The organism is Amycolatopsis sp. NPDC059021, from assembly GCF_042739895.1.
Lineage (GTDB): Bacteria > Actinomycetota > Actinomycetes > Mycobacteriales > Pseudonocardiaceae > Amycolatopsis.
Genome location: NZ_JBHYIQ010000023.1, coordinates 1 through 57,671, shown reverse-complemented (window position 1 = coordinate 57,671; position 57,671 = coordinate 1). Strand labels below are relative to the sequence as shown.

Annotated in this window: 42 protein-coding genes (1 of these 42 running past the window's edge); 25 read left to right on the top strand and 17 right to left on the bottom strand. The window is 69.6% G+C overall.

Annotated elements, in window-relative coordinates; translation table 11 throughout:
• From ligD to ACFWX1_RS16330, 3 genes are all read left to right on the top strand, one after another.
• Positions 1-206, top strand: the end of a protein-coding gene (gene ligD / locus ACFWX1_RS16340) for a non-homologous end-joining DNA ligase (protein WP_378388096.1). Its footprint begins 661 nt before the window's first position; only the last 206 of its 867 coding nucleotides appear in the window; its start codon lies beyond the left edge, outside the window; it ends in the stop codon at positions 204-206.
• 22 nt (positions 207-228) lie between these two features.
• A complete protein-coding gene (locus ACFWX1_RS16335) occupies positions 229-726 on the top strand; it encodes a general stress protein (RefSeq protein WP_378387994.1) in 498 nt (165 codons plus the stop codon).
• A gap of 61 nt (positions 727-787) precedes the next feature.
• The gene (locus ACFWX1_RS16330; protein ID WP_378387992.1) at positions 788-1,195 is read left to right on the top strand and encodes a DUF2267 domain-containing protein; all 408 of its coding nucleotides are present in this window, start codon (positions 788-790) and stop codon (positions 1,193-1,195) included.
• Between the two features lie 77 nt (positions 1,196-1,272).
• On the opposite strand, the gene ACFWX1_RS16325 is transcribed toward ACFWX1_RS16330, so the two are convergent.
• On the bottom strand, positions 1,273-1,539 hold the full coding sequence (locus ACFWX1_RS16325; RefSeq protein WP_378387990.1) for a DUF4235 domain-containing protein: 267 nt from the start codon (positions 1,537-1,539) through the stop codon (positions 1,273-1,275).
• Between the two features lie 130 nt (positions 1,540-1,669).
• Between ACFWX1_RS16325 and ACFWX1_RS16320 the strand changes: the two genes are divergently transcribed.
• A complete protein-coding gene (locus tag ACFWX1_RS16320; protein WP_378387988.1) occupies positions 1,670-1,837 on the top strand; it encodes a hypothetical protein in 168 nt (55 codons plus the stop codon).
• A gap of 10 nt (positions 1,838-1,847) precedes the next feature.
• On the opposite strand, the gene ACFWX1_RS16315 is transcribed toward ACFWX1_RS16320, so the two are convergent.
• From ACFWX1_RS16315 to ACFWX1_RS16270, 10 genes are all read right to left on the bottom strand, one after another.
• Positions 1,848-2,639, bottom strand: coding sequence for a decarboxylase (locus ACFWX1_RS16315; RefSeq protein WP_378387986.1), 792 nt, complete (start codon positions 2,637-2,639; stop codon positions 1,848-1,850).
• Positions 2,620-4,083 (bottom strand): aminotransferase class I/II-fold pyridoxal phosphate-dependent enzyme, encoded by a 1,464-nt coding sequence (locus ACFWX1_RS16310; RefSeq protein WP_378388094.1) that lies wholly within the window; start codon positions 4,081-4,083, stop codon positions 2,620-2,622. Before ACFWX1_RS16310 ends, ACFWX1_RS16315 begins: the two co-directional genes overlap by 20 nt.
• Positions 4,084-4,125: 42 nt before the next feature.
• Entirely contained in the window at positions 4,126-5,526 is a 1,401-nt protein-coding gene (locus tag ACFWX1_RS16305; protein ID WP_378387984.1) for a tryptophanase, read from the bottom strand.
• A 1-nt stretch (position 5,527) separates the two neighbouring features.
• On the bottom strand, positions 5,528-6,691 hold the full coding sequence (locus ACFWX1_RS16300; protein ID WP_378387982.1) for a cation:proton antiporter: 1,164 nt from the start codon (positions 6,689-6,691) through the stop codon (positions 5,528-5,530).
• Positions 6,684-8,051, bottom strand: a complete 1,368-nt coding sequence (locus tag ACFWX1_RS16295; RefSeq protein WP_378387980.1) for a tryptophan 7-halogenase — start codon at positions 8,049-8,051, stop codon at positions 6,684-6,686. The genes ACFWX1_RS16300 and ACFWX1_RS16295 overlap by 8 nt, the downstream gene beginning before the upstream one ends.
• A complete protein-coding gene (locus ACFWX1_RS16290) occupies positions 8,048-9,805 on the bottom strand; it encodes an amino acid adenylation domain-containing protein (RefSeq protein WP_378387978.1) in 1,758 nt (585 codons plus the stop codon). Before ACFWX1_RS16290 ends, ACFWX1_RS16295 begins: the two co-directional genes overlap by 4 nt.
• Positions 9,798-10,589 carry a thioesterase II family protein gene (locus ACFWX1_RS16285; RefSeq protein WP_378387976.1) on the bottom strand — a complete coding sequence of 264 codons (792 nt, stop codon included), beginning with the start codon at positions 10,587-10,589 and terminating at the stop codon, positions 9,798-9,800. The genes ACFWX1_RS16290 and ACFWX1_RS16285 overlap by 8 nt, the downstream gene beginning before the upstream one ends.
• An 835-nt stretch (positions 10,590-11,424) precedes the next feature.
• The gene (locus tag ACFWX1_RS16280; RefSeq protein WP_378387974.1) at positions 11,425-11,922 is read right to left on the bottom strand and encodes a GNAT family N-acetyltransferase; all 498 of its coding nucleotides are present in this window, start codon (positions 11,920-11,922) and stop codon (positions 11,425-11,427) included.
• Positions 11,923-11,984: 62 nt separating this feature from the next.
• Entirely contained in the window at positions 11,985-12,251 is a 267-nt protein-coding gene (locus ACFWX1_RS16275; protein WP_378387972.1) for a GlsB/YeaQ/YmgE family stress response membrane protein, read from the bottom strand.
• Positions 12,252-12,371: 120 nt separating this feature from the next.
• Complete coding sequence (locus tag ACFWX1_RS16270; RefSeq protein WP_378387970.1) at positions 12,372-13,229, bottom strand: formate/nitrite transporter family protein; 858 nt, start codon at positions 13,227-13,229, stop codon at positions 12,372-12,374.
• Between the two features lie 229 nt (positions 13,230-13,458).
• On the opposite strand from ACFWX1_RS16270, the gene ACFWX1_RS16265 reads away from it, so the two are divergent.
• From ACFWX1_RS16265 to ACFWX1_RS16215, 11 genes are all read left to right on the top strand, one after another.
• On the top strand, positions 13,459-14,667 hold the full coding sequence (locus tag ACFWX1_RS16265; protein WP_378387968.1) for a PucR family transcriptional regulator: 1,209 nt from the start codon (positions 13,459-13,461) through the stop codon (positions 14,665-14,667).
• Between the two features lie 215 nt (positions 14,668-14,882).
• Entirely contained in the window at positions 14,883-17,198 is a 2,316-nt protein-coding gene (locus ACFWX1_RS16260) for a molybdopterin cofactor-binding domain-containing protein (RefSeq protein WP_378387966.1), read from the top strand.
• Positions 17,199-17,212: 14 nt separating this feature from the next.
• Positions 17,213-17,689 carry a (2Fe-2S)-binding protein gene (locus ACFWX1_RS16255; RefSeq protein WP_378387964.1) on the top strand — a complete coding sequence of 159 codons (477 nt, stop codon included), beginning with the start codon at positions 17,213-17,215 and terminating at the stop codon, positions 17,687-17,689.
• Between the two features lie 438 nt (positions 17,690-18,127).
• Positions 18,128-18,589, top strand: a complete 462-nt coding sequence (locus ACFWX1_RS16250) for a hypothetical protein (RefSeq protein ID WP_378387962.1) — start codon at positions 18,128-18,130, stop codon at positions 18,587-18,589.
• Positions 18,586-19,227 (top strand): DUF3558 domain-containing protein, encoded by a 642-nt coding sequence (locus ACFWX1_RS16245; RefSeq protein WP_378387960.1) that lies wholly within the window; start codon positions 18,586-18,588, stop codon positions 19,225-19,227. The genes ACFWX1_RS16250 and ACFWX1_RS16245 overlap by 4 nt, the downstream gene beginning before the upstream one ends.
• Before the next feature lie 2 nt (positions 19,228-19,229).
• The gene (locus ACFWX1_RS16240) at positions 19,230-20,552 is read left to right on the top strand and encodes a hypothetical protein (protein ID WP_378387958.1); all 1,323 of its coding nucleotides are present in this window, start codon (positions 19,230-19,232) and stop codon (positions 20,550-20,552) included.
• 21 nt (positions 20,553-20,573) lie between these two features.
• Entirely contained in the window at positions 20,574-21,323 is a 750-nt protein-coding gene (locus tag ACFWX1_RS16235) for an ESX secretion-associated protein EspG (protein WP_378387956.1), read from the top strand.
• Positions 21,324-21,788: 465 nt separating this feature from the next.
• A complete protein-coding gene (locus ACFWX1_RS16230) occupies positions 21,789-23,630 on the top strand; it encodes a hypothetical protein (RefSeq protein ID WP_378387954.1) in 1,842 nt (613 codons plus the stop codon).
• Positions 23,627-24,715, top strand: coding sequence for an AAA family ATPase (locus tag ACFWX1_RS16225; RefSeq protein WP_378387952.1), 1,089 nt, complete (start codon positions 23,627-23,629; stop codon positions 24,713-24,715). Before ACFWX1_RS16230 ends, ACFWX1_RS16225 begins: the two co-directional genes overlap by 4 nt.
• 1 nt (position 24,716) lies before the next feature.
• A complete protein-coding gene (fxsT, locus tag ACFWX1_RS16220) occupies positions 24,717-29,138 on the top strand; it encodes an FxSxx-COOH system tetratricopeptide repeat protein (protein ID WP_378387950.1) in 4,422 nt (1,473 codons plus the stop codon).
• 267 nt (positions 29,139-29,405) lie between these two features.
• Positions 29,406-30,311: a purine phosphorylase gene (locus ACFWX1_RS16215; RefSeq protein WP_378387948.1), complete on the top strand. Its 906-nt coding sequence runs from the start codon at positions 29,406-29,408 to the stop codon at positions 30,309-30,311.
• A gap of 25 nt (positions 30,312-30,336) precedes the next feature.
• On the opposite strand, the gene ACFWX1_RS16210 is transcribed toward ACFWX1_RS16215, so the two are convergent.
• From ACFWX1_RS16210 to ACFWX1_RS16200, 3 genes are all read right to left on the bottom strand, one after another.
• Positions 30,337-32,121: an aKG-HExxH-type peptide beta-hydroxylase gene (locus ACFWX1_RS16210; RefSeq protein ID WP_378387946.1), complete on the bottom strand. Its 1,785-nt coding sequence runs from the start codon at positions 32,119-32,121 to the stop codon at positions 30,337-30,339.
• A 38-nt stretch (positions 32,122-32,159) separates the two neighbouring features.
• Positions 32,160-32,378 carry a hypothetical protein gene (locus ACFWX1_RS16205; protein WP_378387944.1) on the bottom strand — a complete coding sequence of 73 codons (219 nt, stop codon included), beginning with the start codon at positions 32,376-32,378 and terminating at the stop codon, positions 32,160-32,162.
• Positions 32,379-32,440: 62 nt separating this feature from the next.
• Positions 32,441-33,112 (bottom strand): Crp/Fnr family transcriptional regulator, encoded by a 672-nt coding sequence (locus ACFWX1_RS16200; protein WP_378388092.1) that lies wholly within the window; start codon positions 33,110-33,112, stop codon positions 32,441-32,443.
• A 234-nt stretch (positions 33,113-33,346) separates the two neighbouring features.
• Here ACFWX1_RS16200 and ACFWX1_RS16195 point away from each other — a divergent pair, with 234 nt between their 5' ends.
• Positions 33,347-33,742, top strand: coding sequence for a hypothetical protein (locus tag ACFWX1_RS16195; RefSeq protein WP_378387942.1), 396 nt, complete (start codon positions 33,347-33,349; stop codon positions 33,740-33,742).
• 75 nt (positions 33,743-33,817) lie between these two features.
• Here ACFWX1_RS16195 and ACFWX1_RS16190 read toward each other — a convergent pair whose 3' ends face one another.
• On the bottom strand, positions 33,818-34,831 hold the full coding sequence (locus ACFWX1_RS16190; protein WP_378387940.1) for a helix-turn-helix transcriptional regulator: 1,014 nt from the start codon (positions 34,829-34,831) through the stop codon (positions 33,818-33,820).
• 98 nt (positions 34,832-34,929) lie between these two features.
• Here ACFWX1_RS16190 and ACFWX1_RS16185 point away from each other — a divergent pair, with 98 nt between their 5' ends.
• A complete protein-coding gene (locus ACFWX1_RS16185) occupies positions 34,930-35,505 on the top strand; it encodes a DinB family protein (RefSeq protein ID WP_378388090.1) in 576 nt (191 codons plus the stop codon).
• Positions 35,506-35,508: 3 nt separating this feature from the next.
• Positions 35,509-36,597, top strand: a complete 1,089-nt coding sequence (locus tag ACFWX1_RS16180) for a winged helix DNA-binding domain-containing protein (RefSeq protein WP_378387938.1) — start codon at positions 35,509-35,511, stop codon at positions 36,595-36,597.
• A gap of 54 nt (positions 36,598-36,651) precedes the next feature.
• On the opposite strand, the gene ACFWX1_RS16175 is transcribed toward ACFWX1_RS16180, so the two are convergent.
• Together ACFWX1_RS16175 and ACFWX1_RS16170 are read right to left on the bottom strand one after the other, a co-directional pair.
• The gene (locus ACFWX1_RS16175; RefSeq protein WP_378387936.1) at positions 36,652-36,903 is read right to left on the bottom strand and encodes a hypothetical protein; all 252 of its coding nucleotides are present in this window, start codon (positions 36,901-36,903) and stop codon (positions 36,652-36,654) included.
• A gap of 163 nt (positions 36,904-37,066) precedes the next feature.
• The gene (locus ACFWX1_RS16170) at positions 37,067-37,693 is read right to left on the bottom strand and encodes a GTP pyrophosphokinase family protein (protein WP_378387934.1); all 627 of its coding nucleotides are present in this window, start codon (positions 37,691-37,693) and stop codon (positions 37,067-37,069) included.
• Positions 37,694-38,007: 314 nt separating this feature from the next.
• Here ACFWX1_RS16170 and ACFWX1_RS16165 point away from each other — a divergent pair, with 314 nt between their 5' ends.
• From ACFWX1_RS16165 to ACFWX1_RS16135, 7 genes are all read left to right on the top strand, one after another.
• The gene (locus ACFWX1_RS16165; RefSeq protein WP_378387932.1) at positions 38,008-38,310 is read left to right on the top strand and encodes a hypothetical protein; all 303 of its coding nucleotides are present in this window, start codon (positions 38,008-38,010) and stop codon (positions 38,308-38,310) included.
• A gap of 343 nt (positions 38,311-38,653) precedes the next feature.
• Positions 38,654-50,302 carry a DNRLRE domain-containing protein gene (locus tag ACFWX1_RS16160; protein WP_378387930.1) on the top strand — a complete coding sequence of 3,883 codons (11,649 nt, stop codon included), beginning with the start codon at positions 38,654-38,656 and terminating at the stop codon, positions 50,300-50,302.
• The gene (locus ACFWX1_RS16155) at positions 50,299-50,574 is read left to right on the top strand and encodes a hypothetical protein (RefSeq protein WP_378387928.1); all 276 of its coding nucleotides are present in this window, start codon (positions 50,299-50,301) and stop codon (positions 50,572-50,574) included. Before ACFWX1_RS16160 ends, ACFWX1_RS16155 begins: the two co-directional genes overlap by 4 nt.
• 92 nt (positions 50,575-50,666) lie before the next feature.
• Complete coding sequence (locus ACFWX1_RS16150) at positions 50,667-51,041, top strand: hypothetical protein (protein ID WP_378387926.1); 375 nt, start codon at positions 50,667-50,669, stop codon at positions 51,039-51,041.
• Positions 51,042-51,087: 46 nt separating this feature from the next.
• Positions 51,088-54,885 (top strand): S8 family serine peptidase, encoded by a 3,798-nt coding sequence (locus ACFWX1_RS16145; protein WP_378387924.1) that lies wholly within the window; start codon positions 51,088-51,090, stop codon positions 54,883-54,885.
• Positions 54,882-55,943: a Dyp-type peroxidase gene (locus ACFWX1_RS16140; protein ID WP_378387922.1), complete on the top strand. Its 1,062-nt coding sequence runs from the start codon at positions 54,882-54,884 to the stop codon at positions 55,941-55,943. Before ACFWX1_RS16145 ends, ACFWX1_RS16140 begins: the two co-directional genes overlap by 4 nt.
• Before the next feature lie 455 nt (positions 55,944-56,398).
• On the top strand, positions 56,399-57,424 hold the full coding sequence (locus ACFWX1_RS16135; RefSeq protein ID WP_378387920.1) for a metallophosphoesterase family protein: 1,026 nt from the start codon (positions 56,399-56,401) through the stop codon (positions 57,422-57,424).
• Positions 57,425-57,671 lie beyond the last annotated feature (247 nt).

Genomic DNA, 57,671 nt, shown 5'->3' with positions numbered 1-57,671 from the left:
CGTTCATCACCCCGTATTCCTTGCGTGCCAGGGCCGGAGCACCGGTCGCCATCCCGCTGGACTGGCATGAACTCGGGAAGGCCCACCCGGACGGCTGGACGCCCGAGAAGGCACGCCAGCGGCTCGCCCGCAAGAAGGACCCTTGGCACGACATCGCCGCGCACGCCGGTTCCGCCGAGAAGGCGTTGCGGGAACTGACCGGCTGAACCGGAAGTGAGGAGAATCGTGATGACCGAGACCGCTTTGCCGCAACCTCGCCGGGTGGTCGCCCGGTACTCCACCTACGACCGGGCCGAGCGGGCCGTCGACTACCTGTCGGATCACCGGTTCCCGGTCGAGCACACGGCGATCGTGGGGCACGGGCTCGAAATGGTGGAGGAGGTCTCCGGCAGGCTGACCGTCTTCGGCGCGACGGTCCGGGGCGCGTTGTCGGGGGTGATCGTCGGCGCGCTGGCAGGCTGGTTCTTCGGCCTGTTCGGCTGGGTCACCTTTCTGCTCGCCGGAATCGTGCTGGCGTTGTACGGCGCGTTGTTCGGCTTGGTCATCGGTGCGGTGGTCGGCGCGGTCGGGCACGCGCTGACGGGCGGGCGCCGGGACTTCAGCCCGACGCCGAGTGTCCGGGCGACGTCCTTCGACGTCCAGGTCGACGCCACGAACGCCACGGAAGCCGAAAAGCTGCTGGCCGAGCGGGGCGCGCCCGGCCTCGGCGACGTGACGCATCCGTAGCCGGGCCTTCGCGATAGACCGTCCACAGTGGAACGAAGAGGATGAAGAACGGAGGGAGATCATGCGGCACGACGAGTTCATCGGGCGCGTCCAGGACCGGGCGCACCTGCCCAGCAGGGGTGACGCGGAGCGGGCGACGCGCGCGACACTGGAGACGCTCGGCGAGCGCGTCCCGGAGACGACCGCCGAACACCTCGCCGCCCAGCTGCCGATCGAGATCGCGGAGAACCTGCGGCGCACGATGACCATGGGCGGCGCCGGCACCGGAGAACGTTTCGGCCTCGACGAATTCGCCGAGCGCGTGGCCCAGCGCGGGCATATGGTCGTGCCGGACGCGGTGTACCGGTCCCGCGTGGTCCTGGAGGTCGTCGGCGAGGCGACACAGGGCGCGCTGGGCAAGGTGCGGGACACCCTGCCGGGCGACCTGCGCGAACTGATCGACGCCGGGAGCACCGGGTCGCTGCACTAGGTCCACTGTCCACTGAGCACTCGCGGTGGGCAAGATGATGAAGCCGGGGCCGGCCGAGGAGTGACCGGCCCGGCCGCTCACTCCTCGCCGGGCCAGTCGCCGGTGGCCTTGCGGTAGCCGCTGGCCCCGGCCCGGTCGACCGCGGCCTTGACCGCGCCGAAGATCGCGCCCTGCACGGCGGCCGCGAGGACCACCTGACGCCACGAGTACGCGCGATCGGTGGCGGTGGGCGTGTCCTCGCGGCCGGTGGCGCGCTTCCAGATCTGTTTCGAGATCAGGCCCGCGAGCACCCCGCCGAGTGCGCTCACCGCCAGGCTCACCGGTTTGTAGAGCAGTTTCGTCATGCTTGTCCTCCCGAGGTTCGGTGCCGGCCGGGTATCCGTTCCGCCGCACGCGGAAACACCGAGGATTCGCTTCGCCGCCAACGGGTAGCCTCCGCTGTCGGTGCCGGACGGATCGTGGTCGGAGGCCAGCGTGGCTATCGTCTTCATCCTGCTCGTAGCGCTCAGCGTGGCGTTGTCCGTCACCGGGATGGCCGTCACCGGGTGGGGCTGGCTCTCGCTCGCCGGTGCGGCTCTGTTCGCCGTCATGATCGTGGCCAGCTCGATCCACCGGTCACGGCGGCGGGGCAGGCAACGCTGAGCATCTGTCCTCAAAGGACGGACGTGGTGAAGAGCGGGCCCGCTTCCGCGGACGTCGCCGGCACGTCCAGCAGCCGGGCGGCCGCCCACAGGGTCACCTGGGTCGCGGTGAGGACCGGGCACCCCGCGGCTTCTTCGAGCTCCCGGGTGAGCCGGGCGGTGTGCAAGGCGGTTTCCGGGAGCAACACCGCCTCCGCTCGCGGATGCGCGGCCCGGCGGACGAGATCCACGATCCGCTGCGGGGGCCACGCCGCGAGTTCCCGGTCGGACCCCGCGGCGGCGTCGACACGGCCGACGACGTCCGCCCCGGCGTCCCGTATTCGCGCGACGAAGTGGTCGGACAGGTCGGGGTGATACACGGACGCCAGGCTCACCCTGCGCAGCGCCAACCACCGAATCGCCTGCTGGAACGCTGCCGTGGTGGTCGTCGCCGGTCGTCCGGAGAGACGGCGGAGGGTGTCCACCTGCTGTGCGACACCGGCAGGGCCGTCCAGGAAGCTGGCGCTGTTGACCGCGAACGCCACCGCGTCGGCCGGGCGGCCGGCGAGCGCGCCGGGCAGGACCTGTTCGAGATGCGCCGCCGAGCCCAGCCTGCGCACGGCGTCCGTGACCTGCTCGATGTCCAGCGTGGCGAGATCGTCCACGTCAGTGGGCCAGGGGAGGTAGACGACCTCGACTTGCAGGGCGGGACGAAGCCGCGCGGCGAGGTCCAGGAAGTCGTCCTCGCCCGCGTCTGGTGTGGGATACAGCAGGCCGATCCGCTTTCGCGCGGAGCCCGTCGGTTCAGTTCCCGGCGACGACACGGACGGAGCCGAGGCTGGCGTCGGCCGGGTCGGGAAGCTCCATGCCCGCGGCGAGGCCGCTGCGGAGGTAGTTCAGGATCGGCCGGGTGAGCACCTCGCCGGGCAGTACCGCGGGGGCACCCGGCGGGTACGGCGTGATCATCTCCGCGCAGACGCGGCCGGCGGCGCGGTCGACTGGAACCTGTTCCGCGGGACCGAAGAACGCGTCGCGGGGCAGCATCGCGGTGTGCAGCTCGAACTCGTCCGGCTCGGGGATCTCGATCAGCGGCGGTACCGGGAATTCCGGTGCCCGCTCGACGAGATCCGCCAGCGCGCCGGTCAGAATGCCGGCGCTTTCCTCGTTGTCGGCGTGGGTGAAGTGCGCGACGACGCGGCGATGGTCGGACAGCCCGACGGTGACGTTCCGCTGCTCGCGCAGCCAGTCGGCCGCCTGGTAGCCGCTGATGCCGAGCCCCTCGACGTCGACCACCACCTTGAGCGGATCCACCGAGCAGGCCAGACCAGGCCCGCGGAGTTCGTCGCGGAGCACGGCGAGCCCGTCGTGCTCCGCGATCCTCTTCCGCACGTCGGCGACCAGTGCGAGCGCGGCCCCGAGCAGTTCGGTGCCGTGTTCGACCATTTGCCGCCGCCAGCCGTCCAAGGACGCGTACACCAGGGAACTCGGGCTCGTGGTCCCGAGGAGGTCTTCGCGGGCCTTGAGCACGTTGGGATCGACCAGATCGCCCTGCAGGTGGAACACCGAACTCTGCTCGACGGCGGCCCCCATCTTGTGCACGCTCGTGATGCACACGTCGGCGCCGGCGTTCATCGCCCAGGCCGGGAGGTCGTCGTGGAACGGCAGATGCGCGCCCCACGCCTCGTCCACGACCAACGGGACACCCCGGGCGTGGGCGAGTTCGGCCACGCCCCGGATGTCCCCGCCGGTGCCGTAGTCGGTGGGGCTGACCATGAGGACGCCCTTGATGTCCGGCTCGCGGTCCCAGGCGGCGGCGAACTCCTCCGGCCCCGGCGGATGGGTCAGCCGCTGCGTGACGTCCCAGCGCGGGCTCACCCAGACCGGCTGGACACCGCTGACGATCAGCCCGGACACGACGGACTTGTGCACATGCCGGGGCAGCAGCAGTTTCTCGTGGGGGCCCGCGACGGCGAGCATCGCGCTCTTGACCGACAAAGAGCTGCCGCAGGTGGAGAAGAACGTGTGCTCGGCGCCGACCGCGTCGGCCATTAGGCGTTGCGCTTCGGCGAGGACGCCGGTGCGCATCAGCCGGTCTTCGAGACCGTTGAGCGCGATGACGTCGGCGTCGAACACCTCGGTGCCGAGCACGTCGAGCACCCGCGGGTCGACGCCGCGGCCCTGTTTGTGGCCGGGTGCCGTGAACGGGACGATGCCCTGGTCACGGTACTTGCACAACGCATCGAGAACCGGTGCCCTGCTGTGGTCCATGACGGCCGGATAACCGGTGACGAGCCGATCCAAACCCGGGGCTCAACGGGCGAAGATGGTCTCGCCGCCGTCCGGCGCGAACCGGGCTTGGAAGAATCTGAGGTGGCGTGGCTCGTAGGTGAAGGCGAGACCGCGGACGATGTCGTCGCGCCGCTGGTGGACCTCGATGACATTGTCCGCGACGTAATCGATGTGGCTGCGGGTGTAGACGCGCCGGGGAATGGCGAGGCGGAGGAATTCCAGTGGCGGGAACCGGTTTTCGCCGGTGACGGGGTCGCGTCCGGCCGAGACGGCGCCGCGTTCGACGCCGCGGACGCCCGCCTGGAGATACACGGCCGCGGCGAGGGTCTGGGCGGTGAAACCGGTGCGCGGGAGGTGCGACAGCGTGGCGGTGGCGTCGACACATACGCAGTGTCCGCCCAGCGGCAGGATGACCGGCACGCCCGCGTCGCGCAGCCGGCCGCCGAGGTGCTCGACCTGGGCGATGCGAGCCCGGACGTGGTCCTCCTCGACGGATTCGGCGATGCCCGCCGCGATGGCTTCCATGTCGCGGCCCGCCATACCGCCGTAGGTGTGCAGTCCTTCGTAGAGCAGGACGAGCCCGCGTGCCTTCTCGGCCAGTTCGCTGTCACGCAGGCCGATCCAGCCGCCGATGTTGACGAGACTGTCCTTTTTGGACGACATCACCGCGCCGTCGGTGACCGCGCACAGCGCGAGGAGGATTTCCGCGATGGACGCGTTCGCCCAGCCGGGTTCGCGTTGCTGGACGAACCAGGCGTTCTCGATCGCGCGGGCGGTGTCGAGGAAGACGGGGATTCCGTTGGCGTGCGCCAGTTCGCCGACCTCGGCCAGGTTCGCGACGCTGATCGGCTGACCTCCGGCCATGTTCACGGTCGCGGCGATCGACACGTATGGAATCGACTCGGGGCCGAACTCGGCGATGACCGCGCGCAGCTTGCCGAGATCGACGTCGCCCTTGAACGGATGTTCGCACGACGGGTCGTGGGCCTCGTCGATGATGACGTCGTGGAAGGTCGCGCCGTTGAGTTCCTGATGCGCGCGGGTGCTGGGGAAGTACATGTTGCCGGGTATGTGTGTGCCGGGGCGGATCAGGCAGCGGGACAGGATGTTCTCCCCGCCGCGCCCCTGATGCACGGGGATGACATGCTCGTAGCCGTAATGCGCGCGCACCGCCTCCTCGAACACGTAGAAGCTGCGTGCCCCGGCGTAGGCTTCGTCGCCGCGCATGAGCGCCGACCACTGCCGGTCCGACATCGCGTTGGTGCCGGAATCGGTGAACAGGTCGACGTAGACGTCCTCGGAGCGGAGCAGGCACGGGTTCCATCCGGCGGCGCGCAGCGCCTGCTCGCGATACTCCCTGGTGGTCGCGCGGATGGGCTCGACCATTTTGACGCGCCACGGTTCGGGCGGGTATCCGGTCATGTCAGTGCACCTCGACAGTCGGGCGGAGGCGGTTCAGGAGGGGGCCGGTCATCGCGGTGGTCACCAGCGCCATGACGACCATCGCGGTGTAGAACGCGCTGTCGATGACGCCGAGGCCCAGCCCGATACTCAGGAAGACGAGTTCGGTGACCCCGCGGGTGTTCATCAGCGTCGCGAAGAGTGTCGCCGAACGCGGGGGCTGCCCGGCGAGGCGGGCCCCGAGGTAGGCGCCGCCGCCCTTGCCGAGCACGGCGACCACGATGACGACGACGGTTTCCCCGGCGAAGCGGAGATCGAGACCGCCGAGGCCGGCCTTCTGTCCGATGAGGACGAAATACAGCGGTACCAGCAGTGAGCCGAGCGGCGCGACCAGCCCGGCCGGATCGAGCCGGGGCACCGAACGTCCCGCCGCCGCGCCGGCGAGGAACGCGCCGAGCGCGGGGTGCAACCCGATCGCGTCCGTGGCCGCCGCCCCGGCACAGGCGAGGGCCACCATGAGCGCGATCGTGGCCTGGCGGGACAAACGCTCCGCCCAGCGGCCGAACCACGGCCTGGTGAGTCCGAAAAGGACGATCAGGATCGGCACCGCGAGCACCGGCGACCAGGCCCGCGTTCCGCCGTGCAGCGACGCGACGACGACCGCGAGCATGGCCCAGGCACCCGCGTCCGTGATCGCCGCCGCGGTGAGCGCGCACTGGCCCCTGGCATCCCCGAGCAGGCCCCGGTCGCCGAGAATCCTTGCGAGCACGGGAAAAGCCGTCACCGCCATGGCCGCCGCGGTGAACAGCACGAACGCGGTCGTGCCCGCGGGTGCGTGGCGTGGCGCCAGCCACAGTGCGATTCCCGCGCCGAACGCGAACGGGACCACGGCGGCACCGGCGGCCGGGACCACGACAGCGGTGACGCGCTGCCGGGTCAGGTGCGGGGCGAGCCGGGCGCCGACACCGAACAGGAACAATGTCAGGCCCAGCTGGGCGACCGCGTCGAGGGTCGTGGTCACGGCGGCCGGAAGTCCCTTGGCTGGCAAGGCGGCGCCCAGCACCAGCCCGCACGCGATCTCCCCGACGACCACGGGCTGGCCCAGCTTCCCCGCCGCCGCACCGGCGACGCGGGCCATGCCCAGCAGGACGGCGAACGCGGCGAGCAGGATCGTGCTGTCAGACATCGGGCACCTGCCAGCGGCGGCCGTCCCGCGACGGCACCAGCCCGCCGGGGAACATCGGCGGCTCGTCTCCCGCGGCGTCGCCCAGCATCCCGCGCAGTTGCAGTTGCGCCCCCTCCGCGAGCACGTCTTCGAGGAGATCACCCGCGAAATCGCCGGAGGACATCCCGCCGACGAGCTCGGCGAAGGCTTCCCGATCCGTGCCCCGGTGCCCGGTGACCTGGCGGGCGTGCCGGAAATACGTTCCCTCGTCGGTCCGCGCCCGGTAGAAGGTGATCAGGAACTCGCGGAACACCGCGAACTCCCGGCGGTAGCGGGCTTCGAACTCGGCGAAGCACCGGCTCTCGGCGACCTCGCCGGACAGCGCGCTGTTGATCGACCGCGCGGCCAGCAAGGCGCTGTAGGTGGCCAGGTGCACGCCGGAGGAGAACACCGGGTCGATGAAGCAGGCGGCGTCGCCGACCAGGACCATTCCCGGGCACCACAGGGCGGTCCGGTCGTAGGAGTAGTCCTTGCGCACCCGGAGCCGGTCATACGGCGGATCGGTGGCGCGGCTCGCGTCGCGGAGAAGGTCCTTGATCAGCGGGCATTCGCCGATCAGCGCCGGGAACGCTGCCTCGGCGTCTCCTTGCACCCGGGCCGCGGCTTCGGCCTTGATCACCGCGCCGACGCTGGTCAAGGTCGCGGACAGCGGGATGTACCAGAACCAGCCGTCGTCGAACGCCGCGCACAGGATGTTGCCCGAGTGGGGTTCGGGCAGCCGGTGACCACCGGCGAAATAGCCGAACAGCGCGAGATTGCGGAAGTACGGCGAATACTCCCGCCTGCCGCCGACGTCGTTGTGCAGGCGGCTGCCGTTGCCCGACGCGTCGACCACGAACCGCGCGGTGGCCAGCTGTTCGCGTCCCTTGTCGTCGACGTAGCGGACGCCGCTGACGCGATCCCCGGTCCGCACCGTGCCGGTCACCCGGTGTCCCTCGCGCACATCGGCGCCGAGCCGGCGGGCGTTGTCGAGCAGGATGGTGTCGAACCGGGCACGCTCGACCTGATAGGCGTAGCAGGTCGGGCCCGCCATCCGGGGCGACGCGGCGAACGCGAACAGCCACGGCTCGGGGTTGGTTCCCCACCGGAACAGACCGCCGAACTTGCGGACGAACCCCGCCCGCTCGACGCGCTCGCGCACTCCGAGCATCGCGCAGATCCCGTGCACGGTGGCGGGCAGCAGCGATTCGCCGATCTGGTACCGGGGAAACGTCTCCTTGTCGAGCAACAGCACCCGGTGGCCCTCCGCCGCGGTGAGGCCCGCCGCGGTCGAGCCGCCCGGACCGCCGCCCACGACGATCACGTCGAAGTCGTTCGTCACCGCTTCGCTCCTTCCGCCCCGATGGGCACGAGTTCGGCGAGCCGGGCCACCGTGCGGCGGCGCAGCACGTCACGCAGGGAACACGGCACGCCCCGCGCCCGCAGCCGTCCCGCGAGCGCGGCGGCGGACAGGCTGTGCCCGCCGAGTGCGAAGAAGTCGCTGTGCGCGTGCACGTCGAGGATTCCGAGGAGATCCCGGAACGGCGCTGCGACCAGCTCCTCGGGGGCGGTCAGCACCGGACGCGGCGTTCTGGCGATCGACGGCAGTGCGGAACGATCGATCTTGCCGTGAGGACCGAGCGGCAGCGCGTCGAGTGCGATGACGGCCGAGGGCACCAGATGATCCGGCAGCACATGGCGAAGCCGCGTACGCACGTCTTCGCCGGTGCCGCGGTCGAGCACCACGTAGGCCACCAGCCGCAGCGTCGATCCCGCACCCTCGGCGCGGACCACGGCCTGACGTACGCCCGGCAACGCCAACGTGGCGTGTTCGACTTCGCCCGGTTCGACGCGATACCCGCGGATCTTGACCTGGTCGTCCAGCCGTCCGAGCCACTCCAGCCGTCCGTCCGGCAGACAGCGGCACAGGTCACCGGTCCGGTACGCCCGATGCGGCGCGATGCCGAACCGGTCGGCCGTCAGCTCGGGACGGCCGAAGTACTCCAGCGCGAGACAGGCTCCGGTGACCACCAGCTCCCCGGGCTCGCCCACCGGCACCGGTCGCAGCGCCGCGTCGACCACGCGCACGCCGGTGTTGCCGATGGGACGGCCGATCGCGGGCGTGTCCCGGTCGGCCAGCGGGCAGGCCGTGGTGAACACGGTGCATTCCGTGGGGCCGTAGAGATTGACGGCGGTGAGCCCCGGTGCCGCGCGCAGCCGTGACCACAGCTCCCGGCCGATCGCCTCGCCGCCCATCAGCAGGAGCTCCGGACGTTCGTCGCCGGTGAGCAGTCCCGTGTCCAGCATCGCGGCCATGTGCGCGGGGACCGCTTCGACGACCGACAGCCGATGGTCCCGGATGAACCGGACGTACCGCTCGGGATCGGCGCGGACCTCGTCGGGCACCAGGTGCACCTCGTGGCCGCCCGCCAGCCACAGCAAGGGATCCCACGAGGCGTCGAACGCCAGGGGCAGGCCGTGCGCGACCCGCCGTGCTTTTCCGCCGGGCGGGAAGAACCGGGCCGCGAGTTCCCCGTACAGGTTGACCAGGCTCCGGTGGCCCACGACAACACCTTTGGGGAGACCCGTCGAACCGGACGTGTAGAGGACGTACGCGGGGCCGTCGGACGAGCCGTCCAGGCCTGGGTCCGCGTCGTAGGGGGAGATTTGCGCCTGCCATCCGTCCGGCGTCAGTACGACGTCGGCTTGACGACCCAGCCGCGGGACGTCGGTCAGGAACACCGAAGGGCGGGCCTCGGCGAGAATGGTGGCCACCCGTTCCCCCGGCCACGCGGGATCGACCGGGAGGTACACCGCCCCGGCCTTCGCGACCGCGAGCGGGGCCAGTACGGCGAGCGCGGACCGCGACATCGCGCAGGCGGCCACCGATCCCGGCCGGGCACCGGACGCACGCAGCAGCCGGGCGAGCCGGGCGCTCCAGCGGGTGAGTTCGGAGAACGTCCACGCGGCACCGTCGGCGACCAGCGCGACGCGCTGCGGGGACAGCGCCGCGCGACGTTCGATCAGCGCGCTCCAGCTCGTCCGGGGCAGCCGCCGGTTCACACCATCCACAATGGACAATCGTGGTTCAGGCATCGTCGTCCTCCTGCTCGGTGGCGGCCTCGATGCGGTGCATCCAGCGCCAGAACTCCGCTTCCCGCCCGGCGTCGAGCAGCCCGAGGTGACCGCCCGGCACGACGGCGGAGAAGAACCGCCCGGTCGTCCACCGCCGCCAGGCGCCGGTCGCGTCGTCGACGGTGCCGAACGCGCGATCGTCGCTACCGCAGAGCGCGGCGACCGGGCAGGGCAGCGGGACCTCGGCGGGCCCGCGATACGCACCCATCAGCCGCAGGTCGCCGCGCAGCAGGTCCAGGGCGTACTCCCAGGCTTCGGGGTGCTCCCGGTAGCCGACCACCGGCGTCAGGCCGTTGCGGTCGAGCAGCCGGCCGAGCGCGGCCGCGTCGGTCCGCGCGAATCCGCCCGGTACTCGTCGCTGCGGTGCGCACGCTCCCACGACGACGACCGCGGCGGGCGCCGCGCCGTGCCACGCGTGGATGCGCTGAGCCACCTCGAACGCGACGAAGGCGCCCATGCTGAACCCGGCCAGCACGGTCCGCGGCACCGAGCACGGTCCGAACTCGCCGAGGATCTCCCGCGCGATCTGCTCCGCCAGCTCTTCCACTGTGCCGGGCAGCGGGGTGAGGAGCCGGCCGCCCCGGCCCGGGTACTCCACGCCCCGGACATCGGCTCCGCGCACGGAGCGCCCGATCCCCCGCAGTGTGCAGAGCGTTCCCCCGGCGGGCGGGAGGAACAGATACCGGCGGCCGCGGACCGGCCGGTGGTCCCCGGGAGACAAATCCGAGATCGCGGACGTCATCATTCGAATCCTCCGAAACGCCGTCGGCGGGTGCGTGGTAACCCGAAAGGGGGAGACGACGACCGTGTGCGGAATTGACCGCGCGACCGCCCGACGCAACCACGAAATGGGGTGGCCGGCGGTTCTCGTCCACGGGAAGCCGGCCGTGCGGAACCGCTGACTCTTTGCCGGATTATGTGAGCGCTCAGCGCTTGTGCCGTGTCATCACCGGGGTCCGCAGCCGTTCATGAGCGACTGGCGGTACCGGCGAGGTACACCGACGGGGGCGGCCTCCCTGGCTGACCCGTCGCTCCCGCTCCTACACCACACAACGGTCACACCGGCCGCCGGACGAGTGCGGGCTCTCGTCCTCCTCTTCGTCTTACCCAACGCAAGCACTAGTCCGAAAGATACGACCTATTTGGGCCAACCGGGGTAACGTTTTGATCGCAGAAGTCGAGATCGTGAAACGCGTCCCCCGTGCGGGGGAGCTCATTGTCCACAATGGACTTCAAATGTCCTAAGGAAATGTGAATCAGCTGGACGGCGGGAGACGCGAAGGAATTTCGGAAAAGGGCCGGATAAGTGATTACCCGGCCACGGTTGGTGGCGGACAATTCGGCTTTGCGCATTTCCATTCAGTGTCCGGGGCGGGCGGCTTCGGTCCGTGAAGGACTCCTTGCCTGCCCCCAGCGCTGTGAAGGAGGCCTTCACGGACCCGCCGCGGTGTCCTCGTGACCTGCGGGAGTGCGACAAGGGCTTCCCTGGGGGCGGTGGAAGCACCCGGGGCGTCCCTCGGTGCCCGTCGCATCCGGACCGCGGTCCTTAGTGCACAGTGGACGAATGCGCTATCGGAAAATCAAGTGCGAGGCTTGCTGAGGAACACCGCGCCCGCGATGTGGCCGGGCGCGGGGTGGTCCGGTTCGGTCAGCCGGTAACCGGCGCGCTGGTAGAGCTCGAGGTTGCGGGTACTGCGATGACCGGTGAAGAGGGTGAACCGCCGTGCGGTGGCGGGCGCCTGGTTCTCGACGTAGGACAACAGCCAGCGGCCGAGACCGCGCCCGGCCAGATCCGGCGCCACCATGAGCCTGCCGAGTTCCCACGTGCGGCCGTCGAGCCGGGCGCGTGCCGCGGCGATCATCCGATGGCCCTGCCGCACGCGCCAGGTCGACCATTTCTTGGTCCAGTCGCGGACGTCGTCGAGGGTTTCGTGCAGCGCCGGGATGTCGAGGGTGTCGTTCGCGATGGCCTCCTGCACCCAGCAACAGCGTTGCAGCACCAGCAGTTCGGGGCACTCGCCGGGCAGGAGCGGAGCGATGCCGGCACCCGGGACGGCGGGGAGTTCGTCGAGTCGCACAGCCTCGTGTCTAATCCCGGGTCATCGCCCGGGGCAACCGGTTTTCGCAGGTGAGCGCTGCGTCAGTCGCGACGGCGTCCTCCGGTGATCAGCCGGTAGCCGACGAGGATGATCAGCGCGCCCAGGATGGCCAGGCCCCAGGTCCGCAGGTCGAAGAACGTCCCGAGCTGGACGTGGAACAGCGTCTTGCCGACCCAGCCGCCCACGAAGGCGCCGGCGATGCCGAGCAGGATCGTGATGATGCAGCCGCCGGGGTCCTTGCCCGGCATGAGGGCCTTCGCGATGAGGCCGGCGACAAGGCCCAGCACGATCCAGCTGATGATGCCCATGGGCTGTCCTCTCGTCCACGCCACGGCGTGTCACTTGGTTTCGGCGGAACATCTCGGCGCTGTAACGCGCCTCCGACAGCCTAGGGGCAGGCCGCCGTCGCCGTACCGCGGGCGAGTTCGTTACGAGACGGGTTCGGGTTCGGGTTCCCGCCGCTCGCTCGGTTCGCGGGACGCGGGTGCCTTGGCGGGCGCGCGGCCGAGAAAGCCATAGGCGGCACCGACGAGCAGTCCTCCGCCGGCGAGGTTGCCGAGCCCGACCCAAAGCAGGTTGTGCTCGAACGCGCCGAAGGTGACGCCGGGGACGTCACCGAACAGGCCGAGCGAGAAGAAGGTCATGTTCGCCACCACGTGCTCGAACCCGGAGCCGATGAAGGCGAGCAGGCACCAGAAGATCAGTGCCAGCTTGGCGCCGTCGGACTTGGTCCTCGCCGCCATCCACACCGCGAGGCAGACCAGGAAGTTGCACAGGACACCGCGGAAGAAGAGCATCCCGCTCGTCTCGGCGATCTTGGTCTTCAACGTCGTGGCCAGCAGCGCGGCGGCCGGAGCGGCGTGTCCCGGGGTGCCGCCCGCCTGGAGCACACCGCTCTCGTGCACCAGCCACGCGAACACCACCGAACCGGCGAAGTTGCCCACGAAGGAACCGAGGATGACGGCGATCGCGGCGCCGATACCGCCGCGGCGGGCGATCGCGCCCTGGATCATCGTCATCATGTTGCCGGTGGACAGTTCCGCGCCGGCGAACAGCACCGCGGTCAGCGCGATCCCGAACACCAGGCCACCGATCAGCTTGGTCCACGGCGAAGCGGCCGCGTTGAGCGGACCGGTGACCGCGAGCAGCAGGACCACCGCGATCCCGATGTAGGCGCCGGCCAGCGCCGAGCTCACCAGGTAGCGGCCGGGACGCCGGAGTTCGAGGAACTTGGACTCCGCGGTACTGGCCTGCGCGGCAAGGGCGTCGGGAAGCGGTAACGGCACGGCTGGTCCTCCGGAACTCGTCGGCTACGGCGATCGGATGATCACCGGGGCCAGTGCAGCCGATGTCCACGCCGGCGTCGTGACTGCGGAGTCACAGCGTGATCACCAAGAGCGCACGCCGCGCCTGCCGTGGGGTGAGGGCGGTCAATTCCGGCTTTCCCGGCATCGTCGTAGCGGTGGGGTTACACTGCCCCGCACCTGCGGGGGTAGTGCCAAAGGTGGATGCCTGATGAGCAATGGAGCGCATGAGCCGTCGGCGACGTTGCTGAGGTCGTTGAGCCGGTCCTCGCTGGGCAGAGCGCCGTCGCTCGCCGACACCCTGGTGGACCTGGTGTGGGAGGACGTCTACGCGCCCCGCGGCCCGGTGCGCAAGGACGACCTGTGGCGGTCGTGTGACGCCAACATCAGCAGCATGCTCCGTGCCGTCGGTGGTTCCGGCCCGGCCGCGTCGGTGTTGCTGGAGACGGCGCGGGCGACCGGGGCGCGGCGGGCGGGACAGCGGTGCCCGTTCGAATGGGTGCGGCACGCGTGGCGCGTCGGGGGCCAGGTCATCTGGGACGACTTCGCCGCGCAGGCGGGCACCGCCGACGCGGACGAGCTGCGCCGCCTGGTGGAGTCGGCGACGACGGTGTGGCGGGTGGTGGACGAGTTCACCACCGAGATGGCCGAGGCCTACCGCGCGGTGGAGCAGGAGATGTACGCGGTGCCGGACCAGCGGACGCTGGAACTGCTCGACGCCTTGCTCGACGGCACGATCACCGAGCCCACCGCCGAGATGACCCGGCTGCTCGGGCTGCCCCCGGACGGCGGATTCGTCGTGGTGGTCACCGAGGTGCTGGGTCAGGCCGCGCTGCACGGCGCCCTGCGGTCGGCGCGCGCGGCCGGTTCGCACGGAGTGTGGCGGCGCAGGCCGGGACTGTCGATCGGGATCATGACGACAGCGGGCGGTGAGGCGCGGGAGCTGGCCACGATGCTCGCGCCGTCGTTGTCCGGGCGGACGGGACTTTCACCGGTGCTCGGCACGCTCACCGAGGTGGCGGAGGGCCGGCGGCTCGCGGAACTGGCGATGGCCACGATCCCGCCTGGCACCACGGGAATCGTCGCGCTGGACGACTGCCTGCCGGACGCGCTGGTGCTCGGCTCGCCGCGGCTCGCGCGGCGGCTGATCGACGTGACGTTCGGGCCGTTGCTGGAACTGCCGGGCGCCGAACGCGGGGAACTGCTGGACACCGCGACGGCGTGGGTGCGCTCGGCCGGGTCCGCGGTCCAGGCGGCCCGCACGCTGTACTGCCATCGCAACACCGTGCTGAACCGCCTGAACCGCATCCGGGCGCTGACCGGGGTCGACCTCACCGACACCGCGAGCTGGTCGCAGGTCACGCTGGCGCTCTCGGCGCTGCGGTACCGGGAAAGCGCCCATGTCCTGAAGGCTCCCTAAGAGACGGTGAACGTCCTCAAGGACGCCTTCAGGACATTGCACCGGGGGCGCTTCGGCACAGTGCACAGCCGGGTGCGGGGGAACGTGGGCAGTCGGTACATAGGCCATTCGGAGTAGTGTGTGTCACACTCTCGTTCTCGACAGAGGCGCATCGCCGCGCGGCTTTCGGCTCGGCGCGTGCGTGCGAACGTTCGGAACGGCCGGGAGGACAGTCGATGGCAGGGCAGCACCGGACCACTCCAGACGAGCCGCGTGCCATGCGGCGGCGGCGTTTCCTCGGTTACCTCCTCGCCGCGCCCACGCTGGCGGTGGCCGCGCGGATCGGCACCGACACCCTCAGCCCCGCGACAGCGGGCGCGTCGATCCCCTCGCCGCCCGAACCCGCCGACCTGCTCGATCTCGGCGACGCGCTCACCCTGGCCGCCGCGCCGACCTCGGGGCTCATCGCGATCCAGGTGAACAAGGACGGCACGGCGTCGTTCGCGGTGCCGAGGGCCGAAGTGGGCCAGGGCATCACCACCACGGTCGCGATGCTCATCGCCGAGGAACTGGACCTGCCGTTGGACAAGGTCGTCATCGGCCTCGCCGACGCCCGGCCGGAACTGCTGTTCAACCAGCTCACCGGCGGGTCGAACTCGGTGCGCTCGATCTACGGGCCGGTCCGCACCGCGGCGGCGATCGCGCGGTCCCGGCTGCTGTCCACCGCGGCGGCGAAGTGGAACGTCCCGGTGTCTTCTTTGACCGTCCATAATGGAGTAATCAGCTCGGCGAGCGGGTTGAAGGCGACGTACGGGTCACTGGCCGAGGCCGCCGCGAGCAGCAGGACCGAACAGGTCACCGCGGAACCCAAGGCGAAGACGGCGTTCAAGCTCGTCGGTACGCCGCAGACCCGCATCGACGCCCGTGACGCGGTCACCGGCCGCAAGCGGTTCACCATGGACCTGCAGGTGCCCGGCGCGAAGCCGACCATGGTGTGCCGCCCGCCGACGATCAACGGAACCGTGAAATCGGTGGGAAACCTCGCCGCGGTCAAGGCGATGCCGGGCATCACCGACGTCGCGATCGTGTCGACCGGGGTCGCCGTGCGGGGCGAGACCTTCGGCCAGTGCATCGACGCCGTCCGCGCGCTTCAGGTGAACTGGGGCCCTGGCACCGTCGACGGCGAGTCCGATCAGACCGTGCTCGCCAAGCTCAAGGCGGCGACGCTGCCGATGGCCGTGCCCCCGGTGCTGACCAGTTCCCTCGACGCCGAGTTCGTCTTCGCCTTCGCCAGCAACAGCGCGCTGGAGACCAACTGTGCCATCGCCGACGTCCGGCCGGGCAGCGCCGAGATCTGGGCCGGGCTGAAGTCGCCTATCACCACCCAGGAACAACTCGCGGCGAACCTCGGCCTCCCGGTGAGCGCGGTGAAGGTGCACGTCGTCACCGGCGGCGGCTCGTTCGGCCGCAAGCTGTTCGGCGACGCCGCGCTGGAGGCCGCGGAGATCTCCCGCAAGATCGGCAAACCCGTCAAGCTCATGTGGCATCGCACCGACGACTCCCGGCACGGCCGCACCCACCCGATGTCGCTCTCCCGTGTCCGGGTCAACTACGCGCTGGGGAACGTGGTCAGCTACGAACAACGCCACACCAGTGCCACCACCGACTTCGGCCACGGCCTCGGGGAAATCCTCACCTCGGTCGCGGCGAAACTCCCGGTCGGCGACCTCGGCTTCTCGGAAACCGTTTTCTCGTTGTCCCAATCGGTTCCCTACGACTTCGGCGTCACCACGCAGCTGCTCAACGAGGTCCCGCTGAAGTTCCACACCGGCAGCATGCGCAACGTCTACTCCCCGAACGTCGTCTGCGCGCGGGAACTCGTCGTGGACCAGCTGGCCGCGAAGATGGGCAAGGACCCGCTCGCGTTCCGCCGGTCGTTCATGAAGAACGATCGCTTCCGCGCGGTGCTCGACGCGGTGGCGAAGGCGGGTAACTGGGGCAAGGCGATGCCCGCCGGGACCGCGCAGGGCATCGGGTTCCACGCCGAGTACAAGAGCTGCAGCGCCGTCCTCGTCGAGATCGACTGCCGCCCCGAGACCGTGAACCGCAAGATCCCCAACGGCGTCGCGGGACCACGGATCACCAAGGCGATCATGGCCGTGGACGTCGGGCTCCCGATCAACCCGCGTGGTCTCGAAGCCCAGATGATCGGCTGTGTCAACGACGGCATCGCGCTGGCGCTGACCTCGAGCCTGCACATCGACAAGGGACTTCCGCTGGAAGGCAGCTGGGACAACTACTTCTACACCCGCCAATGGAACACCCCGCCGGAAATGAAGGTCATCGTGATGGCCGCCAACGGTGAACCCGGTGGTGCCGGGGAACTCGGCGTGGCCAGTTCGCTCGCCGCGGTCGCCTGCGCCTACGGCCGTGCCGTCGGCAAGATGCCCACCCGGTTCCCGATCAACCACGACACCCTGAGTTTCGAGCCCAAACCCCGGATTCCCCCGATTCCGCAGTCGCCCGCCGACGGCCTCGACCACACCTACTGACCACGGAGTTCCGCGTGCCTCAACACACCTTCACCGTCAACGGCAGGAAAGTGACCGTCGACGCCGCCGACGACGTCCGGCTGCTCTGGGTGCTGCGCGATCTGCTCGGCATCACCGGGCCCAAGTACGGCTGCGGGATCAACGTCTGCAAGGCCTGCACCAGCCACATCAACGGCAAGGCCTTCAATCCCTGCTCCGTGCCGGTCTCCGCGATCAAGCCGGGGGACGAGATCACCACCATCGAAGGCCTCGCCGACCCCGCCACCGGCGAACTGCACCCCATGCAGGAAGCCTGGCTCGAGCACGACGTCGCGCAGTGCGGCTACTGCCAGCCCGGCCAGATCATGGCGGCGATCGCCAAAGTCAAGAAGGCCCGCGCCGAAGGCCGTGAAATCGGCGACGCCGATTTCGACGAAATCCGCAACATCTGCCGCTGCGGTACCTATTCGCGTATTCGCGAGGCGATCAAAACCGGCGCCGGAAAGATGTGACCGGTCCCCGAACCTCACCTGACGTCGCGTGCGTGCTCCGTCAGGTGAGGTTCGGGGACACCGTGGTGCCGAGGCGAGAATGTGTCGGCACCGAACAGTTGCCGATGCGCTGGCCAGGGTGCGTGTCGCGTTCACGACATATCACTCGATCGGCCGCTGCTCGCCCGGTTGTGATGACGAAGATTGTCGCCATCGGTCTCTCCTGCCTGGTGACGAGCCCTGATCGCTGTCCGCGGTGACCGGTGCGGGTGACGCTTCGTCACCGCGCGCACGGGTAATCGATCATCGTTCTCGCCATTCCTCTGCCGAGCTGTACCTCACGACGGCCGATCGCAGTACGGTGTGCTGCGCCGCCGGGCGGCCCGTCGTGGCGACCTCCCTCGGGCCGTCCGGCGCACCGAAAGTCGTCGGGGCGAGGGTAGAGGGGACCGCACGGCCATGACACAGCCTGCTGTGCCGGATGGCGTGGCTCGACTGGACGCCGAGTTCAAGGAGTGGCTCGGCCACGAACAGCTCCGGATCAGGGAGCAGCAAGGGCAAGGAGATGTCGGCCAAGGCTTCAGCCTGGAGCGGGGTGAAGCCGAGCGGATGCTCGAACAGGCGCGGCAGCTGAGGATCAAGGTCAAGGACGCCGAGAACGACGCGAGGACGCTGGCGCAGATCCAGCCTCCGGCCGGGGACCCGGCCAGCATCTCCTACCACGGCGACCTGACCCGCCGGGCCGACGGTCAGCCCGCCGCGTTTTCGTTCGGGGCGGGGCATCTTCTGGTACAGCACGCCTATCTCAGCGAACTGATCGATCGGCTGGAAACGGCGCTGGGCAAGACGCATGAATCCGACGAGAACGCCGGTGCGGACATCGCGCGAGCAGGAAACAAGGCCGGAGGAGACCTCGGATGAGAACGCGCCACGTGGTTTCGGTTCTTGCGGCAGGGGCGATTCTTTTCGCCGGGTGCTCCGGGCCGGAGGAAAAGCCGGCGCCGCCGAATTCCTCGCCCGGAACTCCCGGTTACCCGAATGAAAAGGCGAATGGGCAGTCGTTGCCCTACGCCGGAGCGCCGAAGGTGGCGACGCCGCTTTCCTCGTCGGTGCTCTCCAGTGGCCCTTGTGCCGCTTTGACGCCACAGCAAGTGAAAACGGCGCTCGGGGTGGATGTCCAGGGGCGGCCGGACACCTTGCCGGGTATCGGGCCGAAGTGTATCTGGGACAACATCGAGCGAGGCTCCAAGGTGACGGTCTATTACGTCACGGAGACCGGCCGCGGCCTGAGCGGCCTGTATGAGAACACGAAACCCAAGGCCGCCGTGTGGAAGCCATTGCCGGGGATCCAGGGCTTCCCCGCGGTGGCTTACGTGGTATCGCTCGGCGATGATTCCCGGGACTATTGCGCGGTCAGCGTCGGCATAGCCGACAATCTCACGGTGGAAACCGGGGTGAACCTCGGCGAGAGCAAGATCGGCAAGACCGATCCCTGCGCCATCGCCCCCAAGGAGGCGGAGGCGGTCGTCACCACCTTGCGCACGAAGGCGGGTGCCTGACCGTGGGACTGTTCGACGGCTTGGCGCATCTCGGGGAATCCGTGCTCGACAAGGTGAAAGGGGGCGGCAAGACACTCGCCCGGCTCGCCGAGGGCACCGCGGGGTGGGTGGACGATTTGTTCAAGGGCGACCTCGGTACGCAGGCCGTGCCCGCGCCGAAAGTCATCGAGCAGGTCATCAACGGCAATTCCGCCGACTGGTTCCGTGGTGTCGACCTCGCCAGGAAACTTTCCGAGGCACAAGGAGAATTCACCAGCCGGACTTCCCTGATCCTGAGCGGCCTCGAATCGTCGTGGACCGGATCGGCGTCGGACGCGGCCCAGGCCAGGATCCGGAAGTTCCGCGACGTCGCGATCGACGCCGACGTGACCTTCAAGGGGAACAGCAGGAGTCTCGCCACGGTCGGGCATGGCTTCACCCGCGCCCAGACCAGTATGGAACCGCTGCCGAACCGGCCGGACAAAAGCTTCTTCGACGTCGTCACGCCGTGGAAAACCGACACGGAAAAGGCGATCGACAAGTACAACAAAGCCGTCGACCGGAATCTGGCGATCTATCGGGAGTACACCGAGCAAACCCGGGCGGGCAGTGCCCAGCTCAGTATCGACTACGGTCAGCTCGGCGCCTACGACGGCGGCGCGATCACCGCGTCCGGCTCGGGTGGCAGCGGCGGTCGCGAGGACGCCGGCGAGGGGAACCGTCACGCTGTTCCGCCGCGGCAACAGCGGCAGGCGGCCGGCGATTCGATCGCCCCGGCCTCGACGTCGTTGCCGAGTACCAGGAGTGAGCGCGGACCTGGCGGGCAGCCCGGTTCCGGCCGCCGGCAGCTTTCGTTCCCGCATGGTCGAGACGACGACACGAAGGCCGCGGGAGTCGTCCCGCCGGGTTTCCGGTCGGGACTCCCCGGTAGTGATTTCCCCGCCCCCTCTTCCGGTGGCGGTGGCTCCTCGGCCTCGGGCGGCTCGAGCGGAAGCGGTTTCCTCGGTGGTGTCGCCGGTGCCGGCGGGAATGGCCGGGGCACTCGGCTCGGCGGTAGTTCCGGCCGGTCCGGTTTCGGTGCCGGTACGGGGAAACAGACCGGCAGCGTTCCCGGTGGCGTGAACGGACGAGGTGGCGTCGGCGCCGCCGGAAATGCCGGCACCGCGGGGTCGGGTGGCCCGGCGGGGATCGCCCCGGGCGGTGGTGCCAGGAGCGGCCGGGGCGGGGAGCGGGAACGCGAGCGCAGGTTCGTGCTGGACGATTCCCTCTTCACCGAGGGCGAACGCGCGGACGAGGTGGATCCCACGACGGGATTGCCGCCCGTACCGCCGACAATCGGCGCCTGAGCCGGCGCGAAGGGGAATCGCGTGGAGGTGATCGACAGACCGGTCGTGCTGCCGAAGCCGGCGTTCCTGACCGCCTGGGAAATGATCGATCTGGGTGACCCGCATCCGGTGATCGGCACCAACCTCAGGTATGTGACGACCGACGGCTTCGCACGGCGGCTGCACGCGCGCACCATGGAACTGCTCGGCGAACACGGGCTGGCGCGCAACAACCGGCTCAACGGTCTGTGGCGTTCGACGTTGCGGGTCATCGATCGCGCGGAAAGCGAATACTACGGCTGGAGCACCTTTCGGGACGGCACGTCCTGTGCGGTGCTGATCGCGCATCGAGGCGGGGCGGCGGTGCGCGTCGTCGTGAACGACAGCATCGTCATCGTCGAGCCCGTCGCCCCGAAATGGCCGGCCACGACGCTCTTGGACACGCTGCCCGAGGCTCCCGCCGCGGCCGTGCGCACCGTCAGTGTGCCGAGAAGGCTTTTCGACGATCCGAATCCCATGCCGGCCAGCCCGTTGGCCGATCCGGAGGACACCGGCGACGTCGATTACGTGAAACGGGTGATGGCCGAGCCGCGGGACGCGGTTCATCAGCTCTACACCGCGCGCCGCGCCGATGCCGGAAGCAGGATCAGCAGCAGTCCGGTCACCGCGCTCGACCTCACCGGCCGCGGCCGGGTGCTGTCCTTCGAGACCGGGGACGAGCACGTCATTCTCAAAGCGGCGACTCCGCGCGACTTCGTGCTCACCCTCAACACGACCCACGAGAGCCTGTAGCCACGGTGTTTCCCTTCAGGAGAGCGGATTCGGTGGTTGGCCATTGACACCGTCCCGGCCGCCGAGGTGAACGGCCGACGTCGTGGTGGGCCGGTACCGGTCATTCCCGGCCTCGCTGGGCCGTACCAGGGACCATGGTCTGGCGGGGTCCGCCATCGGAGTGGTATTGGTACTCGGGCCGCGAGGTGGACGGGACGGCGACAGGCCTCGTGATGTGCCCAGCGGGGGAGACGATGGGGAACGGATCAGTGGTGAGGGGGCTGAAACGGTCGGCTCGGCGGGCTCCGGACCGGGCTCGCCCGAGGTCGAGGGCCGGGACAACGCGGATCGCGGTCCCGGGAAATCCGACCACGGAGGAGTGGACACTTCTTTGTCATCTGACAATGATCCACAGTGTGACGACACCATAATCGAGGTTTCGGGTTTTCTGCCGGGGAGACGCGGGCACCGTGGAGGGGAGGGCTGGTGACACAACTGACGCGTACCCTCTACCGCACGATCGTCGTGGTCGACGTCGTGGGATTCACCGCTCCCGACCGGCGGTTGCCCGATCGGCTGGCCGTACGCAAAGGCATGTACGAGGTCTTGACGACGGCATTCGCGGAAAGTGACATCGATTTCGCCTCGTGCGCGCGAGAGGATCGCGGTGACGGCGCGTTGATCCTGCTGCCGCCCGGCACGTCCAAGAGCGTGGTCGCCGACCGGCTGCCGGAACGCGTCGCGGTCGCGCTCCGGCGGTACAACTCGACGCGCATCCGGCAGGCCCAGATCCGGCTGCGGGTGGGCCTGAACTCGGGCGACGTGCTGAACGACGGCAACGGCTGGGTGGGCGAGGCGGTCGACACCGCTTTCCGCATCCTGGACGCGCAACGGGCCAAGGAAGCGTTCGCCGAATCCGGCCGGATGGTCGCCGTCATCTCTTCGCAACGTTTCTTCGACGAGGTCATCGCGCCCGATCCGGGGCTGTTGCCCGAGTTGTACGTACGGATACCGGTGGCGGTGAAGACATTCACCGGAACGGCCTATCTCCGGCTGCACGGCGAACTCGCCGCGCCCACCCCCGAACCACCACCGCCCGCGCCGCCGCCCGTGCCCGACGACGACACCGCGATGGTGGACAGTCCCGTCCTGGAAGTGATCCCGCGCGCGGATCTGGTGAAACTGCGTAACCGGCTCACTCTGCTGAAGGTCCCCCAACTGGCGGTCATGACGAGCCGCGCGCTCGGGCCCGCCATCCCGTTGCCCTCGCTCGACGGCGTCACCGACGCCTGGAGCGCCTTCCAGTTGCTGACCGATTTCAACGCGGGCCCGGACGGTGTTCCCCCGGCCATCACTTTCCTTTGCCTGCTTGCCGAACACTGCGGCGGCGAACTCGGCGCCGTCCTCACCGGCTGGGTCAGGGACCAGGCCCATCGGCTGCGCCTGGGGCCCGCGATCGCCCAGCAGCCCCCGGCCCGGCTGGCGGTTCCCGAGCGCGCGCATCTGCACCTGACGATCATGCTCGAGCCGGTTTCCGCCGATCCCGCCCGGTGCACGCTGGCTTTCTGGCGTCAGGACGATCCGGCGGTCTGGCCGCCCGCGCTCGGCGGTGTCCGCGAGATCGGGATCGACGAAATCGAGCTCCGGGTCGACGACGTGATCCTGGAGGCCGAGGACGTCTGGTCCGGCCAGAGCGTCTCCGCGGCGGTGGAATTCCTGCTCCCGAGAAAGTTGATCAATCTGCCGGTGCAGCGCTGGGCCACCGAACACGCGACCGGTCAGCCACAACTGCTGCGGTACACGTACCGGCTCGGTATTCGTTCACTGGAACGGATGCGATCCCGGCGCTGGCACCGTGCGTGGCATGTCCGGTGGGACTCTATGCTGGCAGACCCGTCAGCCGACCGGTTGCACTATTCCGGTTGCCCGGAGTTCGAGGAGTACCCCATCGAAGCAGTACTGAGCGACGATCGCTGGATCGGGCTGGTGATGGCGAAACCGCCGGCACCGCAACCGGAACCGGGCACTGGGCCGGACGAGTTCACGAGCGCTCTCCGTGGCGGGCTGCCGGTGGTCCTGTGGCATCCGGACGCCGGTCCGGAGGAGTTGCGCGAGTTGCTCGACTGGGTACTGGCCACGGAGCGTGGCTTTATCGAACTTCCGGATCGTCGCAAATTGGCGAATTCGCGGACGACGGTACCGTTCAAGAATTCTCTGGCCCATGATTTGGTGGTAATGTGGGACGATCCGAAAAGGGTAATCGTTCTCGACCAACCGTTAATCCCGGCCGTTGATCCCGCCTCGACAGTAAGGGGATACCGCGGATGAGCGTGAACGACCAGGACGCGGCGGTGCCGCCGGGCGGGCGGGCGCCGCTCGCCGATGCGCCCGACTGGTGGATCTACCGCGGCACCGGGAGGCCGATCCACGACATCGACCTCGCGCAGATCCTGCCCGCACCACCGCCATGGCGCGCCTATCGCGGCGGCCCGCTGCCCGAACACGACGTGCCGCCCCCGGACGACGGCGAGGCGGAGCGACGGCTCGGCACCGCGTTCACGCTTTCCGAACAGGACATCGATCCTGCCGAGCTGAACATGGTCAACGCCGCGCTTTATCTGCGGCGCCCCCTTTTGGTGACCGGTAATCCGGGGACCGGTAAATCCAGCCTCGCCTATCGGATCGCCCGCGAACTCGGTCTCGGCCGGGTGTTGCGCTGGGCGATCACCAGTCACACCACCCTGGGCTCGGGTTTGTACGGCTACGACGCGATCGGGCGGGTGCAGGCGGCCGCGACCAGTCAGGCGCAGCTCGGCGGCGAGGCCGAGGAGCCGCCGATCGGCGACTTCGTCCGGCTCGGCCCGCTGGGGACCGCGTTCCTGCCGTCGCGGCTGCCCCGGGTCCTGCTGATCGACGAACTGGACAAGTCGGAGGCCGATCTTCCCAACGACCTGTTGTCGATCTTCGAAGACGGTGAGTTCTCGATCGAGGAACTCACGCGGGTGCGCAACCGGCACCCCGAAGTCACCGTGCACACCGCCGATCCGCACCGCACCGCCGTGGTCCGGGAGGGCCGGATCGCCTGCCGGGCGTTCCCGGTCGTGGTGCTGACCAGCAACGGCGAACGCGAGTTCCCGCCCGCCTTTTTGCGCCGCTGCTTGCAGTTGCGGATCGAGAACCCGGATCTCGAACAGCTCGCCGCGATCGTCGCCGGTCACCTGACCGGCGAGAACGGGGGCCACCGCGATCGGCTCATCCGCGAATTCGCCGAGCGGAGCAAGGCCGAGGGCGGCCTGCCGACCGACCGGTTGCTCGACGCGGTCTACCTCGCGACCTCGGGCGCCTACCAGCCGGACCACGAAACGTGGCCGTCACTGGTGGACGCGCTCTGGCAACGGCTGACGGTGCGGTGAAATGGGCGGACCAGCCGGCTTCGGTGACCCGCGTTCCGTCCCGCCGACGGGACCGCGGGTCACCGGCTCGCGCGGAACGGGCGCGAGACTCGGCTTCGACGACCTGAACTGGACCGAGGTCGCGGACGCCGTATGGCTGGCCGCCGCCATGACCCCCGGCGGCACCACGCCGGCGCCCGCGCCCGAGGAAGAGCCGGAGCCGGTGTTCGACAGCGGCGGGGTCCCGATGCGCAACGCGCCCTCCGAGCCCCGGGAACGCCCGCCCGTGCGGCCCTTCGCGCAGCAGCCGTCTCCGGTGCCGGATGCCCTGTCGCCGGGTGTCGATCCGGGCCTGATCGTCGCCGAGGCAGGCACCGCTGCCCCGTTGCCCGAACCGACGGTGGACGGTACTGCGGCCGGCGGAATCGCGTTACCCGAATCGTTGGATTATTTCCGCGCTCTGAGAACGCTGAAACGCGAGACGGCGTCACGGCGAATCCACGATGTGGTCCTGGACGAGGAGGCCACCGCCGTCCGGGCCGCGGAGACAGGACTGTGGTGGCCTGTCACTCGAACGAGAAAAGAGCGTTGGCTGGACCTGACGCTCGTACTGGACAACGGTCCCTCGATGGCGTTGTGGCGGCCCCGGGTGTCCGCGTTCGTCGGTTTGCTGGAACAGCTCGGTGCTTTCCGTACCGTTCAGGTGCGCCTGCTCGAAACCGCGAAGGACACCGGTCAGGCGAGGCCCGTTCTCCGCGGTGGTACGCCCGGTGCGCCCGCCCGCGATCCGGACGAAATTCTTGACCCGTCCGGACGACGCGTCGTCCTCCTGGTGACCGACGGCGTCGGTGACGCGTGGCAGAAGAACGTGCTGTTCCCGATGCTGGCCCGGTGGGGCCGGGTGATGCCGGTGAGCATCGTGCACCTGCTCCCCCAATGGCTGTGGGGGCGGTGCGGCCTCAGTCTGCACAAGGCCTGTCTCCGGGTGCGGAATGCCTTGCACCCCAACGGACGATGGACTTTCGACCGGGCCGACGCCTGGCTCGATCCCGGCCCGGCGGTGCCCGCGGGAGCCGTCCCGGTACCGGTACTCGAACTGCAGCCGCGCTGGCTGGCCTGGTGGGCACGGCTGATCACCGGCGCGCAGCCGGGCCCTGCCGAGGGCACGGTCGTGCTCGCCACCGATCGGGTGCACCCGGACGAACCCGAAAGTCCACCCGGAAGGATGTCACCCGCCGAACGGGTCCATCGATTCCGGAGTGTGGCGTCTCCTCAGGCTGTGCGGCTGGCCCAGCTCCTTGCCGCGGTACCGGTCCACCTTGACGTCGCGCGGGTCGTAAGACAGCATTTCCTGCCAGAAGCGGGTATTCAGCACCTCGTCGAACTACTGGTTTCAGGGATCCTGTACGCTCCCGGACCCAAGGAGGGGGAGTCCACTTGGGACAGAGGTGGAGCCTTCACCTTTCCCGAAGCAGTTCGGGAATTGCTGCTCAGCGGCGCGCGGCGGTCGGAAACGGCGGGCGTCGTGCAGGTGGCGGCAGCCCACTTCGGTGGCAGAATTCCGGCACTCTCGGCTCTGCGAGACGCGATTGCCGACCCGCACAACACGCCGGACCCGGTGCGCACGCTCGAGTCGTCGGCCGACATCGAACTGGAGAGCGCCGTGATGCGCGCGCTCTCCGGCCCGTACCTGTCCCGGGCTGACAGGCTGCGGAACGCGGTACCGCAAGAGCCTGACATACCCAATTCTGAATCCATCAAGAACAAAACTGCGAGACCCAACGAGACTGTGAGTCCCAAGATGCCCGAGACGGCCGAACGTCCCACCGAAACCTCACCAGCGGCAGAGGGACGCGCGCCTCGTCTCGCCGAGTCCGAGACGGCCGAGAACGTGACCAGGCCGATGCCGCATCCCGCGGCGACGGGCACCCGGAGCTTCCCCAGCCGCCAGCCCGAGGACCCGCCACCGGTCTGGGGCAACGTCCCGCCCCGCAACCCGAATTTCACCGGACGCGGTGAACTTCTCGACCAGCTGGCCAAACGTCTCACCAGTGGCACCACGGCCGTCCTCCCGTCGGCCGTGCACGGACTCGGTGGTATCGGCAAGACCCAGATGGCCACCGAGTACATCTACCGCCACCTCCAGGACTACGACCTCGTCTGGTGGATCGACGCCGCGCACACCACCCAGATCCGCGCCGGTCTCACCGAGCTGGCCCGTGTCCTGGGCGTGCAGGGCGCGACCGAGGCCAACATCGCGGTCCCCGCCGTCCTGGAAGCCTTGCGGACCGGCCGCCCGTTCCGCCGGTGGCTGCTGGTCTTCGACGCCGCGGAGAGCCCGGAAGTAGTATTACCGTTCTTCCCGCGCAACGGTCCCGGCGAAATACTGATCACCTCCCGCAACTCCGACTGGGCCGGTATCGCCCGTCCGCTGGAGCTGGCGGTGTTCAAGCGCGAGGAAAGCGTCGAGCTGCTCGGCCGCCGCGGCCCCGAGATCGACCTCGACGACGCCGACGAACTCGCCGAGAAACTCGGCGACCTGCCGCTGGCCGTCGAGCAGGCGGCGGCCTGGCGCGCGGTGACCGGCATGCCCGTGCACGAATACCTGCGCCTGTTCGACGAGTCGGTCGAAGAAATCCTCGATACCGCTTCGGCCCCGGACTACGAAGTATCCGTCGCCGCCGCGTGGAACGTCTCGTTCGAGGAACTGAAGACCCGCAACCCGGCGGCGCACCAGATCCTGCACATTTGTGCTTTCTTTTCGCCGGAGCCGATCTCCCGTGATCTGCTCACCGGGGTGAGCCGGGTTTCGATCTCCCCGGAACTGGACGCCGCGCTGCGTGATCCGATCAAGCTGGCCCGCGCCATCCGCGACATCAACCGGTACGGCCTCGCGAAGATCGACCACGGCAGCAACACACTCCAGTTGCACCGGCTGGTCCAGCTGGTCCTGCGCAACAGGGTGATGGCGCCCCAGGTGCACGCCAGGATGCAGCACGGCGCGCACCAGCTGCTCGCCGCGCTCGACCCGAACGACCCCGAGTCGAGCAGGCACTGGCCGCGCTACCGCGAACTGCTCCCGCATGCCTACGCGGCCAATGTGCTCGACTGTGACGACAGCTGGCCGCGTCAGCTCTACATCAACCTGATGCGGTACCTGTTCGAGTACGGCGATCACGAGGAGGCCGCCCGGCTCGGCCAGCAGGCGCGGGAGCATTTCACCGAGACTCTCGGCCCGACGAACCCGCAGACGCTCGAAGTGTCGTCCCGGCTCGGGCTGTACCTGTGGGCGATCGGTCGCTACGCCGAGGCCGCGGAACTCAACCAGCGCACCCTGGCGCTGCGCATGCAGGTATCCGGTGAGGAGAACGAAGAGACCTTCGCCCTGCAGCGCAATATCACGATCGATCTCCGGGCCCAGGGCGATTTCGCCGCGGGTACCAAGCTGAGCGAAGAGATCTACACCAAATGCAAGCGCATGTTCGGCGAGGACGACCCGGAGACTCTCCACGCCGCTTATCAGCACGCGCTCAGCCTCCGGCTGTCCGGTGACTACCGGGCCGCCGCGGAACTGGACGGGGACACCCTCCGGCGGCGGATCGAAGTCCTCGGCCGCGACCACGTCCGCACTTTCAGCGTGAACAGCGCGCTGAACGTGGACCTGCGTGAGGCCGGTCAATACGGCCAGGCCCGGGTCCAGCAGGAACGGCTCACGGAGAACTTCCAGGCCCGCTACGGCGAAGACCAGTCGGACACCGTGGTCAACGCGTTTCACCTGTCGGTGGCCCGGCGGAAGGACGGGGACCACGACGGCGCGCTTTCCCTGTCGACGGACGCGCTCAAGCGATTCCGGCTCGCCTATGGCGACAACCACGCCACCACGATGGCCTGCGCTCTCGGGCACTCGATCGACCTTCGCCACTCGGGTGACCTCGCCGCGGCGAAGAAATTGGGGGAGGAGACCTTCGAGCGGTACCGGAACGGGCTCGGCGAGCACCACCCGCACACCCTGGCCGCCACGGTCGACCTCGCGGTGACGCTACGGCTCCAAGGCGACGCCGCGGCCGCCCGCACTCTCGACGAGCGCGCGTTGGAACACCTTCGTGCCACCATCGGCCCGGATCACCCGTACGCGGTCATCTCCACGGTCAACCTGGCAAGCGATCTCGCCGCTCTCGGCGAACTCGACAAGGCGATCGAGCTGGGCCGGGACGCGGTGGAGCGTGGTCGTCAGGTGCTCGGTGAAGAGCACCCGACGGTTCTGGCCGCCTGCTTCAATCTGGGCCTGGACCTCGCCGCCGCCGGCCGTGCCGAGGAGGCCGCCCCCTTCCGCGATCCGATTCTGGCCAAGTACCGCCGGGTTCTCGGCGAAGCACATCCCGGGACTCAGGCCGCGAGCCGCGACATCCGCGCGGACTGCGATATCGACCCCATGTTGATGTAGCGGCAGGCGACCGGATACCGCCACCGCCCCTTGTGCCGGACGACGACCTCGTCCGGAGGACCTGTACTGCCCGCACCACCGGATTCCGCGGTGGTGGGCGGTGTCATCGACGTTTCTCCCATGGTGTGGGGCCCGGTCGGCCTTACGGCGGCATCTCACGATGGCGGCGGCGGTCACGCGGGTCCCGCGGCGGTGGCCGCATCCCTGTCCCCGGCCACGCCCATACCGACCGCGTGCCAGGGACGGACAAGAGCTTGGAGCGACCGCATGCGACTTCAGCAGGGCGACGGCCTCGAGCCCGTCCCCCGTGACGGGCTGTTCGCGACTTCACCGCCGCAACAGGAATGGCAGGCCGACGATCCCGTCGCGGCCGTGCGTGGCAGGCCGACGGCGGTGATCTGTACCGCCCTCGATGTCGAGTACACCGCGGTATGCGCGCATCTGACCGGGCCACTGGTCGAGCACGAAGTCCGGGGAACGATCTACGAGATCGGCACCTTTTCCGGGCAACCGTCGGTCTGGACCGTCGTGCTCGCGGAGACCGGGGTCGGCGACACCGCCGCGGGGATCACACTGGAGCGCGCGATCTGGGAGTTCGCCCCGCAGGTCGTGTTGTTCGTCGGGGTCGCCGGCGGCCGCAAGGAGGTCGCGCTCGGCGACGTCGTCGCCGCCGACGCGATCTACGAGTACGACACCGGCCGGGACACGTTCGACGGATTCGTGCCCCGCGTCAAAACCCACCGACCGTCGCACCGCATGGTCCAGCGCGCCAGGGCCGTGGCGCGGCGCCCGCGCTGGCAGCACCGGATCCGCCACAGCACCGACCTCGGCCGGGAACCCGTGGCGATCGTCAGGCCCCTGGCGGCGGGTGGCACCGTGATCGCGGATCCCCGGTCACACACCGCCCGGTTCCTCGACCGGTACTGCAGCGACGCCGTCGCCGTCGAGATGGAGGGGAACGGCTTCCTCCACTGCGCCTACTGCAACGACGGGATCGACGCGCTCGTGGTACGCGGCATCTCCGATCTGCTCGACAAGACCGAATCGGCCGACAAGCACTGGCAGCCCCTCGCCGCGGACCACGCCGCGGCCTTCGCCTTCGAAACCCTGGCCTGCCACACGCCGAACTCCGAGACCCGGCAGCGCTCGAACGAAGGGGGCAGGCAGCGGTAGCAAGGCACCCGATCGGGGCGGCAGGCTATTCGGGGATGAGCTGGCCGATCCACGCGGCTATCCGCTCCACGGTCGGCGGCTGTGGCGCGGTGGTGCGCAGCTGCCGGTGTACCGCGCGGACGAGTTCGGGCCGGTGCAGCAGCGCGCGAGCGGCCGGGTGCGGGCCGCGCGCGGCCAGCGCCAGTCCGAGGCCGACCAGGGACGTCGGGCGGTCGGGGGAGGCGGACAATTCTCCTCGATAGCATTCGACCGCTTCCGCGAAATGCCCGCGGGCGTAAGCGAAATCGGCGGCGGTGGCACCGGGGACCCTGGGCCGCACGTCCGGAAACGCGGAGCGGGCCGCGTCGTCGACGGTGAGCCGGAGCAGGTCGGTCCGGGCGCGGGACCACGATCCGTCCGGTACCGGGGTCGGCGGCAGACCGGTCGCGGTGACGGCGGCGCTCGGCCGGGGACGTCCGTTCCGCCATGCCTCCGCCAGTTTGGTGACCACCGCCGGGTCCGGGCGCAGGTGACGCGTGCGCCAGCCCGCGAGGTGATCCCGGGCCACGGCCTCGGCCAGCTCGCCCGCCCCTGCAGGCACGGCCTCGTCCTGCCACGGACCGAGACGTTCGGCGATGCCGTCGAGGAACCGGCGTCCGGCGGCGGTCAAGGTCGCGTCCGCGCGCAGCGACTGGAGCGTGCGCCAGCTCTGCCCGCGCCAGTAGGCGAATTCGAAGGCGGCACGCCGGGAAGCCCGGTCCGCGCGGGCGAGGGCTCGCCAGAAGGCGGCGACGCCGAAGAACGCGTAAACCCCTTGCAGCGCACCGCTCAGCGGTCGCGGGTCGTCCCGCCACGGCACGTAGATCCGCTCGCCGGGGTCGGGCTCGTACAGGTCGATCAGGTGCAGTACGCCGCCGAGCACGATGTGCTGGAACTCGTGGATCAGGGTGGCGGCGAGCGAGGCGCCGTCGGTCGGCAGGGCGACTACCGCGCTGCCGAACGCCTCCCCGGTCGACGCGCTCGGATTCCGGAAGAGGACGTGGGGTTTCGGCACCAGCGAGTTCAGTCCCACGGGCATGGTCCCGGCCAGCTCGGGCAGATGGGTGGCGATCAGCCGGCACGCCTCGTCGGCCAGCCGCTGCCATCGCGCGACGTCTCCGGCGGGCAGCCGTTCCGGCGGGATCGGCTCGTAGAGGCCGCGGTAGGGGTCGACGTCGTCCAGCCGCAGGGAAAACCGGTGCGCGCCGACGCGGCTCCGCAGTTTCCGGATTCCCCACCAGCCCGGCCCGTCGGAGCCGAACGGGGTGGGCAGCCGCACCGCGGTTTCGGCGTTCGAGACGAGGTAGCGGGTGGCCTCGCCCCGCACGGTCGCCAGCGAGAACGGTGCGGTGGCGGGCAATCGGGCCATGCCCAATGCCGGGAGCATGGCGTTTCCGTGCCACACCGGGATGGTGATCTCGAAGTCCAGTTCCGCCTGGATCGCCGTGGCCGCCGCGATCGCGTGCACGTGCCCCAGGTGCATCCACAATGGACCGACGCCGTCGATTCCGTTGCGTAGCAAGCGAGTCGTGTAACCTGCCCAGCTCCCGGTGTACGGATTGGTGAGCATCCGGTTCACCGTTCTCGGCGATCTGGCTTCGGCGCGGGCCAGCAGTTCCCAGACCGAGTCCAGCGGCGCCAGCGGGCCCAGCGATTCCGGGGCCTTCGCCGCCTCCGTCATCAGCGCGTGCAGCAACAGCTTGCGCCTGCTCCGCTCGGCCCGGCGCAGGCGCCGCACCATGTCCTCATCGCCGTCGAGCCGTGCGAGTGCGTCGAAGTCTCGCCAGGACATGCGGTGGAACGGGGGACGCTCCCCGGCCGGCGGCGGCATCAATCGATCCGCTCACCTCCCCCGGCGCCGGAGCTCCGGTAACGCACACGGACGTGCCGGGCGTGTTCCACCACAAGCTTCGCCGAATGGTGGAAAGCCTCGCTGTCCAGCTCTCGCAATGCTGTGAAAGGGACTGCGCCGAGGTCGATCAACGCGGATTCGATGTCCGGTTCGGTGCCGGCCGAGAACGAGTTCATTGTGCCGATCTCCTCTACCACCAAATGGTTGCGAGAGTCAGATGTTTTCCCAGGATAACCGAGATGCCCACAACGACGGCGTATCAATCAAACCGGTCCTCCCGCGGCGAAGGCGGGCGGCCGGCGGCCAGTTCGCGCAGCGCGTGCGGGCGCACGATCGTGACGCGCTGCCGGGCGGTGCGCACGATGCCCAGCTTGCGGAGTTCGTCGAGGCCACGGACCAGAGTGCTGCGGGAGACCCGGGCGAAGCTCGCCAGTTCGCCCTGGTTGAAGTGGAGATCGACCTGCTTGTTCCCGTCTCCGTCGGGTGAGTGCTGCAGGGACAGTTCCAGGAGCACCGCGGCCAGGCGTTGCGGAAAGTCCGGCCCGCCGGATTCGAGCCGGAGCCGGTCGGACTCCTGGAGGCGGATCGCCGCCGAGCGGAGGAATTCCTCCGCTATGCGCGGCCAGGCACGCAGTACCCCGAGGAATTTCTCCCTCGCCACCACCAGCGTGTGCACCTCGTCGATGGCCGACATCGTCGCGGCCCTCGGCAGGCCGCTGATCGGGGCCAGCTCCCCGACGATCTCGGCGGGGCCGCGCGCGGCCAGCGGCGCGTCGTCGCCGCGATAGTTGGTGGCACTGATCTTCACCCAGCCGCGCAGCACGACGAACATGCTGGCGGGCGGACTGCCCTGCATGGCGAGGATCTGGCCGGGACGCCACACCTTCACGTACCCGGCGGAGGTGAGGGCGGCCCGCTCCGGCTGCGTCAGCCGGAACCAGGCTCTGCGTTCCCCGTTCTCAAGGGCGGAGGAACCCGTCACGTGGCCCCTCCCGTTCCGAAGGGCCCGGTTTGGCCCCGTGTTCCATTTGACGCATCGCTCGCTTCCCCGGACCGCCAGCATCGTCAGTGGGCAACACAGCCAAAGTCTCTGACCGCAACCTGCAATTGTGCCAGGCGGCAGGCCACTTCACCAGGCCTTACGCCGTGACCGGGGAGGTATGTCATGCGTGGGGCCGAGAATGTACTGAGACGGCCGGAGGACGGGCGTCAGGAACACGGGGCGATGACGCCGACGCCGCGGTCGTTCGGGATCTACCCGAAGCCCTTCACGCCGCATCCCCCACTCGTGTCCGGCGGCTGGTACCAGGGCGCCGACCGGGAGGTGGTCGGCCCCGGCCGGTATCCCGTCGACCGTCCGGCGGGCAAGTCGGCGGGGGCGGCGCTGCTCTGGACCGTCGTCTTCGGGCCGTTGGGGCTCTGCTACTTCTCGGTCGCCGGCGGGCTCGTGGCGGCGGCGGTGGCCGGGGCGATCGTCATCGCGGCGGGCAGTGCCCTGCCGCTGGCCGTGATCTGGCCGGTGTGCCTGGTGCTGGCACTGCTGGCGGTGCCATGGCACTGATCCGGGTGCCGGTGCCGCGAGGGGGCGGCACCGGCCGGCCCCGGTGCCCGGGTTGTCCACTGTGGACATACGAGCTCATGGGCCGGGGGACGGCGTGGCGGGGGTGCCGTTCGCGGCCTTGGTGTAGCGGCGGGCCAGACGCGCGAAGGCGGCCTTGAGTTCGTCGGGGCCGACGACCTCGATGTCGGCGTCGAACCTGCCGAGGCCGGCGGCCAGGCTCGGCCACGACCACGAGCCGAGGACGAGCCGGCACCGATCGGGGCCCAGTTCCTCGACGATTCCGTCGCGGGTGTAGCCGGACACGGTCGCGGCGGGGAGATCGAGGACGACCTCGCCGCGGCACGGCCAGCCACTCGCGTCGCCGGCGCCCTGGAACCTGCCGGCCACGAACGCGGCCACGTCGCCGCCGGGGAGTTCACGCGGGGCGAAGCGGGGGCCGGTGGGGGTGCGCGGGACGATCCGGTCGGCGCGGAAGGTGCGCCAGTCCTCGCGCTCGAGATCCCAGGCGACGAGGTACCAGCGCCCGCCCCAGGTGACGAGGTGATGGGGCTCGGCCCGGCGCGGCGGGTTCAGCCGGTCGGCGTCGTCGCCAGGGAGAGTCACCGGGGCGTAGTCGAAGCGCAGGACTTCGCGAGCGTGGACGGCCGCGCTGAGTGCCATCAGCACAGCGCTGTCCACCTGAGGACTCGGCCGGTTCGTCGGCCGTTCTACGGCGGTGACGCGGAGCGTGTCGATGCGGTGGCGCAGGCGCGCGGGCATGACCTGCCGGATGGTGTTCAGCGCGCGTGCCGCCGCTTCTTCGATGCCGGCGCCGGAGGTCGTGGCTAGCTGGAGCGCGACGGCGAGGGCGACGGCCTGGTCGTCGTCGAACAGCAGCGGCGGCAGCTCCCGGCCGGCATCGAGCCGGTATCCGCCGTCGGGGCCCTTGGTGGCCACTATGGGGTAGCCGAGTTCGCGCAGGCGGTCGACGTCGCGGCGTATCGTGCGCGGGCTGACGTCGAGCCGCTCGGCCAGTAGCGTCCCCGGCCAGTCCCGGCGCGCCTGCAGCAACGAGAGCAGCGAGAGCAGCCGTGCTGAGGTTTTCGGCATGACTTCCATTCTGCCCCGAGAAGCGGACACATCCTGGCCGCTATCCCTGCGATCGTGGTCTCGTGCCGGACAACGACAACCCGAAGGGCCCGAACACCGTGACCACCACCTCGCCATCCCCGACGCTCGACGCCGAGCGGACCGACCTGCTCGCCCTCCTCGCGACCGCGCGCTCGACGCTGGTCGACACCACCCGCGGGCTCAGCGACGAGCAGGCCAAGGAGCGTCCGACGGTCAGCGCGCTGTGTCTGGGCGGACTCGTCAAGCACGTCGCGGCCATGGAAGCGCAGTGGCTGCGGTTCGTGGTGGAAGGTCCCGGCGCGATGAACTACGAGCTGCCGGAGGGAGTCACCTGGGCGGACATCGCGGCCGGTACCGCGCGTGAGATCCCCCAGTGGATGATCGACCACCAGAACGGCTTCCAGCTGCTGCCCGGCGAGACGCTGGCCGGGATCGTCGAGCACTACGAGCAGGTCGCCGCCCGCAGCGCGGAGGTCATCGCCGCCCTGCCCGACCTGTCGGTCACCTATCCGCTGCCGGACGCGCCCTGGCACGAGGCGGGAACGGTGTGGAGTGTGCGCCGGGTCCTGCTGCACGTCATCGCCGAGACCACCCAGCACGCCGGGCACGCCGAAATCCTGCGCGAGAGCATCGACGGGCAGAAGTCGAGCTGACCGGTGCCCGTTCTCGACACCCGTGCGCTCAACCGCGCGACACTCGCCAGGCAGCTGCTGCTCGACCGTGCCGATCTGCCGGTGGCCGACGCCGTCGGGCAGCTGTGCGGGCTGCAGGCGCAGGAGCCACAGGAACCGTTCGTCGGCCTGTGGTCCCGGCTGCGTGCCTTCGAACCGGCGGCACTGGACGATCTGCTGACCGGGCGGCGGGTGGTGCGGACGCATCTCATGCGCCGCACGGTCCATCTCCTCACCGCGGGCGACGCGCTGGCCTGGCGGGCCCGGCATGACGCCATGCTGCGGCAACGGGTGCTCGGGACCTACCGCCGCGAGCTCGACGGGGTGAACCTCGGCGAGCTCGCGGCGGCGGGCCGGGCGGTACTGGCCGACGACGAGCCCCGCTCGATGGGTGAGCTCGCGCGGGCACTCGCCGACCGCTGGCCCGCGCCGGGACATCGGGCACTGGGCGAACTGCTGATCGCCGCCCTCCTGCCGGTGGTGCAGTTGCCGCCGCGCGGGCTGTGGCGCACCAAGGCGGGAGTGCGCTACCTCCTGCTTTCTTCGTGGCTGGGGCGCGAGATCGACCCGCTGTCCCCGGATGGTTCCGACCCGGTCGGCCAGACGCTGGTCCGGCGTTATCTGGCCGCGTTCGGCCCGGCGGCGTCGGCGGATCTGCGTGCCTGGTGCGGACTCGCCGGGCTGCCCGCGGCGGTGTCCGCGATCCGCGAAGAACTGGTTTCCTTCCGCGACGAGCGTGGCCGGGAACTGCTGGACCTGCCGGGCGCGCCCCGCCCCGACCCCGCGACGCCCGCGCCGGTGCGGTTCCTGCCGGCGTTCGACAACGCGATCCTCGGTTATCAGGACCGCGGCCGGATCATCGACGACGAGCACCGCGGCCTGTCGGTCGCCGGTGAACGCGTCGTCCTCGTCGATGGCCGGGTCGCCGCGACCTGGAGCGTCGAGGCGGACACCGTGAGCGTCACCCCGCTGCGGCGCTTCTCCCGTGCCGAACGCGCCGGTGTCGCCGAGCAGGGGCAGGCACTGGCCTTGTTCCTTTCCGGCAACGACAGTGACCGCGCGCGGATCGCCTGAGCGCGCGGTCACCGTCCATTGTGGAGCATGCGTGCGTGACGGCCGCCGGTTGTCCTACCGGTGGTTGTTCCGTACCGGGGACGCCGGTGGCGCGATCGGCCGTGAGTCCTGTTTCATGGTGCGGGACGAACGGCCCTTCGCTGTCACGCGCCAAGCGGTGACGCCGCACATGATCGCGATCAGCCCGCAGGCCGACGCGACGACCACGGCCCACGTCACGCTGGTGGTGGCCGCCAGATAGCCCTGGATACCGGCCACGACGCCGTAGGTGATCGCCAATCCCCGCCACTTGCCGCGAGTGCTCATGCGGACCTCCTGGTCTCCGGAGATAGGCCCTACATCGCGCTACCGGGGAAGATGGTTACAGCGGTACCGAACAAATCCCGGCGATGTAGACAGTATCCGGCGCCCGCGTCCGGCAAGGATGCCCTCCCGGTGCCGAAGTCCACAAAGGACATCGGGGCGGCGTTCAGCGCAGCCGTTCGTGCAGCGCCTCCATCCGGGCGTCGAGCTGCGCGGACATCGTCGCGGTGCTGGCGAGCTCCTCGGCGAAGTCCGCGGGGACCCGGTCGTCGTACTTGTAGAACAGCTTGTGCTCCAGGGTCGCCCAGAAGTCCATCGCGATGGTGCGGAACTGGAGCTCGACCTTCACCTTCTCGACCCGGTCGGAGAGGAACACCGGGATGCGCACGATCAGGTGCAGGCTGCGGTACCCGTTGGGCTTCGGGTTCGCGATGTAGTCCTTCCGGCGCAGGAGCTCCACGTCGTCCTGTGCGATGAGCATCTCCGCGACGCGGTACACGTCGGAGATGAAGGGGCAGATCACCCGCACGCCCGCGATGTCGTCGAGGTGTTCGGCGATGGCGGACAGGTCGGCGGGGATGCCCCGGCGGCGCCGCTTGTCCTGGATCGCCTCCGGCCGCTTGACCCGGCTGGTGATGTGCTCGATCGGGTCATGCCGGTGGACGAAGTCGAACTCCTCGCTCAGGATGCGCAGCTTCGTCATCAGCTCCTCGATGGCGAACTTGTACACCAGGAGAAAGCGGGGATACGAAAGCTCGGCGCCGACCGCCTGCTCGTCCTGCGCCGTGTCCATCCCTGTCCTCACTGACCTGCGATAACCCTCTCGGGTATTCCAACGAACCCCACGATAACCGGGTTCCCGTCGCCACTCCCGGGCGACGTCTCTCACTGTGTGTGAGGTGGGTCGCTTTCTTTGAGGGGTGGGGTGCTCGCCGGGATCCGCGGTGGCTTCGGTCACGCCGATGACAACGGTCTTCATGAGCGGAACGCCGGCCGGTGCGCCGCGCTTTCCGGTCGCCGCCCGGCTGACGTCCTTTATGGACGAACGGGGCCGGTGTGGTGGCTGGGGTATTCCGCGGGCGGGTCCCGGCCCTTACGCTGACCGCCATGACTCGCCTTGCTCGCGGCCTGACGGCCGCAGTGTTGCTGGGAGCGCTTACCGCCTGCTCCGGGGACCGTCCGCCGGCGCGGGACGAGATCATCGCCAAGATCAAGGCGGACCCGCAGACGCGGGGGACCTCGGACCAGACCGCCGGCTGCCTCGCCGACTGGTATCTGCGGTACGCCACCCCGGCCGAGACCAAGGCGTTCGTGGACGGGACGGCGGGCGGGAAGGCGCCGGACGGCCACGGCGAACAGGCGCGGGCGGCGATGCTGGACTGCCTCAAGTCCGCCGTCGATACGCGGTGACCACGTCTGGTCTGTCCGAACACTCCTAAGATCGTCTGTTTGGCTCTATATCGGACAGTCCGGCGCTGGCTAAGCTCATCCCAGCACGAGCGGCTCGTCCATCCTGCCTGGGGGAACGGCGTCCGCTCGCCGTGACCTGGGGGGAACAGTGCGCGTGCCGCGTCGTTTCGTTGTGCTCTCACGCCTTCTGGTATTGGCGATGGTGTTCGCCGTCGTTTCTCTCGGCCTTCCCGCGTCGGCGCCTTTGCCTCGTGGCAAGGAAAACACGGCGTCGGCGCAGGCACAGAAACCGACGGGACCGCCGACCCGGGTACGGGAGCTGGCTGATCGCCGAGCGTCGGCGATGCGCGTTTACGAGCTGTCCAACGGACAGTACGAGGCCGAGGTTTCCGCTCAACCCCAGCATTTCCGCGATGCCAAGGGCGGCTGGCAGCCGATAGACACGACGGTGCGCGCGCGGGCCACGGACGGCTATCGGTTCGGTAACGACACCAATGCGTTCACCAGTTCTTTCGGTGACCGGACCGATCGGCTCGCCCGGTTCGCCCTGAACGGCACCCGGGTCGAAATGGGACTCGACGGCCCCGCCCGGCAACTCGAACCGAAGGCGGAACGGGATTCGGTCAGTTATCCGAATGCCGTGGACGGCGCCGAACTGCGTTATCAGGTCACGGCGGATTCGCTCAAGGAGAAGATCGTCCTGGCGGCGCCGCCGAAGGACGGGACGTACCGGTTCACCCTGCGTGCGGACGGTGTCGTCGCGCAACCGCGGCCCGACGGTTCGATCGCTTTCTTCGCTTCCGCCCCCGGGCTCGCGGACGGGCCGCCCTTGTACGTGATGCCGCGTCCGTTCATGACCGATTCCGCCGACGACGCCAAGTCGCCGCACGGAAAGTCGTGGAGCGACAAGGTTTCGCAAACCGTGGAACAGCACGGTGAAACGATCACCGTGGTGGTGCGCGCGGACCGGGAATGGCTGGCCGCCCCGCAGCGGAAGTATCCCGTGGTGATCGACCCGACCATCCGGGTCGAGCCGACGTCGAACTCGGGGCAGGACAGCCAGATCTGGTCGGACAGCCCGGACCGCAACGACGGCGCGGACTACCGGCTTTCGGTGGGCACCGACGACTCGGGCATCGCGCGCAGCCTCGTCAAGTTCGACATGTCGGTGGTGCCGGCCGGCACCAGCCTGACGTCCGCGAAACTGCGGATGTACTACGACAACGAGCTGTACACCGGCGCGAACGACGTCACCATGGAGGCGCGCCGGATCACCAGCCCGTGGGCGCAGAACACCGTCACCTGGAACAACGCCAACGCCGCGTTCGCCGAGGCGGGGCTTTCGGCCGCGGTCAAGCGCGCCAACGTTTCCCAGGTCTGGTCCGAATGGGACGTCCGCAACATCGCCCAGTCATGGGTTTCCGGCTCGGCGCCGAACCACGGCCTCCTGGTCAAGGCGACCGACGAGACGCTCAAGCGCGGCGGCGCTGTCCACCACGCGGCCGAGTTCGTCTACAACGGTGACACGGCGACGTTCCCGAAGCTGGTCCTGACCTATGGACGTCCGGGCGCGGTGCTCCAGACGATCACGAAGGCCTACGCCACCGGCGCGGAACTGAACTGGGCGCCCTACACCGATCCCGATCCCGCCAACGCGAACGACGACATCGTCGAATACCAGGTGCACCGCTCGGTTTCGCAGGTCTTCACGCCGTCGTCGGCGACGCTGATCACCTCGGTGGGGGCGCAGGCGACCCGCTTCGTCGACACCACCGCCCCGGTCACCCCGGACAGCGCGCCGGACCTCGGGTGGAACGCGTACTACTACATGATCGTCGTGAAGACCCGCGACGGCCAGCTCGTCCCGAGTGCCACACAGCTGACCAGGACGCCCAAGGCGGGCCAGGTCCGGCAGATCTTCCGGGCGGGCGCGGACACCACCCTCGCCGCGAACCAGCCGAACACGAACCTGAACGTGCTGACCGGCCAGCCATGGCTGCAGGTGGGCAACAACAGCGGTACCTTCGGCAAGACGCGGGCGGTCGTGAAATTCGACGGCCTGACCTCGATCCCGGCGGGCACCAGGATCGTGGACGCCGACGTTTCGCTCTGGGGCTTCTATGCGAACGGCGCCGGCGCGACCTTCGACGGGCACCCGCTCACGAAACCGTTCGTGGAGAACGAAGCTACGTGGAACCGGGCGTCGGCGGCCACGGCGTGGTCCGTCCCCGGTGGTGACATCGCGGCCAGGGCCGACTTCGTCTCCGGCGTCCCCGACAAACCGACCTGGCACATCTGGGAAAACGCGGGCATGGTCCAGGGCTGGGTGGACAACCCGGCCACCAACAACGGGTTCCAGGTCAAGCTCCGCGACGAGGCGGGCGCGGCACAGCGCGTGCTGTTCCTGTCCGACGAGGCCACGGAACCGTTGCTGCGTCCCACACTCGCGGTGTCCTATCTGGGCAGTCCGCCCGCCCCGCCCGCCGCTCCTGTGGTGTCCTCTTCGGACTATCCGGCCGACGGGCAGCCGCACGGCGGCGCGGGCAAGGCGGGCTCGTTCACGTTCAAACCGGGCAGCACCGCGCCGATCAGCAAGTTCGTCTACCAGCTCGATTCCGACGCGAAGCCGACCGAAGTCGCGGCGACCGGCCAGATTTCGGTGAACCTGACGCCCGCCGCGTCGGGCACCAGGACGTTGACGGTGCGCGCGCTCGACGCGACCGGAGTGTCGTCGCCGGCGACCACCTACTCCTTCGTCGTCGCCGAACCGTCGCGGCACAAGAAGACGAAGACCGACTTCAACGGTGACGGCAAAGACGACATCATCACCTTCACCCGCGGGGACACGGCAGCGGTCTACGTTTCGCTTTCCGACGGCACGAAGTTCGTTCAGGACGGCTGGAAATGGCACGACCATTTCGCGCTGCAGAACGAAATTCCGCTGACCGGTGATTTCAACGGCGACGGTAAGGCCGATATCGCGACGTTCACACGGGGAACAGACGCGAAGGTCTACGTCGCGCTGTCCGACGGGACCAAGTTCTCGCCGACCGCAGGGCGATGGCACGACTATTTCGCGGCGGGTGAGGAAATCCCGCTGGTCGGCGACTTCAACGGCGACGGCAAGGACGACATCGCGACGTTCACCCGGGGCGGCAACGGCGCTGTCTACGTGGCGCTGTCGGACGGGACGAAGTTCCTGCCGTCGGTGCGGTGGCACAGCTCGCTGGCCCTCGGCACCGAAATGCCCGCGGTCGGCGACGTGGACGGCGACGGCAAGGACGACATCGTCGTGTTCACCGGCGGCGAGGCGGCCGACGTCTACGTGGCGCGGTCCGACGGCACGAAGTTCGCGCCCACCGCCGAGAAGTGGCACGACAACTTCGCGCCCGACGCGAACCGGGCCGGTGTCGGCGACATCGACGGAGATGGCAAGGACGACATCCTTTCGTTCACGAACGGCCAGGTGACCGCCGCGCTTTCCGGCGGGACCGCGTTCGGCGCGCCCCGGCAGTGGAACGCGAACTTCGCGCCGGGCAGCGAACTGCCCGGCATCGGGGACTTCACCGGGGACGGCAAGTTCGACGTCGCCACGTTCACGCGCGGCACCGACGCGAAGGCCTACGTCGGCGTCTCGGACGGCGCCCGCTTCGGCGCCGGTGCCCAATGGCACGGCCATTTCGCCGTCGGCGCCGAAGTGCCGCGGCCGAGCCTGTTCGCCGCGGGGCCGGGCACGCCCGCCCCGGTGCCGCCCGCCAAACCACTGGTGTCCTCTCCTGACTATCCGGCCGACGGGCAGCCCCACGGCGGCGTGGGCAGACCGGGCACGTTCGTGCTGAAGCCGGGCGACACGGTGCCGGTCGCGAAGTACGTGTACCAGCTGGACACCGACGCGCAGCCGACCGAGGTCGCGGCGGCCGGGGACACCTCGGTGACCGTGACCCCGGGTGCGGCGGGCAACCGGACGCTGACCGTTCGCGCGTTCACCGCCGGTGGCCTGGCCTCGCAGCCGTCCACTTACGCCTTCGTGGTCGCGGCACCGGCTCAGCCGCCCGCGGCACCGACGGTGTCCTCTTCGGACTATCCCGCGGACGGACAGCCGCACGGTGAGCCGGGCAGGGAAGGGATCTTCGTCCTCAAGCCGTCCAGCGCGGTCCCGGTCACCGGATACCGGTGGCAGCTCGACGACGGCGGGCCCGCGGACGTCGCGGGCAGCGGTGAGGTGCAGATCAAGGCGACCCCGCGTACGCCGGGCCAGCACACGTTGACCGTCCGGGCACTCGGCGCGGAGAACACGATCTCGGCCCCGGCGACCTACACCTTCGTGGTGGCCGACCCGCCCGGCGGGCCCGGCGCGCCGCAGGTGCTTTCGCTCGACTACCCCTCGGGCGGCGCCCCGTACGGCGCGCCCGGCAAGGAGGGCGCGTTCACCTTCCGGCCCACCGGATCGACGGCGATCGCGGGATACCGCTGGCAGCTGAACGGCGGTCCGACCACCGACGTGGCGGGCACCGGCAAGGTGCTGGTGAAGATCACGCCCACCACGGCGGGGCCGCAGACGCTGACCGTGCGGACATTCACCGGCGCGGGCGCGGTGTCCGCGCCGACCGACTACCGGTTCGAGGTCGCCCCGCTGGCTCCGCCGGACGCCCCCGCTGTGTCCTCTGTGGACTATCCGGCCGACGGGCAGCCGCACGGCGACGCCGGTCGCGAGGGCACGTTCACCTTCCGTGCCAACGGAACCACGCCGATCTCGGGGTATCGCTGGAAGCTGGACGACGGCACGACGACCGACGTCCCCGGCACCGGTGACGTCCAGGCGCGGATCACCCCGCCGACCGGCGGCACACACACGCTGGTCGTGTGGGCGATCGGCAGCGCCGGCTCGGCGTCCACGCCCACGACGTACACCTTCGTCGTCGCCGGTGCGGCGCCGACCCCGGACGTGCCACTCGTCTCGTCGACCGACTATCCGGCGGACGGGCAGCCGCACGGCAGCCTCGGCCAGGCCGGGACGTTCACGCTGCGCTCTCAGGGTGCCGTCGCGGCGGACGTGCTGCGGTACCAGCTCGACACCGACGCCGCGGCCACCGAGGTCCCGGCGGGCACCGGCACGGCGACGATCAGCCTCACCCCGGTCCGCTCCGGGCAGCGCACGCTGACCGTCTGGGCCAAGGTCGCCGCGTCCGGTGTGCAGTCCGCACCGGCGAAGTACGTCTTCGTGGTCGGCGCGCCCGCCGGCCCGCGCGACTACTTCTACGACGCCGCAGGGCAACTCGCCGGTGTCACCAACAACTCCGGCGAGGCGGCCGCCTACCGGTACGACGCCGCGGGCAACCTCGAAGCCACCGACCGGTACCGCACGGACACCGCGTCGATCTTCGCCATGGTCCCGGCACGCGGCCCGATCGGCAGCACCGTCGAGATCAGCGGAACCGGTTTCGCGGCCCAGCCCGCGGACAACAAGGTGACCTTCGACGGGATCGCCGCGCAGGTCACCGCCGCCTCGGCGAACCGGCTCACCGTGGTGGTCCCCGCGGGCACCGGCGCGGGCGCGGTGAAGGTGACCGCCAACGGCAAGACGGCGGCCGCGCGCAGCCCGTTCGTCGTCAGCCGGGGCGTTCCCGCGCCGACGGTGACCGGGGTTTCCACCGACCGCGCCAACTCGGGCGACACCGTCACGATCACCGGCACCGGGTTCGATCCCGATCCGGCACGCAACGTGGTGCTGTTCCACCAGACCACCGCGCGGGTCAAGCAGGCGGGCACCACCAGCCTGACCGTGGAGGTACCCGCCGCGGCGTCGTCCGGCCGGATCACCGTCCGCACCCCGGGCGGCACGGCCACCAGCGGCGGCGATTTCCTCGTGGCACCACGGGGTTTCGTGATCGACAAGCTGGTGTACGGCGGCCGGATCGAACTCGGCAAGCCGCTGGAGCTCGACATCCCGGCCGGCAAGGACGCGGTGGTCCTGATCGACGGCAAGGCCGGCGAGCGGGTGCACCTCGACCTGGAGAACAACACCATCCCGGTCCGTTCGGCGATGTGGATGTTCACCCCGCACGGCGGCGATTTCGCCCGCCGCACCATGGGTGACCCGCTCGACCTGTGGGCGGGCAGCACGCTGCGGCAGGACATCCCGGTGTTCGGCGCCAACGGCACGTACTCCATCGTCGTCGCGCCGGACGACACCGCGTCCGGGAAGGTACGGATCACCGCGTCGCACGAACTGACCGGCGACAAGCTGACCCGCGACGGCACCGGCGTCCCGTTCACCGTCACCGTGCCGCAACAGCGCGCGGAGATGACCTTCACCGCGACGGCGGGCGAATGGCTGAGCTTCGGCCTGACCGATCTGAGCATGCCCGCCAACACCTTCGACGTGCTGGTCACCTACCCCGACGGCCATGGCGGCGGCACCTGGAAGGCGTCGCTGACCACGTACACCCCGACGATGGTGTTCCGGGCGAAGACGACCGGCACCTACAAGGTCGGCGTGACGTTCGGGCCCGAGGAACTCGGCGCGGGCAAGGTGTGGCTGTCCAGCGTGCTCGAACCGGGCGCGCTGGCCGTCGACGGGCCCGGCACGCTGATGAAGATCAACCGGCCAGGCCAGTCCGTCCGGCTGCCGTTCACCGGGGTCGCGGGCAAGCCGCTGCGGTTCGCCACCACCGAGAACACGTTGCGGGAGAACGGAAGGCCCGGCTATCCCAGCGGCATCCTCGTCGAGCCCGACGAGAACCAGGTCGAGCTGCGGAACGGTACGCAGGAGATCCGCAACATCCCGGTCCGCAAGAACGGCGAGCACAACCTGTTCATGAGCGGCTGGGAGGCCGTCGGCGCCGCGCGAGGCTGGCTGACTTCCGGGACGGAAGCGGGCAAGCTGCCGATCAACGCGCACACCAAGGTCACCATCGACCGGCCCGGCCGCGAGGTGTGGTTCGACTACGACGGTGTCAAGGATCGCCCGCTGCACCTGCAGACGCGGGACAAGAGCCTGCCCGGCACCCTCACCATGCGGGTCTACCAGCCCACCGGTGGCAGGCTGGTGACCAGCTCGATCGACGGCAAGCTGGACATCCCCGCGCTGCCGGAGACCGGGAAGTACCGCATCCACCTCGATCCGGGCTACGCCACGACGGGCAGCGTCACGATCGCGGCGTCGGAACCGCTCGACCTCGGTCAGCTCGCGATCGACGGGCCGATCCCGAACCCGGCGATCTCCGTCACCGGCCAGACCGTGGCCGGCAAGTTCACCGGGCAGGCGGGGCAACGGCTCAGCCTCGGCTTCACCTCGTCGAACATCCCGTTCCTCAAGGTGAAGGTGCTCAAGCCGGACGGTGGCACGCTCGACGGCCCGCAGACGTTCAACCTGCCCAACGCGCTCGACCTCACCACGCTGCCGGTGACCGGTGACTACCGGATCCTCCTCGAACCGCTCGACGAGTCGAGCGGGCCCGCCACCGGTGACCTGGGGATCGCGTTGTCCGGGGAAGCCGACGGCGGCAAGGCCGACATCGGCGGCCCGGCCAGGACGATCACCATCGCCAGGACAGGGCAGAACGGGAAGGTGACCTTCGACGGCACCGCGAACGACGTCCTGCAGCTGGACATCACCCGCACTTTCCCGAACAACTACGGGGCCTACTACAGCCTGATCGCGCCGGACGGCACGGTTTCGCCGCGGCACTCGTGGATGTCGTACGACCGCTTCAAGCTGTCCCCGCTCAAGGCGACCGGCATCTACACGCTCGTGTTCGACCCGGCCGGCGGAGTCACCGGTTCGATGACCGTCGCGATCAGCAAGCCCGCCGCGGCGGCGGTGCTCGCGCAGAGCACGCGCATCGATCCGCCGAAACCGGTCACGCCGAAGTGCGTCCCGGCCGAGCCGCGTCCGCAGCCCGCCAAGGGCTCTCCGGTTCCACAGGGTTCCGCGCAGCCCCCGGCCGCACCGGAACCCGCGCCCGCGCCGCCGTCCCCGTCCACCTGCGCGCCGGCCGGTGGCTGGCAGCCGGACGCCGCCAACCTCGGCGGCACGGACTGGAACACGCGCTACGAACCGGTGCCCGCCCGGGACCGTCCGCTGCAGTTCGCCGTCGGGTTCACCGGCGTCGTCGGCAAGATCGCCGCGACGTCGGGGCAGGCGCTGGCCGGGGTCGCCGTCAGCGTCGGCGGACAGCGCGTCGTCACCGACGACCAGGGCAAGTTCGCGCTCACCGGGCTGCCGGACGGGCACGTCGTCCTGCGCGTCGACGGCCGCGCGAACGCCACCGGCCGCGCGTTCGGCGCGTTCGACATCGGCGTGGACACCCACGCGGGACAGATGCTCGTCCTGCCCTACACGGTGTTCCTGCCGGAGATCGACACCGCTGCCACGGTGCACGTCCCGAGCCCGACCACCGGCGAGACCGTGCTCACCACCAAGGCCATCCCCGGCCTCGAGGTGCGGCTCCCGGCGGGCAGCGTCGTCCGCGACGCCGACGGCACCGTGGTGACCGAGCTGAGCCTCACCCCGATCCCGATCGACCGGCCCCCGTTCCCGTTGCCCCCGACCAAGGTCCCGGTGTACTTCACCGTCCAGCCCGGCGGCAGCTACCTGTTCCCCGAGGGCGCCACGATCGTCTACCCGAACTACACCAAGGAGGCGCCGGGCACCCGGACGCAGTTCTGGAACTACGACCCGGACGGTCAGGGCTGGCACATCTACGGCTACGGCACCGTTTCGCCGGACGGCAAGCAGATCGTCCCCGACGGGAACGTCAAGTTCTACCGGCTCACCGGCGCGATGACCGCGGTGCCGGGGATGAACCCGCCGAGGATCGCGCCACGGCCCAACGGCGCCCGTGTCGGCGACCCGGTCGACCCGTCCACCGGTCTGCTGGTCGACGAGACCACGGACATGGTCGTCGACGACATCGCCCCGATCGAGATCAAGCGCACCTATCAGCAGGGCGACACCGACATCCGCGCGTTCGGCGTCGGCACCAGCTTCAACTACGGCCTGTACCCCTGGTCGCCCGGCGTCATCGGGCAGTTCACCTTCCAGGAGTTCGACCTGGTGCAGCCGGACGGCAGCCGGATCCACTACCGGCGGACCTCGCCGGGCAAGGACTACGCGGGCGCGGTGTTCAAGGCCGACCCGACGCCGACGAAGTTCGACGGCTCCGTGGTGCGCTGGATCGACAGCGGCTGGGACGTCACCCTGCGCGACGGCACCGTGATGGTGATCGGCGAAGAGGCGCCGCTGCAGGAGATCCGCGACAAGTTCGGCAACACCACCACCCTCACCCGGGCCACCGCGCCGCCGGGCACCGACGGCAAGGTCCGCGCGAACGGGCCGGTCACCCAGATCACCTCGCCGAACGGCCGCTGGGTGAAGTTCACCTACGACGAGGCGAACCCGCCGCGCGTCAAGTCCATTGAGGACAATCTCGGCAGGCGCGTCGGCTACACCTACGACGCCACGGGCCACCTGGAGACGGTGACCGACGTCCGGGGCGGAATCACCCGCTACACCTGGGACAAGGGCCTGCTCAAGTCCATCACCGACGGCCGGAACACCCGGTACCTGCTCAACGAGTACGACGACAAGGGCAGGGTCAAGACGCAGACCGCCGCCGACAACGGGGTCACGAAGTTCGACTACGTCGACTCCGGCGACGCGATCGTCGAAACCCGGATCACCGATCCACGCGGGCACGTCCGGCGGTTCACGTTCAACGACAAGGGGTCGGTGCTCACCGACACCAAGGCGTTCGGTACCGCGCTCGCGGCCACCACGACGAACGAGTACGAAGCGGACGGCGTGCGCCGCAAGGCGATGATCGATCCGTTGCAGCGCAGGACGACCTACGTCTACGACGCCAACGGCCAGCTCAAGGAACAGACCGTGCTGGCGGGGACGCCGGACGCGCGCACCGAGAAGTGGGAGCGCAACGGCCCGCACGCCGAGCTGACCAAGTACACCGACATCTACAACAAGGACACGGTGTACGGGCTCGACGCGCGTGGCGCGGTCGAATCGGTGACCGATCCGGCGAACCGGAAGACGACCTACAAGACCAACGAGAAGGGCCTGGTCACCAAGGTCACCGATCCGGCGGGCAAGTTCACCACGACGGACTACGCCGGTGTGGATCCGATTCGCGGCACCGATCAGCTGGGCCGGGTCTCGACGACGGCGTTCGACGCCCTCGGCAAGCCGGTGCTGGCCACCGACCCGCGGGGCGCGATCTCCGAAACCGCCTACACCGCGGCGGGACAGGTCGCCTCGGTGACCGATCCGCTCGGCCGCAAGGTGTCCTACGAGTACGACGCCAACGGCAACCGCACCAAGGTCACCGACGCCCGCGACGGGCAGACCGTCTTCGACTACGACGCGATGGACCACGTCGCCAAGGTCACCGACCCGCTCGGCAAGTTCGAGCTGGCGGAGTACGACGCCAACGGCAACCAGAGGAAGCACACCAGCAGGCGTGGCATCGTCACCGAACACGACTACGACGAGCTGGACCGGCGCCAGGAGAGCCGGTTCGGGACCGAGAGCAGCACCAAGTTCGGCTACGACCTCGGCAACCGGCTGAAGCGCACCGAGGACTCGGCCGCGGGCGTCGCGACGATCGACTACGACGGCCTCGACCGGGTCAAGGCGGAAACCACCACGCACGGCAGCGTGTCCTACGACTACAGCCCGACGTCGCGGGACCGGACCATGACCGTGCCCGGCCGGGCCCCGGTCCGGCACGTCTACGACGCCGTGGGCGCGCTGTCCGAGGTGCAGCAGGGCGGCAGCGCGGTGACCACCGTGAGCCGTGACGCGGTGGGCCGCGCGGAGCGGGTCGGCGCGCCCGGTGACGGGTTGTCGCAGACCTACGCCTACGACGACGCGGGCGAGGTCAAGTCGATCACCTACCGTTCGGGGCAGAACGTCCTCGGCGATCTCGCCTACGACTACGACGCGGCGGGCCAGCCGACGAGGACACGCGGAAGCTACTCCCGCGCGATGCTGCCCGAGGCGTTCGGGGACGCCAGCTACGACAAGGCGAACCGGATCCGCAGTGTCGGTGCCACCCCGGTCAGTTACGACCCGGACGGCAACCTGATCTCCGACGGGACGGCCACCTACACGTGGAACGCCCGCGGGCAGCTGTCCGGCCAGACCGCGCCGGGCATGACGGCCAGGTTCGACTACGCGGCCGACGGCAAGCGGCAGGGCCGCACGATCAACGGCGTCACCACCAACTACCTGTACGACGGCGTGAATCCGGTACAGGAGAAGGTGAACGGTGCGGTCACCGCGACCATGACGTCGGCGGGCGTGGACGGGTTCCAGCTCCGCGAGTCGGGCGGCACGACGCGCCGCTTCCTGACCGACGCGCTGGGCAGCGCCGTCGGCCTGGTCGACAACACCGGCGCGGGCGCGTCGTACACCTACGAACCGTTCGGCCGGACCTACGTCACCGGGAACGACGGCGGCAACGCGTACCGGTACACCGGGCGCGAGGACGACGGCACCGGGCTGTACTACAACCGCGCCCGGTACTACAGCCCCGGCCTGCAACGGTTCCTCAGCGAGGACCCGATCGGGTTCGACGGCGGGATCAACCTGTACGGCTATGTCGGCAACAAGCCGACGAAGCTCACCGACCCGATGGGCACGAAGCCCAATTACGTCTACCGGACGCCGCAGCGGGGCAACGGCCCGGACGAGTTGGAGAACGGGTTGATCCAGGGGAACCACCAGATAGGCGACCGCAGCGCCTACGTCGGCTCCGAAGGGGCCGCCAGGAGCCTCGCCAAGCCGACCGTCGGTTCGCACGAGAACGGCTACATTCGTTACGATATGGGGCCGGAATTCGAAGCGGAGTTCGCTCAGTATCGCTATCGCTATGTGGAGGGTGGGGCCGGCGCCTATGAATACCAGATACCCGTCGATCTCATTCCCCGTTTCAACGAGCTGACCCGTGGCAGGGAGTGGGTGACGTATCGATGAGTGAGGACGTGCCGATCGGCCGCAAGGTACGCGGTGTGGTGGCCGAGCACCATTCCTACGGGCTGGAGGTACGGCTCATGCCGCCGGATCCGCCGGTGCTGGCGTTCGTCGACGTGGCTGTCATTTCCGATGACCGCCAGATAAACGGGATGGGGGACTATCCTCCGGTCGGGAGCGAGGTCGACGGTGTGACGTTGCGGTACGACGCCAACGGGCAACTGCGGCTCAGTCTGCGTCACTCCGACATCGGGCCGAGCGAGGCTGGACGCTGAACACGTGGGAAGTTCGTGGAATTCCACGAAACCGGGGAGCGGCTCACGGGTGCTCAGGCACACGGCGTCGTCCGGGTGAGGAATGAACAGCAATGGACCAATTCGGTGTCGGCGTTCCCTGGGGTCTGCTCAGGATCGAATCGGTGGGCTCGACCATCGGCATCCCCGAAAAGGACCCCGAGGGCTCGCCGGTGGACAGCCATGAGGAATGCGTGGTGGTCACCGTCGTGCACGGGGACATCGGGCCGGTGGACGTCGGCGTATCGCTCGACGACGGCGAGGACGAGGGAACCTGCGTGTTCGACGGCGTCCTCCGGGTCCTGGACGACGGGATCGAGGTGGCGGACATCGTCGGCGAGGACTTCCGCCGCCACTACCCGGTGCCGCGAGGGCCCGCTCGCCTGCGGATCTGGCTGGACAACCCCGAGGAAGCGCAACGGGTGAGGATTCGCCTCACCACAGAGTGATGCACGGTCGGTGCGGACGGACGTCCGCGTAGCTGGGGGCGTGAATATGCGTGCGTGGGCAAGAACGCGACGGTGGCTCGTCGCGGGGGCGGCACTGGTCGTCGCGGCGGGGGTTCCCGTGTTCTCCGCCGGGACGGCACAGGCCGCGGAAGGCCAGGTGCACAAACCGGCGGACGCCAAGGTGATCGAGGGCCGCTACATCGTCTCGCTCAAGGCGCGGCCAGGGCTCGCGGCCGCCGCGAGCGCGAGTTCGCTCGCGGGCAAGTACGGCGGCAAGGTCGAGCGCACCTATCAGGCGGCGCTGACCGGGTTCACGCTTTCGGCGTCGGAGGAGCAGGCGAAGCGGCTGGCCGCCGACCCGAACGTCGACCGGGTCGAGGCCGACGCGCTCATGCGGACCACCGGTACGCAGACCACGCCGCCGTGGAACCTGGACCGGGTCGACCAGCGAAGCACCGTGCTGGACGACACGTACACCTACCCGGACGGCGCGGGCGCCGGGGTGACCGCGTACATCATGGACACCGGGGTCCGGACGTCCCACGCCGAGTTCGAGGGCCGCGCCAGCGTCGGCTTCGACGCCATCGGCGACGGCTGGAACGGCCAGGACTGCAGCACGTTCGGGCACGGCACGCACGTCGCGGGCACCGTGGGCGGTGCGACCTACGGCGTGGCGAAGAAGGTCAAACTCGTCTCCGTACGTGTGCTGAGCTGTGAGAACGTCGGTGCGACCAGCCAGATCATCGCGGGCGTAGACTGGATCACCCAGCACGCGCAGCGGCCCGCGGTGGTCAACATGAGCCTGGGCGGCGGGAAGTCCGCGGCACAGGAACTCGCGGTCAAGAACTCCATCGCCGCCGGCCTCACCTACGTGGTGTCCGCCGGGAACGACGACCGGGACGCCTGCAACGCCAGCCCCGCCGCCCTGCCGGAGGCGATCACCGTCGGCGCGAGCAACCCGGTCGACGAGCGGGCTCGGGACTGGAAGGACCCGGGCAGCTCGATCGTCAACGCGTCGAACTACGGTCCCTGCCTCGATTTGTTCGCCCCGGGGGAGGCGATCAAGTCGGCGCACAACGCCACCGACACCGCGACGGTGATCCTCCGCGGCACGTCGATGGCGTCCCCGCACGTGGCGGGCGCCGCCGCGCTGCTGCTGTCGCAGTCGCCGAATCTGACTCCTGCCGAGGTGACGAACGCACTGCTCGGCAGGGCCACGGTCGGCGTGCTGAAGCAGGACACGCTGAAAACCGGCTCACCGAACAAGATGCTCTACACCGGCGTGCCGCCGCAGATGGTCTGTTCGGGCGCGAACGACTCCCGGCAGTCCATTCCCGACCTGGGCAGCGTCACGAGCACGATCGAGCTGACCGCGTGCCCGAGGAAGGTGGCGTCGACGGCGAAAGTGCGGGTGCGGGCCGAACATCCGGCACGCGGTGACCTCTCGGTCCGTCTCGTCGCACCCGACGGCTCCGAGCGGGTGCTGAAGGAGGCCGACGGCGCCGACGGCACGGCCAACCTCGACCAGACCTACCCGCTCACCGATATGTCCACAAAGGACGCTAATGGCGTCTGGAAACTGGTGGTACGGGACAACTTCGGCTTCGACGAGGGCGCGTTGGTGGGCTGGAACCTGGTGCTGGCCGAGCCCGCGGTCGCGCTGCCCGTGGTGTCCTCGGCGGTGTACCCCGCCGACAACCAGCCACACGGCGGTGTCGGCGTCGGCGGCACGTTCGTCTTCAAGCCGGGTAGCTCGGTGCCGGTCGCGAAGTACTCGTACCAGCTGGACGGCGAAGCGCAGCCGAAGGAAGTGACCGCGACGAACGGCGAGGCGTCGGTCACCATCACCCCGAACACGGCCGGGCGCCGGACGCTGACGGTGCGCGCGTTCAACGCCGTCGGTGAGCCCTCCGCGCCGGTGCCGTACGACTTCGTGGTCGCCGACGTGCCACCGCCCGCGGCTCCGGTGGTGTCCTCCTACGACTATCCCGCGGACGGACGTCCCAGCGGCGGCGCGGGACTGACCGGCGCGTTCACCTTCAAACCGGGGAGCGCGCAGGCGGTCAAGAAGTACTCGTACCAGCTCGACACCGACGCGCAGCCGGCCGAGGTCGCGGGCACCGGAGAGGTTTCCGTCGCCCTCACGCCGAACGCGGCGGGCCGCCGGACGCTGACCGTCCGCGCCATCGACGGCGGTGCCCCGTCCGCGCCCACCACCTACACGTTCACCGTGGCTTCGGCGACGGATCTCCTCGACGGCGGCACCCTGGTCGCCGACGGCGCGGCCGTCACCCAGACCATCCCGGTCGACAAGGCGCTCCGGCTGCGGTTCGACGGCACGGCGGGCGACAAGCTCGGCCTCGGCATCCCGTCGAACGCCGTCACGACCTTCGCGAAGGTGTGGGTCGTCGACCCGGCAGGCCGCTCGTTCACGGTCGAGAACAACAACGGCCCGTCGTACACGGGCCCGGCGACCAGCCGGTACATCCCGATACCGGCACTGAAGACGACCGGGTCGTATCAGGTGTTCATCGATCCGGATGCCGCGGGAACCGGTGCGGTCACCGTGCAGCTCGCGAAGAGCCTCGTCGGGACGACCGACCCGGCGGCACAAGGATTCCCGTACAGCATGGCCAGATCGGGCCAGTCCGTGGACCTGTCCTTCGACGCCGCGCAGAACACCTGGTACGACCTCGGTGTCACCGATCAGCCGAGCACCCAGTACCTGACCGTGCACGTGTTCGACCAGAACGGTGCCAGGATCGGGAACCCGCTGGTCCTCTATCCCGGCTCACCCGTCCGGTTCCGCGCCGCGGCACCCGGCAGGTACCGGGCGGTCGTCGGCGCCTACTTCGGGGAAAGCACCGGCGGTGGGAAGCTGTGGCTGTCGACCGAAGCGGATGCCGGGGACATCACCGCCTCCGGGCCTGCCAAGGCACTGACGCTGAGCAGGCCAGGGCAGTACGCGCGGCTGAGGTTCGACGGCACGGCAGGGCAGCGGCTCGGTGTGGCGTTCACCGACCTGTCCTGGCAGTTCGGCTTCCCCAGAGCGGACGTCCTCGGGCCGGACGGGGTTTCGCTGGGAGCCGAGACCTACGGTGGTGGCGCGATCGTCCCGGCACTCAAGCAGACCGGCGCGCACGAACTGGTCGTGAACAGCGGCGGCGCGGACACCGGGACGCTCAAGGCCACGCTGTCCGAGGAGATCGTGGCGGGTCCCATCGCCGTGGGCGGTGCGGCCAAGCCGATCACGGTCGGCCGCGTCGGGCAGCACACCCGGCTGAGGTTCGACGGTACGGCCGGTCAGCGGCTGAGCCTCGGTGTCACCAACGCGACGGCGGGCTTCGACAGCCACTTCGTCCGGGTCTACCAACCGGACGGGACGATGCTGAGTTACGGGACCTACACCACCGGCGCGGACCGGTACGCGTTCGAGGTGCTTCCGGTGACCGGCGCCTATGAGATCTTGGTGAGCCCGACCAAGAACGTCACCGGCACGGTCACGCTGACATTGTCCGCTCCCGCCGACGCGGGCACCATCGCCGTCGGCGGCGCGGCCACCGTGTCGGTGCCCCGTGCGGGGCAGGAGGGTCAGGTCGCCTTCACCGGTGTGGCAGGCGACAAGCTGCGATTGACCTTCAGCGGCAGCACGTTCGCGAACAAGGTCTTCACCCTGACCGTCCTCAAACCGGACGGGACCAAGCTGGTCGACAGGGCCTACAAGCCCGACCTGAACCCGTACGACCTCCCGGCGTTGCCGGCGGCGGGCAGTTACGTGGTGCTCATCGATCCGGACGCCGCGGGAACGGGGTCGCTTTCGGTCGGGCTGGTCCGGTCGCCGTGACAGGAGGGAAAGCCTGGGGCAGGCGGTCGTTCCTGGCCGCCGTGGGCGTGGCGGGCCTCGCCGGATGCGCGGGCCCGCACGTACCCCCTCCGTCGCCGTCCCCCGCCCTGCCTCATCAGGGCGGGGTGGTAGACCCGGCGTTGGCCAGGACGGAGCTGGTGGCCTTCGACGTGACGGCGCGGGACAGGGACGGACTCGCTGCGGTGTTGCGGGCCCTGAGCGCGCCGATGGCCGGGGTGACCGCGACCATCGCGGTGGGAGCCTCGCTGTTCGACGGACGGTTCGGCCTCGATCGCCCGCGGCGGCTCGCTCCTATGCCGTCCTTCCGCAACGACGTCCTGGATTCCCAGTGGTGCCACGGAGATCTGCTCGTCCAGGTGAGCGCGGACACCGAGGAGCCGATCACCACGGCGCTGGCGCGGGAGATTCCGGGCGTCACCCCGCGCTGGCGCCTGTCCGGCTTCCACCCCGGCGGTGAAGCGCGCAACCTGTTCGGCTTCCGGGAAGGCGCGGGCAATCCTGAGGCGGCCGACGCCCGCCTGATGGACCAGCACGTGTGGGTCCAGCCCGGTGACGACGAACCCGCCTGGTGCGCGGGCGGGAGCTACCAGGTCGTGCGCCTCATCCGGCTCGCCATGCCGATCTGGGACGCCGAGCCGGTGGCGACCCAGGAACGGGTTTTCGGCAGGAGCAAAGACAGCGGAGCGCCGCTCGGGCAGGCCAGGCTGTACGAGAAACCCGACTACGCGAACGACCCCGGGGGCCGGGTGATCGCCCTCGACGCCCACATCCGCCGCGCGAACCCGCGGACGCCGGGTGACGACGCACGGCAGATCCTGCGCCGCAGTCACTCCTACCGGCGTTCCGCCGCCGACAGTGGCCAGATCTTCGTGTGCTTCCAGCGGGATGTGGAGCTGGGCTTCGCCACCATCCAGCGGCGGCTGGCCGGTGAGGCGCTGGAGAAGTACCTGCTGCCGTTCGGCGGCGGCTACTACTTCGTCCTGCCAGGCGCCGTGGGCGACGATTTCCTCGGCGCCACAATGCTTTCCGGCCGCTGACCGGCCTCGCCCGCCCGGGGGACTTGACGCCCCCGCACGCGCGAGGAAGACGACACGACGAACCCCGACGATCCGGCGCACTGAGGAACAGCCCCGCGTGTGCACGGGGACGATAACGCCACGGCGGGCCGAAGCTCGTCCTGGTCGGGGCCAGCCCCGCGTGAGCGGGGACGATACTTGCTGACCTGCAGTTTCACAGTCCGCAGCGGTATTTCTCGTTCACTTTCCCGCAGCCGTGCCGCCGCCGCACACGTTCACTGTATCCACAAAGGACTCTCGTGCCGTTAAGGCCACCTTGCGGGCGTCTGACGCCCATAAGGTGGCCTTGACGGCATCCGCGGCGCCACGAAAGGATGTTCGGCTTCCGTACATGTGTGCGACAACCGTAGGTCATGTCCGCTCGGGATCACTCGCTTACGTTCACGAACGACGTTCAGACGTGAGGAGTTCGGAAGATGGATCGCAGAGCGTTCATGGCGGCCGCCGGTGCCGCCGCGGCGGGGACCGTGCTGGTTCCCGGTCAGGCGGAGGCGCAGCCGGGGTGGGGGCCGTCCGGGCCGGTCGTGCGGTTCAACATCCTCAGCGACATCCAGGGTGACCTCGCCGACTTCGGCCGCGCGCTCGACGATCTGAACGCGATCAACCCGGGCAGCGCGGGCCTCGGTATCGCGGGGGACATCACCCCGCGCGGCTACGACTTCGAGTACGCCCAGGTCCGCGAGACGCTCGACAAGCACCGGCATCCGCGCGAGGTCGCGTGGGCGATCGGCAACCACGAGTTCTACGTGCCGAAGTGGCGGAACCCGGACACACTCGCCCAGGAGACCTGGCCCAACGGCACGACCGAGGATTCGCTGTTCCGCAGCTTCTTCCGCTTCGCCGGGCGCAACACGATCTACAGCGAGTCGTCGTTCGGCGGCATCCCGGTGCTGTGTCTCGGCACCGAGCGCTACGCGAAGTATCACGACCCGAAGCTCTGGGACGAGGTCTGGATCAGCGACCAGCAGTTCACCTGGCTGGAACAGCGCTTGCGCTACTGGTCGAACCGGCGCAAGCCGGTGATGGTGCTGACCCACCACCCGCTGCCGAACACCGTTTCCGGTACCCACAACAAGCTCTACCTGTCCGACTACCTGCAGCCCGACCGCCTGCTCTCGATCCTCGGCCGTTACCCGGACGTGTTCCTGTTCTCCGGGCACACGCACTGGGACCTCAACCTGTCCGACTGGGTGGTCCGCCGCGTCGTCCCCGGTACCGGCAACCTCGAAGGCTTCACCGTGGTCAACACCGCCGCCGTGCAGGTCGGCTGGATGGACGACGGCAAGGGTGGTGAGGTGTCGCTCGGCGGCGCGTTCAACCAGGGGCTCCAGATCGAGGTCTCGCCGCGCTCGGTCGTCATCAAGGCCCGCGACTTCACCACCCGCACCTGGCTCAAGCAGATCACCGTCCCGCTGCACAACTCCCTCGGCGGCCCCTGGTGACCCCCTGACCGTCCTTTGTGTACTTCGGTGCGCGAAGCCGGGCCCGCCGCGACGACGTCCCGAACGCGTCGTTGGCGACGTTGAACGTCCCGAACGCGTCGTTCGGGACATCGGCCCGGCAGCGGCCGGGCGCCCGCCCTTGTCGCGAATGCTCCGTTGGGGACGATCAACGTCCCCAACCGAGCGCTGTGTCTTAGAAACAAAAAAGATCCCACCAGACAAGGTGCGATCGGGGGGGGCGGGGGGT

Excerpts from the sequence above, each read along its gene's own strand:
- ACFWX1_RS16335 (WP_378387994.1), top strand. The coding sequence starts at position 229 with ATGACCGAGACCGCTTTGCCGCAACCTCGCCGGGTGGTCGCCCGGTAC.
- ACFWX1_RS16330 (WP_378387992.1), top strand. The coding sequence starts at position 788 with ATGCGGCACGACGAGTTCATCGGGCGCGTCCAGGACCGGGCGCACCTG.
- ACFWX1_RS16325 (WP_378387990.1), bottom strand. The coding sequence starts at position 1,539 with ATGACGAAACTGCTCTACAAACCGGTGAGCCTGGCGGTGAGCGCACTC.
- ACFWX1_RS16310 (WP_378388094.1), bottom strand. The coding sequence starts at position 4,083 with ATGGACCACAGCAGGGCACCGGTTCTCGATGCGTTGTGCAAGTACCGT.
- ACFWX1_RS16305 (WP_378387984.1), bottom strand. The coding sequence starts at position 5,526 with ATGACCGGATACCCGCCCGAACCGTGGCGCGTCAAAATGGTCGAGCCC.
- ACFWX1_RS16300 (WP_378387982.1), bottom strand. The coding sequence starts at position 6,691 with ATGTCTGACAGCACGATCCTGCTCGCCGCGTTCGCCGTCCTGCTGGGC.
- ACFWX1_RS16290 (WP_378387978.1), bottom strand. The coding sequence starts at position 9,805 with ATGCCTGAACCACGATTGTCCATTGTGGATGGTGTGAACCGGCGGCTG.
- ACFWX1_RS16285 (WP_378387976.1), bottom strand. The coding sequence starts at position 10,589 with ATGATGACGTCCGCGATCTCGGATTTGTCTCCCGGGGACCACCGGCCG.
- ACFWX1_RS16275 (WP_378387972.1), bottom strand. The coding sequence starts at position 12,251 with ATGGGCATCATCAGCTGGATCGTGCTGGGCCTTGTCGCCGGCCTCATC.
- ACFWX1_RS16265 (WP_378387968.1), top strand. The coding sequence starts at position 13,459 with ATGAGCAATGGAGCGCATGAGCCGTCGGCGACGTTGCTGAGGTCGTTG.
- ACFWX1_RS16260 (WP_378387966.1), top strand. The coding sequence starts at position 14,883 with ATGGCAGGGCAGCACCGGACCACTCCAGACGAGCCGCGTGCCATGCGG.
- ACFWX1_RS16250 (WP_378387962.1), top strand. The coding sequence starts at position 18,128 with ATGACACAGCCTGCTGTGCCGGATGGCGTGGCTCGACTGGACGCCGAG.
- ACFWX1_RS16245 (WP_378387960.1), top strand. The coding sequence starts at position 18,586 with ATGAGAACGCGCCACGTGGTTTCGGTTCTTGCGGCAGGGGCGATTCTT.
- ACFWX1_RS16225 (WP_378387952.1), top strand. The coding sequence starts at position 23,627 with ATGAGCGTGAACGACCAGGACGCGGCGGTGCCGCCGGGCGGGCGGGCG.
- fxsT (WP_378387950.1), top strand. The coding sequence starts at position 24,717 with ATGGGCGGACCAGCCGGCTTCGGTGACCCGCGTTCCGTCCCGCCGACG.
- ACFWX1_RS16215 (WP_378387948.1), top strand. The coding sequence starts at position 29,406 with ATGCGACTTCAGCAGGGCGACGGCCTCGAGCCCGTCCCCCGTGACGGG.
- ACFWX1_RS16210 (WP_378387946.1), bottom strand. The coding sequence starts at position 32,121 with ATGTCCTGGCGAGACTTCGACGCACTCGCACGGCTCGACGGCGATGAG.
- ACFWX1_RS16195 (WP_378387942.1), top strand. The coding sequence starts at position 33,347 with ATGCGTGGGGCCGAGAATGTACTGAGACGGCCGGAGGACGGGCGTCAG.
- ACFWX1_RS16190 (WP_378387940.1), bottom strand. The coding sequence starts at position 34,831 with ATGCCGAAAACCTCAGCACGGCTGCTCTCGCTGCTCTCGTTGCTGCAG.
- ACFWX1_RS16175 (WP_378387936.1), bottom strand. The coding sequence starts at position 36,903 with ATGAGCACTCGCGGCAAGTGGCGGGGATTGGCGATCACCTACGGCGTC.
- ACFWX1_RS16170 (WP_378387934.1), bottom strand. The coding sequence starts at position 37,693 with ATGGACACGGCGCAGGACGAGCAGGCGGTCGGCGCCGAGCTTTCGTAT.
- ACFWX1_RS16165 (WP_378387932.1), top strand. The coding sequence starts at position 38,008 with ATGACTCGCCTTGCTCGCGGCCTGACGGCCGCAGTGTTGCTGGGAGCG.
- ACFWX1_RS16160 (WP_378387930.1), top strand. The coding sequence starts at position 38,654 with ATGCGCGTTTACGAGCTGTCCAACGGACAGTACGAGGCCGAGGTTTCC.
- ACFWX1_RS16155 (WP_378387928.1), top strand. The coding sequence starts at position 50,299 with ATGAGTGAGGACGTGCCGATCGGCCGCAAGGTACGCGGTGTGGTGGCC.
- ACFWX1_RS16150 (WP_378387926.1), top strand. The coding sequence starts at position 50,667 with ATGGACCAATTCGGTGTCGGCGTTCCCTGGGGTCTGCTCAGGATCGAA.
- ACFWX1_RS16145 (WP_378387924.1), top strand. The coding sequence starts at position 51,088 with ATGCGTGCGTGGGCAAGAACGCGACGGTGGCTCGTCGCGGGGGCGGCA.
- ACFWX1_RS16135 (WP_378387920.1), top strand. The coding sequence starts at position 56,399 with ATGGATCGCAGAGCGTTCATGGCGGCCGCCGGTGCCGCCGCGGCGGGG.